Genomic DNA, 43,448 nt, shown 5'->3' on the forward strand with positions numbered 1-43,448 from the left:
CAACCCATCCTTCATTTCCTGAAGAAGGTGCAATTGAACATGATCCACAGATTTTGTGGGAAGCATTATTGAAAGTTGTTAATACTATTTTTAAATCTTCTGAGTATTCCCTTAAAGAAGTAGCTGCACTGGGAATTACTAATCAAAGGGGTTCTTTTTGTTTAGTTGAAAAAGAGACAGGGGAACCAATCACTAATTTTATCAGTTGGGCAGATGTAAGAGCGGCTGATATGGCTAAACGATGTGATACTCAATTTTCTTATCGACTTTTACGTGGATTTGCAGGACTTGCTGGACGAATCACAAGTTCTCCTATGCTTTTAACCACTAAAATGGTTCACATGAGTCCAGTTTTGGGTATTCCTCGTTTGAAATGGCTGTTCGAACAACCTGAAGTAAAATACCGAGATAGACAACATTCAGGTCATGAATTATATGAACGCTGTAAAAATAATGAAATTCATTTTTGTACACTGGATACATGGTTTATTTACAAATTAACCAATGGAAAGCACCACTATACAGATGTAACGAATGCCAGTGGCACATCTATGTACAATCCATTTGATTTGGAATGGAATAAAACTTATTTCAAGATTTTTGATATTCCACATCCCCCAGCAATGTTTCCAAAGGTGCTAGATACAGCAGATGATTTTGGTTCCACTGATCCTGAAGTTTTCTTTGGACACAGCATACCAATTGGGGCAAGTGTTGGTGATCAAATGGCAGCTCTTTTCGGTCATTGTTGTTTTCATCCTGGTGATACTAAAATTTCGCAGGGGTCAGGTGCTTTTGTTGATATGACTGTCGGACCTAAACCAAAACTCTCGAAACGCGGTTTGTTTCCCCTAATTGCTTGGAGAATCAATGGCCAAATTACTTATATGCTCGAAGGTCAAGTTACTACTGCAGGAACATTAATTGATTGGTTGGGAGAAGGAATTGGTGTTTCAGATACTGCTCAAATGTTGAATGAATTTGCCGCCCAAACACATGATACTGAAGGTGTAATTTTCATCCCCACGCCATCAGGTATCAGTTTTCCATATTTCAGTCCCAAATCCCGTGCAACTATTTTTGGATTATCTTTATCCACCCATCGACGACATGTATGCCGTGCAGTATTAGAAGGATTAGCACTAAGAGCTTATGATATTCTTGAAGGCATGCAGCATGATACGAAAATCCAATTGACTGAAATCAAGGTGGATGGAGGTGTTTCCAAATCTGATATTCAATTGCAGTGTTTAGCTGATTTTACTAATGTTAAAGTTATGAGATCTCCAGAAAGTGATATGACAGGAACTGGGGCGGCATATTTTGCAGGACTTGCTGTTGGATTTTGGAAAGATTTTAAAGAACTTCAAGGATTGCAACAAGAATATCAAGAATTTTCACCAAAAATGGAGCCACACATCCGTACTGAAAAAATAAAACGATGGAAAAAAGCAGTTAAAGCGGTATTATCTCTTGAAAAATAAGAATAAATATAAGTTATTTAAGTGATTATCTGTAGTAAAGTAATTATTTAACCTTCTATCAATATTTATTCATTTTTTATCCATTGTTCCAAAGTTTTACGTACTCGATTGTTTATTTCATCTAAAGGAAGTAATGCTATTTCTTTGAATGATAATTTATCTTGGATCTCCCATTCCTTTAAAATTTCGTGTCCAAGAAAATATCCTGTTTGTTTATATCCTTGCACTTCAAACCATGATCCGAAAAATTGTCTTATTTTTTCATCATTTCCTAAAGAAAGTAAATATTCTTTTGCCAACCAATTTCGATGTGAGTAACACCAGGAGATCCAATTTTCTTTTCCCTCTGCTTCATGAAAAGATTCAGAGTTCATTATTTTATGTTCAGCCCGCATAGCAAAACCTTCTTCATAGAGATTCCAAAATGCATCATCTCCTTGCACTTTATTAGGAAGATTTACTTGATCGCGCCACTCTTGATGAATTAAATGACCCAATTCATGTGCTATTAGTCCTGCTAAAGTTTCATTAGAATGCCAGCCACAGTCAATAATATTCTCCAATCCCATCAGAACTGCTCTTTTATTATTAAATTTAGTTGCCCATCCAGCACCACACCCAATTCCAACGTAAAGAACGAAATTTACATCAAAAGAAAACTGCATTGTTTGAACTGCTTTGATAAATATCCATGGAATTATGTTATTTAATTTTTCAAAAATTGGTCTCATTTTAGGAACTGCTTGTGGAAATTTTGGAAAAACTTGCGTTTCAGCTATTTTTTCCCAATCCCATCCATCCTCTTTATAGCATTCAATTTGCATGTGCCATAATTCAGGATTTTGATGTTCAAAGATTTCTGCAAAAGTCGATATTTGCTTTTGAATTGGCAAATCTTTATTTTTTTCCCAAAATTGTTCAAATATTTCAAAAGCTGAAATAATTCTATAATTTGCCATGAATAATATAATTCTTTAAGGGTTAAAAATATAATTTCTAAGCATTACTTCACAAATGATCGAATCTTCAATATACTACATGCTGCCAAACATCAATTCATAACCCACATTGGCAATACTAAGTGTTTTATTCAAAATTTTGGGTGAAGTGACCAATGGTTCGAGTTTTTCTTGAAATTTCTTTAAAATATCCGAAATATTTTCTGAACGCTCCAAATTTCGCATTAAAAAGAGATGTTCCATATTTTTCCCAGATGTTTGAGACCATTCTTCTAATGCATTTATTCCATATTCCCATAACAATGTTGGACTTACATGTGTTGTAATGCTGATTTTTTCAACCATTTGTTGGAATGTCACATTGTCAAACCGGCTGGATGTTGCGATAAATCGATTAAAGTTCACTTTAAAGCCTTCTGTATCTAAATTCCAATGAAAGATTTCCTAATTGATTGAGAACAACACACCTAAAAAAAAGTTTCTAATTCATATTTTTTTAAGCGATCTATATGGACAAAATTCTAAAAATCATACAATAATTGTAAAAATTGAAAAGATTAAGAGAATGAAGAAAAAAAGAAAAAAATCGCATCTTATTAATATATTTTAGCGTCTCAAATCAGTTCCACAGTATGGGCAAAAACTTGCATTTAAATCAGTTTTTTCACCACAAATTGGACAGTAGTGCATAAGGCTTTCTTCATTTGAAGTTGTGAAATTGGTGGTTTCATAGATTTTTTCAGTTGTTTGCGTGTTAACTGCTTGAACTGCAGTATACATTGGTTGTTGCATATAGACAATTGTACTTTGTAATTGTTTCTGATGATTGCGTTTGGTAAGGGTCACTAAATAAAGCACTGTAATTTCTATCGCTTTAATTTTTAGAACTGCAGGTGCTATTTGAGCGAACCATTGTCCATCGAATAATACTCTCATAATAATGGATACAATAATCAATGCTACCCAAATTTGAATTACTTCATTTATTTCTGTATGGTACTGATAATTCTTTCGAGCTGCTGCATTTTGCAAGTATTCAATAATGCATTTAACTAAATGGATGAATAGTATAATTTGAATTATAATACTAAACCACATATGAGTAAATAATGCGTTCATTACAATCGAAACGACTGTTATTGCAATTATTGCACCTACAACGGGTTCGTGAGGTGCTTCCATTTTATTATTTTCAATTGAGTGATGATGATGATGCATTTGAATTACCATAAATTTGTTTCTGTGTTACTAAAAGAAAATGCTGATTATGAATAATTGGAAGCCCAATTCTTATCACAGCTTGCGGAAAGAATTTTAAATACTCATCTACACATCTACCCAGTGAACTCATAGAAATGAATTATGCGATTATAAACGGAAAAATCATCTCTTGCGATGAAAATCATACAATATATGAAAAATCGACCATTTTGATTGAAGATGGGAAAATTTCTGCAATCTTAGGAGAAAATGAGTCGATTCCCGATGGTTTTAAAATAATTGATGCTACAGATCGATATATTGTTCCAGGATTTATTGATTCTCATACTCATCAAGGGGTTTATGATGGAAGTGTTGGAAAGATGGGTTATGATGTAAATGAAGCCACTAATCCTAGTACCCCAATGATGAGAGTAATTGATGCTATCAACATCGAAGATCCTGCCTTTCAGGAAGCAGTTCAAGGTGGTGTAACCACCATCAATACAGGACCTGGATCCGCTAATGTAATAGGCGGACAATTTGCAATATTGAAAACTTACGCATCAACTCATCTAGTGGATGATTATATTGTGCAAGCACCTTCAGCTTTAAAGGCTGCATTAGGTGAAAATCCCAAGCGTGTATATGGCACAGATAAAAAGCTTCCCAGCACCAGAATGGGGATTGCGGCAGTTTTTCGAAAAGCTTTTTTGGATGCACAAGAGTACGGAAGAAAGTGGGGTGAATATAATAAGAAAAAGAAACTTTTTACTGATTCACTTGAAGTTGAGAAAATTCCCCCTGAACCTGAACGGGATTTAGATAAAGAGATGCTTCTTAAAGTTCTTCGACGTGAAATTCCCATTCATATTCATTGTCATCAACACAATGATATCGTAACTGCAGTTCGCTTGGCAGAAGAATTTAATCTTAGGTTAATGATTGTTCACGCCACAGAAGGACACAAGATTGCTGAATTTTTGGCTCACAAGCAGATTCCAGTTGCTGTAGGCCCAAGTATTATTGGATATGAGAAAAGTGAACTGCGTGATATTTCATTTCGAACCCCTGGTCTATTGTATAAAGCAAAAGTGAAATTTGCTATTCAAAGTGATACTTTTCCCAGATTATTGTATTTCCAAGTGCTTCCATGCATGGCAGCAAAATATGGATTGCCAATTGAAGAAGCATTACGTGCTGTAACGATTAATGCTGCAAAAATTTTAGGAATCAGTGATCGAGTTGGATCTATTGAACCTGGGAAAGATGCTGATTTAGTAGTGTGGTCAGATCATCCTGTCCAGAATTTTTATGCACAAGTTGAACTTACCATGGTTAATGGTATTGTTGCTTATAAAAGCTGATTAGTAAGTTATTTGCTATTTCTATTATTTATTATTGAAAGAAAATTGCTAATTTGAGCTTTTTTTTTCTAGCTTTTTGAAAAATCAATAATTAGATTTTTAAAAGACAGATAAAAGAAAAGAGACGAAAAAAAGCGATAAATTTAATATACGATTTAGGATATTTTTTTTGAGTATTAATATTACATCATTCCTGGAGGCATACCACCCATACCGCCCATACCGCCCATGCCGCCTGGAGCTCCACCTCCACCACCAGCAGAGGCTTTGGCTTTTATCATATCATCAATCCGTAAAATCATCACAGAAAGTTCTGTGGCAGATTTAATAATTTGATCAATGTTGGCGACAGGTTCAATAACTCCGGCTTCCTTATTATTAACCACTTTATTTTGATAAATATCTAACCCCATAAACTCATTTCCAGGTTTGGAATGTGCAGTTCGAAGTTCGGCAATTATATTTATTGGATCTAAACCAGCATTTTCTGCCAAAGTAATTGGAATAATTTCCATAGATCGAGCAAATGTTTCAATAGCAATCTGTTCTTTACCAGATTGAGTTGCTGCAAATTGGACCAATCTCTGTGAAATTTCCATTTCTACAGCTCCACCACCACCAACAATTTCAGCACGATCATACGTACTTGCTACGACACAAAGTGCATCATGTAATGTTCTCTCTGCTTCTTCTAATGCGCTGTTGACTCCTGCTCGTAGTAATATTGAAATTGCTTTAGGATTTTCACATCCAGAAATGAAACATAAATCGTCCCCAGCAATTTTCTTAAATTCTACTTTTTTAGCTTTTCCCAAATCATTCGCTGTAATTGATTCGATATTTTCTATGATTTTACCGCCGACTGCTTTTTTCAATTTTTCTAAATCACTTTTTGTGACTGATTTTACTGCCACAATTCCATATTTGTTAAGGAAGTGAGAAGCAGTATCCTCGATACCTTTTTGATTAATAACAACAGTGGCACCTACTTCTTTCAATTTATCTGCGAAATGGCGTAAAATCTGTTCTTCTTGATCCAAGAATGATTGGATGTCATTTGGGTTTGAAATTCGGAGATCGCTGGAGAATTCTGTCTTCTTAATTTCAAAAGCTTGATTCACCAAAGCTATTTTAGCGTCATTGATTAATTTTGGCATCATTTGGTGAGTTGGTTCTTTTTCTAAAATAATTCCTTCAATAATTTCAGATTCTTGGATAGAACGTCCCTTTTTCTTAACAACGATGATATCTTTAACTCTTGCCATATTATTTCCGTTTTTATCATCTTTAATTTTATTAAAGGCTTCAACAGCTAAATCTGCAAAGAATTCTTTGTTACCGCTAATTCCTTTTGAATTCATTGTTGTAGTGGCTATTTTCTTTAAAATTTCTTTATCTTTTGCAGGATCAATTTTTTCAGCAATTTCCTTTAAGATTTCTCTTGCTTTTTTTCCTGCTAAGTTAAATCCACGTGCAACAATACTGGGGTGAATACCTTGCGACATTAGTTCATTTGCAACTGTCAATAAATGTCCTGCAATTATTACACTGGATGTTGTTCCATCTCCAACATTATCATCTTGTGTCTTTGAAATTGCCACTGCCATTTTTGCACCAGGATGTTCCACTTCTAAATTATCTAAAATGGTAGCACCGTCATTTGTAACAGTTATATCCCCTAAAGAATCTACAAGCATTTTATCCATTCCTCGAGGTCCTAGGGTGGTTTTAACTGCTTCTGCTACTGCTTGAATGGCGAGAATGTTCTTTTCTCGAGCATCTTGCCCACGGGTGCGTTCTGCACCTTCTTTAAGAATCAAAATTGGGACTCCACCTAATTGTGACATGATTTTTACCTCATCTGTTAAATTTGAGACTTAATGGTCTCTGTAATTTATGAATTTAAAATAGATGATCTGAGGAAGTCTAAGTCATCAAAAATTTTAAACTTTTTCTCTATGATTATCATTATCAACTTATTAAATCAGTATTTTTTTTGATTCTGGTGTGGTTAAATAATGAAAATGACGAAAGTTTCTTTTTCAGGAGTTAAATGTGCGAATTAGTTTTTATATAAGACTCAAATTTAATCATCCATTAGTAAAGAAATATAGGATATTAAAGAAATTAACATAACTAATATATTGAAAGCGGTATTAGAATCAAAAAGAGGAGTCATGTTATCATGAACACTATAGAGAACCTTGAATTTATTGCAGTAAATTTAGATAAAATTAAAATTTCCCCTGGAATCACTTTAGTGGCTGTATCTAAAAGGAAACCCATAGAATATATTAAAGCTGCTTATAAATGGGGTGTACGAGACTTTGGGGAAAATTATGTTCAAGATGCTATTCCAAAAATACTTTCATTAAAACACTTAAGGGAAATTCGATGGCATTTTATCGGTCACATTCAATCGAATAAAATAAAAGATATCGTTGCACATTTTGATGAAGTACAATCTGTAGATCGTATGAAAATTGTTTCAAAAATGCAAAATGCGTGTGTATCTTTTGACAAGAAGATATCTGTATTAATTCAAGTGAATATAGGAAAGGAGCCTCAAAAAAGTGGAATCTTTCCTGAAGAAGTATCAGATTTTCTTAAATATTGCGATGATTTTTCTAGAATTGAAGTTAAAGGTTTTATGTGTATTCCTCCTGCAGATATTGATCCTACCCCATATTTTCGACAAATGAGAGAAATTTTCGAAACTTATAAGGAACAATACAAATTGACTACCCTAAGTATGGGGATGAGTCATGATTATCAACAAGCAATCAAAAACGGAGCAACAATGGTAAGGATTGGAACTGCTATATTTGGTCCTCGTAACCAATAATCTAAAAAATCCGTTCTATCTATGGTTGATTATTAATGATTGATTTCTTTTCACATTTTTATTTTATTAATTACAAAGACAAAATGATTAAATGTATGAAATAAGATTGTTAAAGTGTAATTAAAGGTGAGAAAGGTAATGGAAGATCCAGAAAAAAAAGAACAACAGAAGAAGCTTTTAAAAGAAATTAAAGAAGGTTCACAATTACATAAAATTGATGAACAAGAGCTTCATTCTGTAGAACAAGCGCGCCAATCTAGAAAAAATGAAATTAAAAGACTCAAAGGGCTTTTTGATAATGCTCAATCAATAATTAAAGAACTTCAGCAATCATCAATCCAGCTATCTCCGATTCCTGAAACAGAAAAAGAAATTTATCAAGCTGCAAAGAAAAAAAGATTGAAATCTATTAAAAAATTGCGTGAAACAATAGAAATGTCAAAAGAATTAATTAAAGAAATACAAAATACCACATTTTTGAAAGTTATTGATGAAAAAGAGCGTGAAAAGTACGAACAAGAAAAAAATCGACGTTTAGGAATGATTCGGATTGCTAACAAGCATTTATTGAATTTTTCAAACGTTTTAAATGAGATTTCAGAAAATCCATTAAATGCTTTAACACCAATAAATCCTCAAGAGCAAGAAGCATATTTAAATGCCAAAAAGAAAAGAATTGAAGATCTTAAGGAAGCTGAAAAATATCTTCAAAATTTTGGTACAATTTTAAAAGAAATCGAATCTACTCCTCCAATACTAAAGAAAGTTGATGAAAGCGCAAAACAAGAATATGAAATTCATCGTCAACAACGTTTAGATGAAATTTCAAATTTGAAATCTAAGATAGAGATGGCTGATAAATTACTCGATGATATCGTTTCAACTCTTGGAGTTTCTCATGAGCAGCGAACCGAGATAAGAAATGAATTATTGGAAAAATTTGAGATTGCTTCTGCTTATTTCGATCGATTAGATCCAGAAAAAGTAAAAAAATTTCAAGAAATAACTGGATTAAAAGAAAAAATAGAAAAAATTCCCCAGTTATTTCAAGAAATTCAAGAGAAGCAACTAACTCCGCCAGATCCTGCTGAAAGAGAAGCATACGAAAAATATAAATCTGAGCGAATGCAAGCAATTCAGCGTTTAAAAGGGAATATTCTGGCTAAAATGGATTTAAGCGTAGAATTAATGAAGGAAATTGAATCAATGCCGAAATTGCAAAGTATATCAATAAAAGATATCCATGAACATGAATATAATAAATTAGGTCGCCAAGCCGAAATTGCTCATTTGACAAGTCACCTTAATGTTTTGGATGAATTGATGAAAAAAGTAAAAGATGGTGTTAAACTGGAACAAATTGATTCAGAAGAAATGAATCAACTTCAGCAAGAAAAAGAAAAACGAATAAAGGAGATTTCGCAATTAAAATATAAATTAGATGTGATAAGTGAATTAATGGAATCAATAAACCGCGGAATTTCACTCACAAAAATTGAAGCCGAAGAACTTGAAGAATATGAAATGCGAAAACAAGAAAGAATTGATGAAATTAAGTTGTTAAAAGAAAAATTGCGTAAATTAGAGATTCCTATGGATGATTAAAATTTTTTTCATCGCATTTTCTTGTTTTTTTACTTAGATTTTTATTTTTTGCAACTTTTTTATTAAGAAAATTATCTTTTCCGATCTTTTCATTCTATGTTGGAATAATATCTAAATAATTCTAATTGAATGGAAAATAATATTTCATGGAGCTAGATTAATGGAAATACAAGGATATATTTTTGATATTGATGGAACTCTTTTAGATTCTAATATTGCGCATTTAAATGCTTGGCGAAGAGCATTACGTGAATATGGGATATTTAAGAACGATGAAGAGATAATTTCTCAATTTGGTTTGAAAACTGCTCAGATTTGTCGCAATTTAGCAGGAAAAAATGTGGACCATTCAACTATACAACACATTACTGAAGCAAAAACAGAATTTTTATTATCTGAAATTGAAAAAATTGCAGCATTTAAAGGTGTAAACGAACTTTTAGAAGAAATTTCAAAAAAATACGGAAAAATCGTATTTGTAAGTAATAATTTTAATAGAGTTATCGCAAGAATGATAGAAGTGAATCATTGGAACGATTTATCAATTGGTTATATTGGTATTGATGAAATAAAGAAAGCTAAACCTGATCCGGAAATGATTAAGAAAGCACTTACTTTACTGAATCTATCTGCTCTACGTTGTGTGATGATTGGTGATTCACAATACGATATCATAGCGGGAAAAGCTGCAGGAACAAGAACTATTGCTGTATGTTCTTCTCATTCAGTTGAATATTTCTCAAAATTGAAGCCAGATTTAATAATTTCAGAGGTGACAGATTTAATGATGCAATTACCACTAAATTTCTTGTAATTATTAGAGATTTCTCCCTACTTCGAGTATCATTTCGACATTTTCAGGTATTTTTGGTGCACCTTCTTTTATTTCTATTTTATCCAATATCTTTCGTCCAAGGGTTAAAAAACCTTTATTTGAAAGGATATGTGAATTAGTTTTTTTATCTTCTTTATTTATACGAATTTCTCGTTTGATTATTTCTGATGTTGTGATATCGTAATAGTGGGCTTCTATCATGGCAAGATGAAATTCTTTCGCATCTTCGATGTTTTCATGAATTCCACAGAAAACACCTCCATTTTCAAGATAATTTGTAAATTCTACGAATAGATTTTCAAAATAACAATCATCAATGCAGATTACATCAAAAAATTGTTGAGATTTAATTTCATTTAATTGAGGTATTTCATCTGTTTGTTGAGACACAAAAATAAAAGTAAAATTTGAAAGATTTTGAAGAGTTTTTTCTAAAATTCTCTTTAATGGAGATTGAATTTGAGTAACAACTAAAATTTTCCGATTTTGCGTGAATTGTGCGTAAATAAAAAGATTTCCTAAATTTTCTGGTGAGTATAAGTCATTAAAACCTATATTTTGAAGTGATTCATCTAAAGAATAAAAAGCTCCATATGTAAGATATCCTGTATGGCCTACCATTCGTCCAATTGGTCTAGTGGCATTAGTTTTTACTTGATAAAAGCGTTTTAATAATTCATAAGTCCTATACCAGGAAAAATGCTCACTTGAAAGTGCATTAATATTTTTTTTTACTTGTTCTAATGTTGGACTGAATAAGCAGATTCTCCCCTTTGTGGGGTGGAGATATTTTTTTACCTTTGGAACTGCCAACCAGGGTGTAGCCAAATCAAGCATAATGAAATGTATATTTTGAAAGTTGTAATCATTTTCAAGAATATCTCCAAGATTTACTGTAGTTTGATGAGTCATTCCCATAAATGAAATATTCTTTTTTGCCTGATTAAGTGCATTTTCCCGAATATCAAAACTGTAAACATGCCCATTAGGTTGGCAAAAATGGGCAAGAATACTGGTGACTGTTCCACTTCCAGTCCCTGCCTCAAGAACATTTGACTTTGGACCCACTCCACCATAAATTAAGATAGAACCAATATCTTCTGGATAAATAATTTGACTTTGACGTTTCATATGAAAAATGAAATCACTTATTAGTGGACGTAAAACTGCAACTTTTCGATGAAAAGGTTTAAGTAAGAATGTTTGTCCTGGTAATTTTCCAATTATTTCTTTATATTCTAAAAATCCTTTATCACTATGAAATTGTTGTGAAGATTTCACAGTTCGAATCCATTTTCTTCGAGGATCAAGAATAATATAAACTCTTTCACCTTCTTCTATCGCTTGCATCAAAAAACTAAACAATAGAAAGGCAAAAAATTTTTCGATAATCACATGTAGGAATGGGGGATAACGTGGATTTAGTAAAGTTAATAATAGATCGAAACCTTTGGGAGATTGATCTCATCTCGAATTTTTTTACTTAAATTTATCAGATGAGAGTTAAATCTATGTATCACAATAAATATCGTCATACGATATATTTTGGGTGCCAAATAAATGTTTAATCAGAACGAACCGGAAGATGAAGTCCCTCAACCAGAAGAAGAGAAATCTCCTGAAATCGAGAATGGTGATTCAATGGACTCATCTGATGATGAAAAAGAAGCCGATATTGATCCTGAAAAGGATGAAGAATTACAAGAATCGTTGGATCGTGAAGCTGAAACCTTATTGAGTGAAGATGAAGAAGAAGTTGAAGATGAACCTTTAGATTTTGAAGGTACAGCTAACGAAGAATCGGAAATCTCTCCTGATGAGAAATCAGAACAATCTGAATCTGCTAAAAGTGTTGATGAAAAGGATAAAAAAGCTAAAAAACGTCGCCGAAAGCAGAAACAACCGAAAATAGATCTCAGCAAAAATCCAAAGTTAAAAAGAATTGCTCAAGAATCCGAAAGAATTGAAGATGTAAATGAATTAAAAGAATTGCGTGATATACATAATGATGGAACACGTGATTTAATAAATAAAATCAAAAAGATTCAGATTGAGATTTCCAATGTTCGAAATCAAGCATTAGATTATCGAAATAAACGGGATCAATTGAATAAAAAAGTTCAAGAGATTAAAGAACGAAAATCAAAAATGGTTGAACTATTAAATGATTCTCGAGCTACACTAAAAAAAGCTAAAAATGATGCAAAACAAAGCGAAGAAGGTAGAAATACAAAAAAAATAGGTACCCAAATAGGGAAAATTCGGAGAAAAATAGAATTTTTAGAAAAGAAAATCGAAACAGAAGATTTAGAACTAAGTGAAGAAAATAAAATTGTTGATGAAATCGATAAATTAGAACGAACTCTTCAAGATTTAACAAAGGAACATCGAAAACCCAAACCATTCAAAGAAGAGATCGATAATATCCGAAATTATCGGAAAGACTTATCAGAAATAAATGAAGAATTAAGAACTTCTGCTGAAGAATCACAAAATTATCACTTGTTATATTTAGATTGTAGTAAAGAAATTGATGAACTTCGTCGTGAAAAGCGCAATCTACAGCGTGAGTTAAATGAAAATCGATTCATAGCAGATATCTACCATCAACGATTAATTGAAGTTTCTCAACGAATCAATCGACGAAAACGAATTTCCCAAAAAGCTCAATATCAAAATAAAAAGAAAATGAAAAAAGAAATTCAGCGTTTAACCTTAGAAGATGCTAAAGACAAGCTTAAAAAAGGTGTTAAACTGAATATCTTTGAAGCTCGTGCCTTTTTGGAAGAAAAAGCTAATAAAGCTCAGAAATAAATTACAAATTTAATTATTTCTTGCTTATCCTTTTTTTTCTCATTATATTAGATTGCAAGAGAATTACAATTTTTCAAAATATAGAATTTTGGAATTCTTTTTTTAATTAAAATTATGAAGAAAATGGGTCAAAATTAGTAAAAAAATAAAAACGACTGACGAAAAGAAATTTTTGAGGAAATTCTATAGTTTTCGCATGGAAATCTTAGAAATAATTGGTTCAATGGATACACTTTTTAATTGATCTTCAAATTCATCTAATTTTTCCAAAAATATTTCTATTGCTTTTGTAAATATTTCTTTTAAGGGTAATGAACCTGTTCCCTCAACAGTGAAGACGAATTTATTAGGTTCAAATTCTATGGTTATTGCTCCTGGAGGTGCATGATTAGCAATTGAATCAGTAAAATCTGGACCTTTCCAATAATCTTTGATTAGAGTTAATTTTCCATCAACTTTTTCAAATAATTTAGTGTGATCTTTTAATAAGAAATCATCAATTTCTTCTTCACTACTAAATTTTGAATTATCAATTGTTACTTTGGGAAAATATTTATAGCCAATAGAACAAACTGGCTGAAATTTAGCGTGATCTTTACCACGTCCTAATTGGGCGTAAGCTTCAAAAACTAATGATGTTCGTTTTCCTAATTCTGCAATTAAATAATTTTCATTAACAGGATGAATTTTTGGATCTAAGGATTCTAAATCACGGGAATAGACGTGTTTTTGTTCATTTTCTGCGTGGACTTCACACATTAACTGAGCTTGGCATAATGTACAACCTTGACCTCCACATGAACATTCTTCGGGAAGATTATAATTCTTTAAATCCGTTGTTAAGGGAATTAAACCTAATCGATGAGCAATCATTTCATCATATAAGACTGTATCGTTTTCGACAAACAGAACTTCTGTGATTGCCATGGTTGGAACTTCGGTTAATATTATTCGTCGAAAAGCATTGGCTAATTCAACACCTACACCATCGAGTACAAATTTAACCATGTCCAAATTTTCATTTTGGATTCTTTCAAAAACTTCAATTTTCAAAATCAATCGACCCGTATTTTAAATTTTTTATGATATAATGTTGTTCTGGAAATAGATTAAAAAAAAGGTATTTTTATATAATTAGAGAATAATGCGTTTTTAACGATAACTCTTTTGGAATCGTTTTCGTGCTTTCCGTCCACCCCAATGCTTTCTTTCTACTTGTCTAGAATCACCAGAAAGCATGGATCGATCATATTCTTTGATAGCGCGAATGACAGATTTTTTCTTAAGAAATTGAGTTATTGCTCGGCTTAACGCAATTCGGGCTGCATCAATTTGACCTATAACTCCGCCACCTTCTACGACAATATCAATATTGATAGTTTTCAGTTTTTCATCATTTACAATAATTAATAATTCTTCAATTTTCATTCGTGCTAATTCTGGTTGTATTTTTTCAACAGGAATCTTATTTATTCGTATGATTCCAGTTCCAGGTCGAACAGTGGCTCGTGCAATTGCATTTTTTCTTTTTCCGCTAGTTTGAATTATTTTCATTTTTAATCACCTTAATATTTAAGCCGAAAGTTCATTTCCTCTTTTTCGGGTCCAGCCCATGTTATTGCATACATCTTCAATTGTGACATATTTATGGCTCAATCTTTCTTTAGATGCATTACGAACAATAATTGGTTCTGCATTTTCGTATTTAGATGCTTTTATGCTTGGAATTCCTGTTATATAAACATGAACACGCTTAAGTGCTTCTTTTCCTCGGTGATTTTTAGGTAGCATAAATCTAATTTTTTGTCGGAGAAATGTATCTGGTCTACTACTATGGAAAGGTCCTCTGCGGGGATTGCTTAGATTTCGAATATCTTTACGTAAATGGACATATTTCGCTAAAATTTGGTTACGGCGACCACTAATTACAGCATCTTTGGCATTAATAATAACAATATATTCTCCCAATAATGCAAGTTTAGCCACTTGTGAGCACATTCGACCCATTATCATATCTGCGGCATCCAATATTTTCCATTCGGGTTGTTGCATTTTGATCACCTAAATAATTATTCTTACTCCTTTTCCTGTTGGATTTTTTTCCAACAATTCTTCAATTGTTAATAATTCAGATTTTGAAGCCGCGACTTTAACACGAGCCGATTTTGAAATTGCTTTACAGGCAATTGTCAAGGATTTCTCTAAAGTTCCATTAGCAAGAATTTTTCCTGGAACAATAATAGTTTCTCCTTTTTGGGTTAATCGATTGATTTTCGCCAAATTAATTTCGACTCGGTTTTTCTGCGGGGCCATTAAACGTTTAGAAACATCGCGCCAGATAGGGCGTTTTGTTTTCCATAATTTTCGAGCCAATTTTCTGATATAGAAATTGCTCGGACCTGTTGGTGTAGTCATTTGAAAAACCTTAAAAATCAAATTGATTTTCAAATGAAACAATATTGCATATAATTTATTTTTTGTGCTTTAGAGTGGGGAATTCACTGAAAAATATTTTTAATTCCTTTATTTCTTTTTAAGACAACAATAACTGAAAAATTTATATGCGATTTCTCAGAAAGTTAATATAGCTAACGAAGAATTCGTAATTTTTTATTAGGTGATTAAAATGAGTGAAGAACCTGAGGAAAATCAAGAAGACTCTGAACCTTATGATGAGGAACTTGATGATAAAGATTTTGAAGATGTTGATGAAGTTGTCGATGAAATTCAAGAATTAGAAATTGGTTCTGATGAAGAAGAATCTCTTAATATGGATGATTATTCAATCGAAGATATAGATGGTGAAAAAGAAGCAATTCAAATGTCTCGCCAATGGTACAAACGGATTGAAATTGATACATGGTTAACAAAGATGCATATGGCTACAACTGGAATTCGTCAAAAAGATCAATATCGTGCGCAAAGTAGACAATTTACTAAAAATATGGAAGTAATCGGTGATATTTCATTTTATGCTTATTCTCCAGAAGATTTGGGGAAACCATATAAGGAAAGGAGAAAAGAACAAAAAGTAAAGGATTACAAAGAAGTAATCGGTTATAATACTTCTTTTTGGGAGCATTCTGATAAAGAATCTGTCATTTATCAAGAGGCTTTGAAGCACAGTCAAGATTATGAACCCGAAGAATATTCGAAATTGCTTAAACGTTTGGTAATTAAAACTTTTACTGAATTAAAACGTGATAAAAAGAAAGAGGGACATGCTGGACGTTGGCGTGGAACCTTAGAAGAAAGCCTTTTAATGAGTATGAATGGGTTATTTGGCGAAAACCGTGGAAAAGCACGTCCATTTTATTTTATTAATTTACCTGGATATGAATATCGTGTTGCATTAATGAAGACTCACTCGATAATTGGTGACAGATATATGTTCACAATTCCAAATCCAAAGACAGGGGAATTGATCACATTTAGAATTAAAGGTCGTCGCTTTACTCCAGGTAAAGATTTTCGAGTATATAACGCAGAGACTCGAGAAAAAGTAGCAGAAATCGATGATCGAATGCTGAATATAGGAGGAAAGACTACTATTCGATTTAGAGGTGAACGAGAATTTGAATCATTAAATCGCTCAGTTGTTTTTAGGCGAGTTTTGATTTTATTCGCCATATTGATTCGATATATGAAAGAAAATGATAAAAAATATAAAAAAATACATAAAGCTTTGCGGATGAAGAAAAAATACTTAAAAGCTGTTAGAAAAGCAAAGAAGAGTAATGATCCAGTAAAATTACAAAAAGTTACCATGAAATATGAGACTTTACAGCGAAAATGTAAAATGATAAAATCAATTGTAGTTACTAATTCAGAGATGACATTACATTATAATCCTCGCCGAATCAGAACGTAATTTATTTGAATAATGATTTTTTTTCATATATCCTTCTTTTTTTAATTTAATTTTGTAGCAACGCTGAATATACAAATTAAATGAATGAAAAAACAGAAGTAATTATAAATTCTTGTTAATTTTCTGTTGCAATTTTTAAAATCATTTCTGCAGCACGATCATTATATTCTTCCATGTTTGGAATATTTTCAGCACAAACAATATGAAATTCTTTTATCGAAATTTTTCGTTTCATAAAGAAATCAATTATCTCTTCTTTCATTTTCTCTATTGTTGATTCTCTTTCACCCTCTGGAACAAGATCGTATTTATTAAAGCAAACATATATTTGTCCAGGGAAAAACCGAACATCTCGGAAAAATTGAAATTGATCTTTTACAGGGCGATCACATGCAAACACAGCAATAATTTGTTTGGCAATTCGGGAAATTGTGATAACACCCATCCTTACTACTGCACGTCCTCGATCACCCCCTGGTGCAAACAATGTATGATTTTTATGAGTATCAACTTCTCTAAAGACTACTCGATTAGGGTGAATTGTTTTTGTTTCTTTAACACCTGTCTCAGGATCTAAAACTGCTTCTCCTGAAAAATCTGTTTTTACTACTACACACTCTTTTCCACCCTTAATATCGACAATTTTCTTTGTTTTTAAGTATTTCACAAATAAACGCAAGATTGTGGTTTTTCCGACTGAGACTGCTCCAAGTAAACCTATATTTGCCATATTTAGCCCTCTCCTTCATCTATTTCTTCAATTTCTAATAATTGATTTAAAAATGTTTCATAATCATCCACGAGGAATTGTTCCAATAATGAGTTATTATGGGCTTCAATAAGTGCCATCATTAAATCTTTCAATGTTGTGGAACTTTTGATAAATTTCACAAAATTTTCTTCTGTAGGATCCATGTTAAACTCTCGTGGAGGTTGATCGAATCCAAAATTATCTGTTTTTGGTAAAGCTGAAAAATAACCAAATGCACTATATCCACTGTATGAAAAATACACATAATAGCGCGATTTCATGTTTTTAACATAATTTGATAAAAATACTGTACTATATAATTCACCTAAAAATAATTCTTCATCTTGTTTTAATGTATAATATGGTGCAATTGGTGATTTTAAGCCTGGGGGAAACATTTCTGCTGGTGGTAATGAAACAAATGGTAATTTCTCTTCAATAATTGCCCATAAATCATCACGACCTTTCTCATTTAAGATTTCTTTAATTTCGTCATATGCAAAAGCAAAATCTGCTTGAAAACTAATTAATGAAGAAAGATATACTGATAAGCATGCAAATGTTGCATCCAATATTGGTCTTTTTTTTGAGCTTGAAGGTTTTATTGCACCTCGCCAAGAACGAATTGCAGAATATGCCCATCCTCTTGTGTCAAAGAAATTTCCGCTTAAAAAGATAAAATTGATCTCTTCTTCATTCAATCCCAGCAATTCTTTTGCTTTATTAACTAAAGCAGTCTCAATTGCATCACTATTAAAAGTGGAATGAATTTTAGGGTAAATGAGAATAGCTTTTTTCGTTTTTTTTGCCATCATCAATTCTACTCTTCTCTTTCTTATTATTATATGTTATGAATCATGCTTTAAGATTTTGCTTTTTAATTTAAGCGAAAAAAAAATCAAAAATTGGTACAGTAATGTGATTTAATATATAAAAATTAAGCATTTGTCAGTAAAAGATCTGCTAAGCTTTCATAAATGGAAGAAAAACTATCAAATTGATTCACATTTTGTAAAATAATTGATGAAATAAATAATTCATTATCGATTTCTATTTTAGTTATTTGAGATTGAAGGTTTGGCTCATTTTTTTTTAGAGGGACTAAAATCGGTTTCACAAATTTTGTAATATATAATTCTTGAGTAAAATTTATTTTCTTTGGATTAGGAAATCGAATTTTTACAATATCATTTGAAAATTTTAAATCAGCTAACAAAGATTTATCATAAGAAAAGATTTTTTTTGCTATTTCAGTAGTACTCGTTGTAGATAATTTTTTCTTTGCAGCAGCTTCTGCATCAATTAAATTTTCAGCCGTGATAAAACTCCCACTTGAAATTATTTGATTTATTTTCTCCACTTGGGAATTTATGTCATCGATTTCTTGTTTTATCTTTTCAAGATCCGCTGTTTTTGTTTGAATAAAGTGAATAAGATGTTCTTTAATCTCTAAAAGAATTTTAATTTCTGCTTCTTTCATGTATAACATTAATAAAATACAAGAAAATAAAAAATTAGGGGTATATAGAATTACTTATTTTGTAGCGTTTTTTTTTTATGATTTCAATTTTAGTTTTTTTGTCTTTGTAGCAGGTAATGCTGGATTTAGTTCTTCCAAAGCCTTAATTAATGCAGGAACTTCATCTTGAAATAGAGCTTCTTGAAATTGAAGGTACATTTCATAATCTGCTATAAATAAACCTTTTCGCTTTTTAGGTTTTCCTGTAGTTTTGTCCACAGGATTTATTTCTACCATTAATCTTGCATCTCGGGTTTTTGTTCCGGGAATTTTAACCACAAATACTCCGGGAATATCTGTTTCCATTTTCTCCCAATCTTGACCATTCTTTAAGAATTCTTGTAAATCTTCAATCACTTTAAATCACTTATAGTTATAATATTTAATTTTATTATAAATTGGTTATTTATATGTTTTGTGTTACACGTATATGTAACACAAAAAAAAACTTGTTCGTACTTTGGAAATAAATAGGAATTAAATAATAACATTTTTTAACTTAGCATATCGATTATTTTATAAATTCTTAAAGGATAAGGAAAATGAAAATGCTCACAGTTTTTGTTCCAGAAAAATATATTGAATCTTTAGACCTGCTAGTTGTGGAAGAATTTTTTCCAAATAGAAGTGAAGCTATTCGAACAGCAATTCGAGACTTAATTCGAAATGAATTAATTCTAAAAGAAGAATTACCAAGAAGAAAAGTAAAAGCAAAAAAAATTAATAATAATACATAAATTAATTCACTTTTCTTTAGTTATACTCCACCAACCTTACCTTTTATATGACGCGTTGCTCGTCGAATTTTCTTTCTTAATTCAATACGTGCTTCTCGCCGTAATTCTGGAGAAGAAATTGAAGAAATTCGTTCTAATGCTGTTTTTTCATTTTCGTATTTTCGTTTACTTAACTTTATCCGGAGTATTGTTTGATCACACAACCTTTTTAAGCTTGGTATAGATATTTCTTCAAAGATTTCTGCTGCTTTCTCTGCACTGAGAATTGCTTCATCAAAATTTTTCTCATTTAATCGTTCATGTGCTGAATTTAATAGTTCGAAACCGTCTTCTTTTGTTGGAAGTTGATTTCGATGATCTACTTTTGCCTTCAATGCATATATTTCAATATGTAATGCTGAAAGGTTTTCAAGTGAATTTGTCCAGTTTAATTTATTGAAGGTTTCTCTTATTCGTTCAAAACTGGATAAAGATTTCTTGATATCTTCTTTTTCTAAAAATAAATAACATTGAGTTATTTCTTCCATTGCTTCTTTCTCTAACTCAAAATTTGTGTTTTGTAGTAATTCTTTTATTTTAATCAAACAATTCGAAATACTTTCAAAAATTTGATATAATCTCTTTTTTGTCGTATTAGCTTCTAATGTCCATTTGTTTATTGTAAAATTATACATTGCATTATGGAGATAATAAAGACTTAAGTAAGGATGATGTTCTTCATATGATTTTTCTGCGAGATCTAAGTATTTGTAGGCTAAATCACCTCTTTGCCTCTCAATTCTTGCCAAGCGTCTTTCTTCCATTGAAATTTCTTCTAAATTCTCTAAAGATTCTCGTCTTTTCATCTCTTGAGATGCCATTTGCTTCTCAAAATTCTTACGTTGAAGTAATTCTTCTTCTTTTCTCTTCTGAATTTCTGCTAGTTTTAACAAATATTCTTCTTTTTTAGCTTCAGTTTCATTTATTAATTGAATTATCTGTTTCTTTTTTAATGGCCAATTTATTTCATCAAATAACACTAAGGCTTCTTTATATTTTGAAATTGCTGCATCATATTGATGCTGAAGTGAATAATTACTTCCCATTTCAAGCAAATCAAAAATCTGATTTTGAATTTGATCTTGTTTACTTTTTATCTCATTTTCTTCTAATTTTCGTTTCTGTTCTTCTAATAAAATTCGTTCTGATTCTTCTTTAGATCTTTTTATCAATTCTTGAATCTTTTGTATTTCTTTTTCACGTTCTTTTTCTGCTTGTTCCTTTAAGAGTATTTGTTCTTGATATGCTTGTAAATCCTGTTTAGTTTTCTCAATTGTTTCTATAGTGATTCGAATTCCAATCTCATATTTTATTTTCTTGTATAGATTCAATACTTGTTCATAGACTTTCAGGGCATCTTTATATTTTTTATTTTCAACAAAGCTACGAGCCTCATCCAACAAGTTAAGACATTGATTATGAATTTCTTCTATTTGTTTTACTTTTTGTTGTTCTTCTTTTTGTAAAATCTTTAGCTTCTGTTCTTTGTCTTCTTGATACTTTTGACTTTCTGCAATTAATTTTTGAATTTCTTCTAAATCTTTCTTTCGTTTTTCTTCTTCACGTCTCTTTCTTATCTTTTCTTGTTTTAGTTTTTCTTTTTGTTTGATTTTCCAAGAAATTCTGGCTTTTCTTTCTAAATCTTCATATTCTTTAATTGATTTTAGACGTTCTTCTTCTTGTCTTTGAAGTTCCTTTAGATAATTTATTTCTTCTTGCTTAAAAAAATCGATTTGTTTAGCAATTTTATCTGCTTCAAGTTTCCACCCGATTTCTTGGAATAATTTACTTGCTTCTAAATACATGATAATTGCTTTTTTGTATTTATGTTGTTGGGCAAATGCATTACCTTCAGAAATAATACTTAAAGCTCTTTCAGATATTTCTTTTTGTTTTTGCATTTCTTGAAATTCTAGGGCTTTTTCTCTTTCTTCTTTCTTCAATTTTTCTTTTAAAATTTCTTGAGATTGTGCAATCTGCTGTTTCAAAGCAAGTTCGTTTAATTTTTGAATTTCTTGCTGTTTTTTAATATGATCTCTATATTTTTTATCATATTCTACTTTTTCTTTATAAGAATTCACACCTTCATATAATTTGGAGCTTTCTTCTTTCCAACCAATTTGTTCAAGTGTTTTGGCAGATTCTAAATACACTTTAATTGCTTCTTCATAAGGAGGTGTAAATGGATATCGATTGGAATGAGATTCATATTCTCTGACTTTATTTTCTACTTTATCAATTGCTGAAAATATTTCTTCTGTTATTTTCGCTTTTTCTTTTTCTTTTTCTTCTTTTTTTTTTAATTGTTCTTGTATCCTTCTTTGATGATTCAATTGAATTTGTTTTGCAAGTTTGGCTCGTTCTTCGAGCATTTTTTGTTCTTCTTTGGTTTTTGCTACCCGTAATTTTTCTTCTTCACGATATATTTGATCTTTTCTTAATTTTTCTTGATATAGTCTCATACCCTCAAAAATTTTAATACTTTCATTTGTTTTGCCTATGTCTCTTAACCGATTTGCAGATTTTTGATAGACTTCGATTGCTTTTTCATATGGACAAATATAAGGAATTTTATCGGGAAAACTTTCATATTCTTTCACTTCATGCTCAATTTTTTCAATATCTGCAAAAATATTATTCATTACTGACTCTTTATATTCATTTTCTTCTTTCTCTTTTTGTATGCGCTCTTGATTTAGGCGTTGTTTCTCTTTTAATATCTGTTCTGCTAGTTTTGCTCTTTTTTCTAACATTTTTTGTTCTTCTTTGGTTTTAGCAACCCTGAGTTTCTCTTTTTCACGATATATTTGATCTTTTCTTAATTTTTCTTGATATACGCGAACACCTTCCAATAATCGAAGACTCTCCTTATTCCATTCAATATCTATTAGTTGTTGAGCACATTCTTTATAAACTTGAATACATTTTTCATATGGGGGATCAAATGGTATTCTATCAATATGGGATTCATATTCTTCTACTTCTTTTTCAACATCATCAATTTTAGTGAAAATTTGATCTGCAATTGCCATTTTATAATTTTTTTCTTGGAGTTCTTGTCTTTTTATTCTTTGAAGTTCTTGTTTTCTTTGCTTCTGCAATTTTTCTGATAATATCGCTCTTCTTTTTAGTAATTCTTGTTCTTCTTTTGATTTAGCTATTCGAAGTTTTTCTTCTTCTCGATATTTTTTGTCTTTTTCAAGTTTATCTCTATATATTTTTAGTCCTTCAAATAATCTAATACTTTCTTTGGTCCAACCAATTTCTTTCAAAGTTTCAACGCCTTTGAAATAAGTATTAATTGCCTTTTTGTAGGGACATTCATAAGGAATTTTATCAATTAAAGATTCATATTCTTTAATTTCTTCTTCAATTTTTTCTATTTGAGTAAAAATTTGATCTGCAATTGCTTGCTTATACTTCATTTCTTGTTGTTCTTTAAGCTTTTTCGCTTCTTGTTCTTGTTGTCTTTTTAATGCGATTTCTTTTACCTTTTTAGCCCTTTTTTCTAATAATTCCGCTTCTTCTTTATTTTTTGCAACCCTTAATTTTTCTTCTTCTCGATAGATTTGGTCCTTCCTTAATTTATCTTGGTACAGTTGCATTCCTTCAAATAACTTAATGCTTTCATAAGTTCTTCCTATTTCTCTTAATCTATTTGCAGATTTCTGATAGACTTCAATCGCTTTCTCATATGGACAAATATACGGTATTTTATCAGGAAGACTTTCATATTCTTTTATGTCATGTTCAATTTGATCAATTTCATTAAATATTTGATTTGTAATTGCTTGTTTATATGCATTTTCTTCTCGGATTCTTTGTTTTCTTTTTAATCTTTGCAGTTCTTTTTTAACTTGATATTCACGAGATTCTTTAGCTCTTTGTTTTAATTTACTTTTTTCTTCCAAATTTTTTGCAATTCTTTGTTTCTCTTGTTCCCTGTATTCTTGATCTTTCTTTAATTTATCATTATATAATTTTACACTTGAAAATACTTTCAAGCTTTCTTTATGCCAACCAATTTTAGCTAGATTTTTTGCAGCTTGATTATAAATTTTAATTGCTTCTTCATATGGGGGAGTAAAAGGTATTTTATTCGGGTTACTTTCATATTCCTTAACACTTAATTCAATCTTCTCAATTTGAGCAAAAATTTGGTCTGCAATCGCTTGTTTATAAGCTTGATCTTGAGCTTCTCTCCGCTTGATTTCTTCTTGTTCTTTTTGACGCTGTTCCTGCAATTTTTTTGTTAATTTTATTCTTCTTTTAAGCATTTCTTCTTCTTCTTTAGATTTAGCAATACGTTTCTTTTCATTTTCTCGATAATTTTTATCTTCTTCTAATTTCTCCTTATATCTCTGGATGGCTTCAATTATTCTGTTTCCTTGTTCAGTCCAGCCTATTGATTTTAATTCATCCGCAGTTTGTTTATAAATTTTGATTGCATCTTCATAGGGACAAAAATACGGTATTTTATCTTGTTTATTTTCATATTCTTTTATTTTATTTTCAATAATATCAATTTTTTTGAAAATTTCTTCTGCAATTTTTCTTTTATGTAATTGCTCTTGTAATTCTCTTTTTTTTTGTTCTTCTTGTTCTTTTTGGCGTTTTATAAGAATTTTTTGTGATAATTTAGCTTTTTTTTCTAGTTCTTCTTGCTCTTCCTTTAATTTTAATTTCTCTATTTGTTTTTTTCTTCGGTTATTTTCATCTTCTTTTAGTTTTTCTTGAATTGTTTGAATACTTTCAAAAATTCTTTGACTTTCTTCATTCCACCCAATTTTGCTAAGATTTTTTGCAGATTCTGTATAAACTAAGATTGCATTATTATAAGGACATTCTATTTGAAATCTGTTAGCTGTTGATTCATATTCTTTAATTTTTTGAGAAATTTTTTCAATTTCTGCAAGAATTTTTTCTGCTTGAGCCTTTGTTGATAATCTTTGTTGTTCTTGTTCTTTTTTTACTCTCTCAATTTCTTCTAATTGTCTTTTTTTTAATAATTGAGAGAATTTGGCCTTTTTCTCTAAATCTTCCTGTGCTTTTTCTATCTTTTTTTTCTCAATTTCCTTTTTCCTTCGATTAAATTCATCTTCTTTTAATTTTTGTTGAAGTGTCTGGATACTTTCAAAGATTCTTTGACTTTCTTCAATCCATCCTAATTTTTTAAGTTTTTCTGCATTTTCTGAAAAAAATTGAATTGCCTCGCTATATGGACATTCTTTTTGATACCTGTTAGCTATTGATTCATATTCTTTTATTTTTTGAGATACTTTTTCAATTTCTGCAAGAATTTTGTCCGCTTGTGTCTTATTTGATAATCTTTGTTTGTTTTGTTCTTCTTTAGCTTTTTCAATTTCTTGCATTTGTCGTTTTTGTAATATTTGGGATAGTTTTGCTTTTTTTTCTAATTTTTCTTGTTCTTTTCTTATCTGTTCTTCTTTCTGCTTTATTTTCTCACGATTATACATGTCTTTTTTTAATTTTTGTTGAAGTGTCTGGATACTTTCAAAGATTCTTTGACTTTCTTCAATCCATCCTAATTTTTTAAGTTCTTCAACTGAAATTTCATATATATTAATTGCTTCAATATATGGGCATTCTATTTGATACCTACTCGCTGTTGATTCATATTCTGTTATTTTCTGTGATATTTTCTCAATATTATTAAATATCTGTTCTGCTTGTGCATTTGCAGATAATTTTTCTTCTTCTATTTTCTTCTTGGCTTTTTGAATCTCTTCTAAATGTTTTTTTTCCATTTCCAGAGTTTTTTTTGCCTTTTGTTCAATTTCTTTTTTTTCTTCTATCTTATGTTCTTGCTTTAGTTTGAGTTTTTTGCGTATTATTATGTCTCTTTTTAATTTTTCTTGAAGTGTCTGGATACTTTCTAAAATTCTTTGACTTTCTTCATTCCAACCTAATTTCTTTAGTTTCTTTGCAAATTCTCTATAATCTTGGATTGCTTTTTCATATGGGCTTTCTTTTTGAAATTTCTTTATATTTAATTCATAATCTTTTATTTTTTTTGTAATATCTTCAAGTTCATTAAATATTTTTTCTATTTCTTGTTTATTTTTTATAGCATCTTTCTTTTTTTGTTGCAATATCGATTTATAATGCGAAATATTCTTGTTTTTATCTAAATTATTGAAGAACTCATCATTTTCATCAACTAAAGCAATATTATCCCTTTTTTCTCTTTCATTTTTCTTTCTTTTTTCAATGTTTCGTAATAGATGATCTTTTTGATTTTTCTCTTGATATTGCTTTGCTCCATTAAAAAGTATTTCTGCTTGATTTTTATTCCCAAGTCTTTCGAATTCTCGAGCTGTTTTCAAATATACTTGTTCTGCTTCTTTATAAGGGCACTCTAATTCTAAAATATTTTTTTTTTTTATCAATTTTTTATATTTTTTTACTTTTTGTTCAACAATATCTATTTGTTTCAATATTTCATCTTGATTTTGTTTCATATTTTTACTCAAATTCTCAGTTCTCCTGATAAATTTAATAAATTGAATTTTTATTTTTTTATTTTTATTATTATTCTTCAGAAAGTATTGCTAAGGTCTCGTCTGCAATCTGTTCACCTTTAGGATTTAATTTCCATCCTTTAGTCGCGTATTCGCAATATCCTTCTGATTGAGCACTTTTTAATATTTCTAAAACTTGTAAATCTTTCATTTTTTTCTTAAAATCAATTTGTAAGCAAAAGGCAATATCATCAGCTGGAACAGGTCTTAATGTTTCGTCTTCCATTACACCTAATGCAGCTAAAACCAAATTAATATTTTCTATTTTTTTAATTTTCTTTATACCCTTTTTCTTAAACATATCTATCCACTATTATTCAAGTATATTTTTGAAGCTTAAATTTTTTTATGCAAATTAGTTGATTTGATTTAAATAGAATACTTTTAAAATAATGGATAAGGTATTATTTAGGCGGAACTTTACAGATATATATAAAAAATAGGATGAAAAAAAATGGCTCCGAAAAAAAGTTGTGAACGACATTATCGCTATGTTGCGAGTTGTCCTGATTGTCGCGCTCTAAATGAAGGAAATAATAAAGATCAATCAAAAAGACTTTATGAAGATGCTAAATTAGGCGATACTGGCTCTTTGTATTCAAAAGAAGACAGAAATAAAAAGAAGATTGAGCCTGAAATACCTCATATCTCTGATGAAATCCCTACTCCTCCAAAATCAAATCGTTATAGATATCATCATCCTCCAAATCCTGATTTTAAACGTCGTGTTGCAATTATTGGCATAATTATTTTTATTGCTTTAATAATTGGGATTTTTTATGGATATCCATTATGGCATGCAAAAATATCGCTCCAAAATCAACTATATTCTTTGAAAAGTGATATAAATTATTGGCGAATTTATACTTTGGATTATTGGAGTACAAGATTTTTCTTCAATAAAATTGGATTAATTGGTGGAGTTTTAGGTGCATTGATTATGAGTATCCCTCCTGAAGATTCAATATTAAAGTTATTGAGTCTAAAATTTGGATGGGATAATTTGAAAAAGTGGAAGTCCTTGGTTTTATGGTGGACTATTGGCTTTGTATTTTTCTATATTATTGGGCAATCGATAGAAAAAGGATATTTTGCATTAACAATGGAGCTGACTCAACAGAATTATCTTAAACCTGGCTCAGGAGAATATTTTAATGCACTAAAAGCATTATCTGATCCTTCCAAAGTGTCTGAGATTGATATTTTTTATTATCAAGCAATTACGCATCCAATCGTAATGTATGTATTAGGTGTAATCATATTTAGACTTATACTACGGATTATTTACTATTTTGTAATGGATAGAAATGAAATAAAAATAACTACTTTATTTAGTTTTTTGATTTGTATCTTTTTTATTATTGCATTATTTAATCGACCTTTGAAAGCTCAAGATGGAATCAGCCTAATACGAGTTTGGGGAATATATCTTGGAATATTTGTGTTTTTTAGTATTGGGGTTGCTTTATTTATTTACGGAAAGAAAGCATATGGATATCATATAGATTTTAATGATCTGCGTTTTAAGCGCAAAATGGCAGTTATCTCTTTAAGTATTATGGTAATTTTGCTTATTCCGATCTTTGTTAGTATACCTACTACTATTAAATTGGGAAATCCAGAGGTATGGGATGAAATTGAATGGAATGTTCGGTATTCCCAACAAATTGAATGGACCCGAACAGCTGCAGGTATAAGTTATGGTAATAATGATTTCTTTCAAATAATGAATATTGATGATTATACTAGTAATGTTAACAGTTCTGATTCAGAAATACTTAATGTAATTAGACAATTTGATAAAGAATATTCAGGAAAAATTATGGCCAGAGATATTAAGAACAATTACGAGACTATGGCTGATAGTGATATTATTTATATTCCAGGTAATGGAGAATATTGGGTTGCTCCAAAAACTCTATTATTAGACAAATTACTTGAAGATGTAAAATATGAACATACAGAAATTTATGATCATGTTGAAGGATTTTTAGCTCTTGATACTTCAACTGGAAAAATGGTTACTAGTTCTGAATATTTAGATGATTTTGGTGTTATAAGTAATTACCCTATATTTTTTGGCGAACGAGAAGATACAAGTTATAGTTCTCAAAATCAAAACAATCTTATTGCTTTATCAGATTATTATGCTTATGATAACGATATTTTATTAAATACTGGTTGGTCTAGAACAACAAATTCAACTTCTGTATATGAAGGTTTACCAGATGGGGAATTACAGGGTCTAGAAGCATTTTGGTACATCATGAGTATGGGAACTGGTTTATCTACATTTGCATTAAATTCATCATTCAAAAAAGAATTCTTGATTAATAGGAATGTTATGAATCGTGTCGGGTCTGTTCTTATGCCTGGAATGATCCTAGATAACGATCCCTATTTAATATTTAATCGAGAAAATAATACTCTGTATTATGGAGTTTCTATATATACTGAAATTAAATTATCTTCTTATTTTTATTCTCCAATATATCGATTTTTAGGGACTGTTTTAGTGGATGTAAAAACAGGTGAACTTACATGGTACAAAAATCCTGCTGGGTTTGAAATGATAAATAATGATCCTCTTCAAAATATCTGGAAGATTTATTGGGATAATGATTTCTATCCTTGGAAAAATCCATCAGATGAAGAGTGGTTAATCTCCCAATTACGTTATCCAGAAACATTATGGGAAAAGCAATTAAACGTAGATTATTATTATCATGTTGAAGATCCACGAACATGGAATTCACAGAGTGATTTCTTTAAATTACCTGAAGGATCAGATGTATTTTACATCGAAACTGATTTAGGGGAAGGTTTAGAATTTGTCGGGGTTCAATTAGTTGAATATAATCGAGCAGATGCTCTGAAACTTACAGGATTATATGTAATTCGACATGGAAAGCATTTTGGTGAAACTTTTTTCTTCAGAGCTCAAGATTTGGATAATTTAATTGGTCCAAATACAGCAAAAGATGAATTGAAGACTCAAGCAACTCAAGAAATTTCTTTAATTGCCAATGAACGTTTTGGAAACATACTTTTATATCCTTTGGCTGGTTCTCTTTATTATTATATTCCAATTTATTCACAAACAGGAGATTATGAGTCTTTTGTTGGCACTGGATTGGTGAATGCATTTACTAAACAAACTTATTACGGAGATACATTAACAGATGCATATAATAAACTTGCACTTGATTTATTCCTAAATACAACAACACCAGAAGAAACGATCGAAGATCTACAATTGACTGTAAATGCTGATGATCAGATTGAATATTCGCCAGCAAATTGGGCTGAATTTGAAGTTTTGGTAAAATATTTTAACACAAACGATTCTTTACCCCAGAGAAATGTAACTCTAAATATGTCTCTTCGAGCTGATATACCTATGAATGTAAAATTATTTAATCAAAATTTAGTTGGAGTTGAATATAATTTTAGTTCAAATTTAATTGCTTATAACTACACAATCGCAACATGGGATGGGCTTAATGGATTATATCCTGGACAAGGTCACAGTATGGTGATAAAAATGAATCCAGTAAATGCAATTAGTAGTGGAATTATTATTTATTATAGTTTCGAGCTTTTTGATCTCGATACAGGAGAGAAAATCTCAACAGGATGGAAGACTTTTACATTTTTAAATTCAAATATTTAATCCTTTTTTTTTCTTAAGATTAATAATTTTATTTTAATTCGGGGAAAAATCCATGAAAGTTTCACGCTTTTCACGAGAAAAATATCAAATTGATGATTCATTATTTTCTGAGAAGGGAGATCTCTATTTTAAGGGTGACATTCATTTAGTCCGCTTATTTACTCAGAAAATTAATGAAAAACGCGACTTAATTAATTTTCCAGAAATGGCAGCTAAAACATCTGATATTTATAGTATTTCTTTATTAACTGAAATTAATGAATATATTTATCAACTATATTTAGATGAAATAAAATCTCCAAAAATCAATCAAGAGCTATACGATTTCTTAGAAGAGGAGATTGGTAAAGAAAAATTGATAAAAAGTACTAAATTACTTATTGAAGAATTTCCACCTCAAGCAATTTATCAGAACGAAATAACAACGGATGATTTTCTAGAAAAATTAGAATCTGAATCTGGAATAAAAAATCGGGTCAAGTATGTAAATGAATTTGTAAATCTTTGGTTAAGTAATATCAATCCTGCTTTTTCTTCCTATTTAGAATTTTTTGATGATGAAGATTTAGAAAAGCAAGCTAAATACTTGGAAATTGTCGAAAAAATTGAAAAATTCTATGATAAAAAACCAGTCTTTAAATTTACTGGCAAAAATATAATTGAAACTTTACGGGAACCAATTAATAAGAGCCCTAATTCTTTAAAAGATCAAATGAAATACATCCAAGAACATTGGTCCAGTTTCTTAGGTAAATGGGCTTATCTTGTATTAATTAGTTTGGATTTAATTCGTGAAGAAGAGAAAATCCGATTTTTAGGACCAGGTGATATTCAAATTCCTGATTTTTATGGATTAGATAAGGAAAACTATTCTAAAGATAGCGATTGGATGCCAAAAGTCATAATGATTGCAAAAAACTCATACGTTTGGCTGGACCAATTAAGCAAAAAATATAATCGTTCGATAAAACATTTAGATCAGATTCCTGATGAAGAATTAGATGAACTCGCTCGCTGGGGATTTACTGCATTATGGTTAATTGGAATATGGGAGAGAAGTTCCGCTTCAAAAATTATAAAACAGTGGTGTGGGAATAATGATGCTGTTGCTTCTGCTTATTCATTATATGATTATACAATAGCACAAGATCTTGGAGGGGTTGAAGCTTATAAGAATTTAAAAAATCGCGCAATAGCAAGAGGAATAAGAATTGCGAGCGATATGGTTCCAAATCATACTGGAATTGACTCAAAATGGATACGAGAACATCCTGATTGGTTCATTCAACTGGATTATCCTCCATTTCCTTCTTATCAATATTCTGGACATAGTTTATCGGGTGATCCAAATTTCGGAATCTATTTGGAGGATAAATATTTTACTCACCAAGACGCTGCAGTTACTTTCAAGCATATTGACTTTCGTTCTGGTAGAACCCGATACATTTATCATGGGAATGATGGAACAAGTATGCCATGGAATGATACTGCACAATTAAACTATTTACTTCCTGAAGTTCGGGAGGCAGTTATTCAAAATATTCTACATGTGGCGCGATTGTCTCCTATTATTAGATTTGATGCAGCAATGACATTAACTCGGTTACATTTTCAAAGATTGTGGTATCCAGAACCAGGTTCAGGGGGAGATATTCCTTCTCGTGCAGGATTAGGTATGACAAAAGAAGAATTCTTAAAATATATGCCAGAAGAATTCTGGAGAGAAGTTGTTGATAGAATAAAAAAAGAAGTCCCTAATACACTTTTATTAGCTGAAGCTTTTTGGTTATTAGAAGGATTTTTTGTTAGGACTCTTGGAATGCATCGTGTTTACAATAGTATATTTATGAATGCTTTGCGTGATGAAGATAATGCACTCTATCGTTCATCAATAAAGAAAACTTTAGAATTCGATAGAAGAATTTTAAAACGTTTTGTTAATTTCATGAACAATCCAGATGAAGAAACAGCCATAAAGCAGTTTGGAGATGGAGATAAATATTTTGGTATTTGCATGTTACTTGTAACAATGCCAGGTCTACCTATGTTTGGCCATGGACAGATTGAAGGATTTAGAGAAAAATATGGGATGGAGTTCCGAAGAGCATATTGGGATGAAAAAGTTAATGTTGGTTTATTGCAACATCACGAAAGAACTATCTTTCCAATTATGAAAAAGCGTTATCTTTTCGCAGATTCTCAAAATTTTTATCTCTATGATTTTTGGACAAGAGGAAATGTCAATGAAGATGTATTTGTATTCTCAAATATGGTCGGTAACGAACGTGGATTAGTTATTTTTAACAACCGTTATAACGAAACCCAAGGTTATATCAAAAAATCCGTTGGATATAATGAAAATGGTGCAATACACCAAAAAGATATTGTAGATGCATTAGATCTTCCTAGTGACAATTATTCTATTGTTAAAGATTATATGTCTGGTCTAGAATTTTTAATCTTAAATCAAGAATTGCATGAGAAAGGCTTTTATGTAGAATTACATGGATATCAGAGCATTTGTTTCATGGATTGGCGTTTTCAAACCGATAATGAATATTTTCATTATGCCCAATTATATAATTATTTAAATGGAAAAGGGGTTCCTTCTATTCAAGAATCTTTGAAAGAATTAATCTATAAACCAATTCTTCAACCTTATCGTGAAATATATAATAAATCTATTATAAATCGTCTATATTCTCAATATAATCTTGAAAATCCCACTTTTAATATTGTAGATGATCCTATTTCTCAACAAATCAATGTTTTTTCAAGCGAAATTGGAAAATTTCTTAGTTCTTCGTTAGATAATACTGAACTTTTACCGCAATTAGAGAAATTTTTACAATATTTGAAATCTGAATTGAATCTTTTTGTCCATTTTAAAGAAGAACTGAAAAGTATTTCATTTGAAGCAGATGATTGGCAGGTAATAGAATCTTTTCTACCTAAAAATATAGAAGAATGGGGTTTGTTTTACGCTTGGATTACTCTTCATCGATTAGGAGAAATTCGTTATAACACAGATTTTGAAAATTTAAGTCGAAGTTGGCTTGAGGAATGGCGATTAGGGAACGTTGTAGAATGGGTAATGGGAGAAATCTGTGAAAACGACTCTAATCTTTCTGAATTTCTTTATTTACTTAAACTACTTATTGTGCATCAAAATTGGTTTAATAAAGATGTTATGGAGGGAGTTTCAAAATCCTATTCTTTATTATCAAAAATCTTTAATGATCCTGAAATTCAGAATTATTTACAATTCAACCGATATCAAGAAATCCTATGGCTTAATGCAGATCGTTTTAATACATTATGTCAATGGTTATTTTTGATTTCTTTAATTCATGCCATCCATAATAGAAATGCAGAAATTATCCTTCAAAACCTAAGTCTCATTCAAACTTGGAGTGACATGGCACAAAAAGTAAAATACCAAGTAGGACTCTTATTGGAATCACTTAAATAGAGTTCAAAATCAAAGTCAATTATCAAAATCAATTATCAAAATTATTTAATGGGCTTAATATTCATTAATAAGTATAAAGGGTGTTACATAAAATATAATCTATCTAGTGCTGAGTGATATTACAATGAGCGAAATTACAAATTTGAAAGATATTATTAATCGAGGACGAATTCAAGCAATTGGTAATGAAATTTTAACTCCCGAACTTGTAGCTAAAATCGGTGCTGCTTTCGGGACATATTTAGGGTCAAAAGGAATTGCGGTAATTGCTCGTGAATATTCAAATAATAATCGGATGCTTAAACGTGCATTTATTGGTGGCTTAATGAGTTCTGGGGTCGATATTTTGAATCTTCATTCAGCACCTGTCTCCGTTCTTCAATTTTCTATCCGAAGATTTGGTGCCTCAGCTGGTGCTTATTTTTCTTCTGTCTCAATAGGAAAAATGCAAAACCAAATTCGTTTTTATGATTCTTCTGGAATAGAATTTGATATTAAAAAACTAGACAGTGTTAATGAATATTTAAGACAAAATAAAATTAATAGAGCAAAACCGCTTGATGTCGGTGCTATTACTGATATACCTCATACTCAAGATATCTATCGAAAAGCCATTCCACAACTCGTAGATCAAAAATTATTCAAAAACAAAAAACAAATGCATGTTGTTTGTGACTGTTCTTATGGTCCTGGTTCAATTGTTCTTCCTGGAATTTTAACTAGTCTTAAAGTAGATGTCATAGCAATAAATGCCTATGAAAATGATCAGAAATCAGCAGAAATGTATCCTAATCTTAGATCAATTAAAAGTGCAGTAAATATTGTTAAAGCCTCTCAAGCTGATTTAGGAGTAATTTTAGATACTGATGGATCTCGTGCACTTTATATAGATGAAACTGGAAAAATACTTACTTTTGAAGAATTGATGATGTTTTTTATGAAATATGACCCCATTATTTCATCAACTAAAGAACAACCAATAATTACAACAAAAACTGCATCAAAAATTATTGGAGAATTTGCTCAAGAATTAGGTGGCTTTAAATTACTTAAAACTCGAAATTTTCCTGGTGAAATCTCACGTGAATTAAGAGAACAACGTGGAATCTTTGGAGGTGCTGATACTATGAAATTCTATTTTCCAAATTATGGACCATTCAGCGATGGTGTTTATACTACTCTAAAGATCTTGGAAATTTTAGCACGTGAAAAGATCCCTCTTTCTGCTTTAATTCGCTCCTTTCCTCGTACAATTCATTCTTATAAATCAATAAGCACAACTTATGAAAAAATGTTTACTTGCAAGGAATCTTTACGTGAATTAATCCAAACTCAAGGAAATGCAAATATTGATTACCAAGATATTATTGTGGGTATGAAATTAATTTTTAAAGATTTAGGATGGGTTTCTATTTGTCCTTCTATGCATGCTAATGCTGTAGAACTTGAAGCCGAAGGATTAAATGCAGAAAAATCTGAAATACTTATAGCAAAAGCGGAAGAATTTATAAAATCAATTATTTGATTTAATTTGATTTAATTTAATTGAACTTAATACAACATAATTTGAATAATCAAAATTTAAAGAAACTTGATTATTTTTCATTATCATGGAGAATTTAATATTATGACTAAATCTTGGAGTGCCGTTATTTTAGCTGGTGGGTTGGGTTCACGTTTAAATCCATTAACTGCGAAAATATGTAAACCAATGGTTCCAGTTGGAAATAAACCAATGGTAGATTATGCCATTGATCATTTACGATATGCAGGTATAAAGAAAATTATCATTGTTGTTAAGCATTTAGGAAATAAGTTGCGTAAACTAATTCAAACAACGTGGAATTCAAAAAGACTTGCTGAAATTGGTATTGAAGTACTTGTTCCTCATGTGGATTCTAAAGGAACTGCTGATGCAGTTCGTAAAGTCTCTTATCTTATCGACACGGATAATTTCGTTGTTAGCATGGCAGATATCGTTACAAACCTACCTATGCGCGAATTCATGGAATTTCATGAAAGCAAGAATGCTCAAGCCACAGTAAGCATGAAAAGGATCGAAGAAATGGCGACAAAATATGGTAATACTCTTCTCGATTCTGAATCACGCATCATTCGCTTTTTAGAAAAGCCCAGTAGTGAAGAAATATATTTATCTGCACTCACCGGTGGAGCATCAGAACCATTACCAATAATCAATACAGGAATTTACTGCTTTAAACATGAGATTCTTGAATTAATCAATTCCTCTGATTTTATGGACTTTGGTAAAGAAGTTTTTCCATATTTGCTCGAACATCGTTATTCTCTTTATGGTTTCGTAAGAAACTATTATTGGCTTGATGTGGGCAATCCTACTACATATCTTTGGAGTAATTGGGATGTTTTAAGACTCTATGGGTATCCAATCACTCCTTATGGTACTAGACAAGGAAATGAGCATATTTGGTATCTAAATAATGAAAAACCCACAGTCTCTCATGATAAATTTGTGTGTTTCGGTTCTGATAATCATTTTGGTGAAAAATCTTATATTCATGAATTATCTGTTATCGGTTCCCATTGCCAAATAGGATCAAATACTCACATTTCAAGAAGTGTTATATGGGATAATTGTAAAATTGGAAATAATGTTCAAATCGAACAATCAGTTATTGCAGACGGTTGTACTATAGGTGATAACTGTATAATTCGCAGTAATTCGATTATTGGGCCAAATACAAAAATTTCATCCAGTATTACTCTTGATGCACAAACCATTAAGGAAGACTCGACAATTCATTAATTAAGCTTCTCATCGTATATCTAGTTATGAAGTAAAACTAATCTGACCAAAGAATTAATAATTTAACAAGAAATACTCTTAATATCAATAGTTAATCTGTGCAAAGGATCTGTATTACGATCATACATTTAGGAACAAAATCTTGTGAAAATGAAAAATGCGCGACGTCCGTGAATATATTTTTAAAGTAAGTGTACTTGGAAATGGTGGAGTTGGTAAAACCTCCATGGTTCTTCAATATACAGAGAATAAATTTAAAGCTAACTATTTAATGACTATAGGTAGCAATTTTGCCATCAAAATGTTAAGATATGATGAAAACACTGTATGCCGGTTGCAGATCTGGGATCTCGCAGGTCAAGCTAGTTTTGCTTTTGTCCGTCCTGGATTTTATCAAGGTAGTTTTGCTACAATATATGTGTTTGATATAACAGATCGGGAAAGTTTTGTAGATATTGAAAATTGGGTAAAAGAAGCCGATCAATATGTTCCTAACGTGCCACGTGTATTGGTGGGAAATAAACTCGATTTAACTGATGAACGAGTTGTGTCTAGATCAGAGGGATTAGCATTAGCTGAGCAGTTAAACGCTCGCTATTATGAGACATCGGCGAAAACTGGCGTAAATTTAGAGAAACTTTTTACTGATTTGAACAATAAATTAGTGGAATTACACGTTTTGAGCAAGAAATCTTCTTTAAGTATTTAAAGGCTGAAAAAGATTTTTTAACTTCGTTTGTTTATATACAGCAAATAATAAATAAAGTAATATATGTGCCAATTATTGGCATCTTAAACTTTTTCATTCTATTGTTCCTATAATTAATATAATTCTAACTAAATCACAATTATAATAACCAACATTGGAGATCCATCATGTCTGCACAAAAAACACCGAAATTTTGTTGGGGTTGTGGCAAACCTTTAAAACCTGGCCAGAAGTTTTGCACTTATTGTGGAAAACCAGTTAAATTCGAGAAAGGAACCCCAGTATCAAGATCTACAGTTAATCAAAAAATACCAGTTGCCCCAAAAACTGCTTCTTTTACTCCAACTTCAGCAGCTAACCTTTACGGAAGAGCACCAAGTGAAGATTTAAGTACAAAATATCACCAAATTATCCAAAACCCTCCAACTGTTCCTGTTGCTCCATCACAATCTGATCTAAAGGGACAAAAATTTACTGGATTATCTGAAAAGTATTCTGATCCATATTTACGCCAGAAGGTAGATAATATTGAAAATATACTATCGGGTGTAGATATTAAGAAAAATTTTGAAAATCTAGATTACAAATTAAATTCAATGAATGTGGAAAATAAACTTATCGATATAGAGCGAAGTATTAGCAATTTGTCCGAAAAATCAAAATCTAATGAAAATATTCTTCAACTTCAAGAAAAATTAAATAATGTTGCAGTAAAAGATGATTTACAGGGGATTTATGATAGAATTGATACTCTTGACATTTCTACTTTAAGCACCATTGATGGTAGATTAGATCAGATTGAGCAAAAATTACAATCTTTACCTACAACATTTGATTCTGAGCAAACAGTGAATTTGGCAAAAAACACAATAACTCGATTGAATTCAATTGAAGAAAAATTAAATACAAATAATATGGAAACTCGTACACGATTACATCGATTGGATGAGAAAATAACCGAATTTGATCGACGAATTGAACGATTTACGAATAACCTTGAGTTATTAGTGCCTTCATTAGTTAAATTGACAGAGAAGATTAATCAATTACAAGAAAAAGTTACTATTTTATCAAAAAGAACTGCTTCCATTGAATTTCGACAAAAAAAATTGGATTTACCTCCATTTCCTCAAAAAGTTAGTGAGAAAAGTGCTTCAAAGGGAGAAATACAACCAAAAATTGTTGAATATCAAGAGAAATCTGTAGATGCCTCATCTTCACCCGTTGAATCTTTAGAAACTTCTTCAAAAACATCTTCTGAACCAGAGATAAATGAAAAATCATCGAATTCTGAAGAGAATGCAAATGATAAAGAGAATGAGGAAGCGACAAATTTCCACCAAGCAATGACTGAGTGATAATCATTGCACATTTATTTTTCCTTTTATGTAAAGCATTTTTTTTAGATTTGAATACAATTCTTTAATGTATTCTTGCTGTACTAATAATAACGTAAAATTTTGCAAATTTATTTCAAAAGAAGACTAATTATTTTTTTTTCAAATGATAAAAAGCTTTAACAGATTTCTTACTTCTCTTTTAAAAGATGTTTACACACTTTGAATTTGTCTCATTTTAATCTCTATAAAAACTTTCCATCCAAGCTTGCTGAGTAGATGCTCGTTTTCATTTAAAGATCGAATATTATATGTAGTATTTTATATCTATAAAAGGGACAATGTCTCGAGAAACAATCTTGAAACCTCTTTTTCAAGATAATATTTCAATTTCATGAGGGAAACTTATTCGCACTCCTCATTTAGGTAATAATGACTCGAAGAAAAATTGTTCATCCTTTTTAGATAAAAATTTGAATATTCAGAAAAAAATTGTCTTTATCTCAAAAGATATATATATATAATGTTAATTAATCTGATTTGATAATCTTTTGATTATCTAAAAAGAGGAAGTTCAAAAATATCAATTTTAGGAAAAATACATATAGTAATGGGCTTGATATACAATTGAATTACAATTATCTATGGAATGTATGTATCATTCCAGCGGATTTAATTGTTGCTTTAGCAAATCCTGCTTTAGTATCTGCAACAATGTTAGCTTCGTACTTTAACAGTACTGCATCTGATTCGGGATATATTGAAATTGGTATCCCCAACTTTTATGATGGTAATGGTGTAAGTGGAGACAGTAAAATTTGGAGACAGACAGTGCAGGAAACACAAATTGATCTAAGATAAAGAAGATCATTTTAATGATAATAGTTAATTTCAATCTGTTAAAAATCGAAAATATATTAATAATCTAAGCACAATTTCATCTTTCAGGATAGTTATCCTTTTTTTTATGTTTATCAAAATGGGAGAATAATAAATGATAAAAAGTAAAAAAATTATACTTATTATTTCAATATTATTTGTGATAATTAGTATTTTCCCTAATTCTGGAAAATCTACAGATAATACCCTTGTTTGGGACGATAGTTTTATTGAAAAAGGAAATTACAATATCTCATTTCAAGTAAATATTGAAGTAATTACACCTTCTGAAGTCCTCATGTATGAAGCTAATCAGTTTCAAGTGAATATCAAAATAACTCCAAATGAGAAGGTAACATGGATTGAAACTTATGAAATTACTCTTTATTTTGCTCCAGAATCAAGTAATTTAGTCGCAACAATTAATTCAATTAAAAATCCAAACGAACAAGTTAATTTCTCTGAAAATACTACAAGTGCTGATTTTTCATATACATTAATCACTAATAATACTCTTGATTTCACAAGAGGAACGAAATACTATTTCTCCTGTGAATTAGATTTTGGTTATTCTCGAATAATAAATGGGAGTGAAAATGATGGAACAAATATGATTCATTCGACAAAATGGTTAGGGCCTTTATCAGTTAATATGAATGAATCGAATAATCCATTCAATGCTAATTTTAATGATCCTATTCTCATCGATTGGCCTAGATTTTTAATCTTTTTGGCAATTGTAACTTTTTGTGGAACTGCCTTTATTTTAATTTATAAGCAAAATAAAAAAAATATAAATAGGAAGGGATTCCATAGACTTAAGAGAAAAAAGAATATAAAAAAGTAATTCTGGGAAAAGAGAGGAAATATTTTGGCGTTATCACTTATTAAGCTTTATTGGAAAAACTCAAAAAAAAAAAGTTTGTTCTTTTTTTTTTTTTTCTTATGCCTTATTTCAATAAATTCAATCTTTGTCGTTAATGAGTATTGTAGGGTTGATTTATATAGAGACGCATATTCAGAATTAAATAAAACAAATTCTGATTTTGTTATTAAATTTACTGAGAATCAAGTAATGAATGATTCAATATTTAGTTCTATTAAGCAAAAAACTCAAGAAATCGCAAAAGATAATGGATTTACCAATTTAAGTTGCAGGAAAGAAATTAAATTTGTAATTCAATCTTTTTTTAGCAATTATCAAAGCAGTAATGAAAGTTATTACAATATATCATCTGAATTTGAATCCATGACCATGCATGTAATCGCAATTGAAGATTCTCTTTTTCAAAAACTAAAAAGGAATTGTTCTTCAAATGATATTATTTATATTGATAACCCATTAATTGATAATTTGAAACTAAAAAACTTAACTCAAGTCACCAATATCCTTTTTGAAAACTCATTTAATTTATCTTCTGCTTTCGAAATTTCAAAGGATAATCTTTTTCTTTCTCAAATTGTCAGTTTAAAATTTACTAAATTTCCCATTTCTGAAGCAGCGAATCCTGTAATTATAATTTCACTTAATAATTCTCAAAAAAATTTCCATGAAAATGTTAATATTGGTAATAATATCGAAGAATTTATTATCATTAATTTTCAAAAAGAATTAATCTTTAAAATGAAAAATGAGCAATTATTGAAGAAACTTCAGTATTTCAATTTTGACATATATAAGAATCTCAAATATGATATCGATTGCTTGAATAGTTTCGAAGAAACGAATGAACTTGTCAATAATATTTTAGAATTCCAGCAACATCTATCAAATTTTGGCTTGATCATTATCTTGATGATTATATTTTTCTTTGGAATACCAATATTTAAAGAATATTTACGTTCTCAACAAGACCTCATTCAAAAATTCCTAAATTATAATTTTTCACCTAAAAAATTATTAAATTTTAATTTGATAGAATCAATTTTTTTACTTATAATTGGAGTATTAATGATAATATTTACTGAAATCTTTATTGGAAGATTCTTTTTTAAATTACAATATTCTGTTTCGACAATATTAAATTCAAACACCTTTATATTAAGTTTTTTTTCCATTATCTTATTTGTAATTATTAAAATGTTATTTATTGGAATTATCATTTTAAAATCTTCTAAAATTCGTGAATATTCGCTTAAGGAAGCTACTTTTAATAAGATAAAAATCAAAACATATGATATCCTTACATTAATATCAAGTGGGGCTATAATTTCATTAATAATTATTAAATCAATAAATATTGTAAAATTAATTAACCAATTTGCTTTAGAATGTTTAATTTACAGTATAATTTTCTTATTTATATATGAAAGTGGAAAAATTATATTCTATTTGCTTAAAAGACTGCAGGAACAATTATATTTAAAAAAACTAAGAAAGAAATCAATTTTTTTCCTAATTCATACTTTAAATGAAGTTTCACCTGTAAAATCAAAAATGAATCTTTTAATCATAATTACTTTTATTATTTCACAAATTTTGTTTCAATCAACATATCAAATTCAAGATTATACCATTGACGAAATTTCGTTTAATCTTGGTAGTGAAATTGTATCAGAAAGTCTAAATATGAAAGAGTTCAATCAAATGAAAAATAATATTTCAGAATTAGAAGACAATTTTAACATTATGGTAAGAATTAATTTTTCTTTTTCCTCTGATTTTTTAGGACTTCATGAAAATTTCCACTTTTTTGGATTTAATATAAATAATTCTGATCTAAATGAAATAATGTTCTTTGATTTTTCAAATTTGAAAAATTCCAATTTTACTTCTCTTTTGGCAGAAAATAAGTCGATTATTTTACAAAAAAATGCTAATTTTTTTAATATTTATGAAAATGAACAAGTTCAAATTAAAATTCCTTCTGAAATAAAAAATCAAAGTGATTACTATAATACTACAATATCTGCAATATTTAATTACTTTCCTTCGATCTCACACCTAGATTATCCAACAGGTGATTTTGTGCTAATTACCAGTATAAAAAATATGTTTAATTTATTTTCTTCAAAATTTATACAAGATTATGCTCAAATTAAATTATTCATTAAAATTCGGGATTCTATTAGAAATCAATCTTTAGAAGATATTCAAGAATTATTAAATCTTAAATTGGAGCCAATCTCCTTCAGATTTTTGAGTTCAGAACTGCAATCACCTAAAATTAAGTTGAAATCAGATTTTGAACAATTTTCTCAAAATTTAATTCAATTTTTGTTAGGTATACTCTTTCTATTTTACTTAATCTTTTATTCTAAAGAAATTTACGCTCAACAAAAAAACACAAAAAATCTTTTTACAATATTTGGAGGAAATAGACAGAAATTGATAACTTCAAATATTCTATCTATGTTCTCTTCCTATATAATTAATATTTGTGTCTTTTTCTTTATATTCTTTGGAATCGAATTTTATATTTTACAAATTCTTTTTCCCAATGAAAAATATCCTTTGATAATTAGTTATAATAAAATCTTTTTCATTGTTGAATCCATAATATTCTTCTTAATAGATTTATTCCAAATTTTTTATTTTATAAACCAAACAAGGGAAAATAATGATTGAATTTAACGAAATTATCAAAATTTATGAAACTAATATGGATGTTGTACCTGTATTAAAGGGAATTTCAGGGAAAATAAAAAAAGGTGATTGTATTGCAATTATGGGGGCATCTGGTTCAGGAAAATCTACTTTCCTTTCAATATTATTAGGAAAAACCTTTGTATCTGCTGGAGAAATTATGATAACTTTTTCAAATAGAGAAAAAAAAACCAAAATTGTTCTAACTGATGAATTAAATTCTAATGAGTGTAAAATAATAAGAGAGAAAATAGCATTTGTTCCCCAAAAAATCGAAACGGTTCTTTTTGAAGAATCTAAAGTTATTGAAGTAATGAGAATTTTTAATTTCCCTTGTTCGACAAAAATAATTTATTTTTTAATCTTTTTAAATCTCACTATGCACATATTTCACTCGTTAATAATGCTGACATTGCCATATTAACCATTTTCGAAGAGA

At 30.0% G+C, this 43,448-nt stretch carries 32 protein-coding genes and 1 pseudogene (1 of these 33 only partly in view); 18 read left to right on the forward strand and 15 right to left on the reverse strand.

Annotated features, from left to right (window positions below; translation table 11 throughout):
- Positions 1-1,484: the 3' portion of a glycerol kinase 5 gene (locus ACXLDF_RS02175; protein WP_457556852.1), read on the forward strand. The gene continues 121 nt to the left of window position 1, outside the view; the window shows 1,484 of its 1,605 coding nt (coding positions 122-1,605); its start codon lies beyond the left edge, outside the window; its stop codon occupies positions 1,482-1,484.
- 65 nt (positions 1,485-1,549) lie between these two features.
- On the opposite strand, the gene ACXLDF_RS02180 is transcribed toward ACXLDF_RS02175, so the two are convergent.
- From ACXLDF_RS02180 to ACXLDF_RS02190, 3 genes are all read right to left on the reverse strand, one after another.
- The gene (locus ACXLDF_RS02180; protein WP_457556853.1) at positions 1,550-2,443 is read right to left on the reverse strand and encodes a hypothetical protein; all 894 of its coding nucleotides are present in this window, start codon (positions 2,441-2,443) and stop codon (positions 1,550-1,552) included.
- Positions 2,444-2,518: 75 nt separating this feature from the next.
- The gene (locus ACXLDF_RS02185; protein WP_457556854.1) at positions 2,519-2,848 is read right to left on the reverse strand and encodes an MPN domain-containing protein; all 330 of its coding nucleotides are present in this window, start codon (positions 2,846-2,848) and stop codon (positions 2,519-2,521) included.
- 201 nt (positions 2,849-3,049) lie between these two features.
- A complete protein-coding gene (locus ACXLDF_RS02190; RefSeq protein ID WP_457556855.1) occupies positions 3,050-3,673 on the reverse strand; it encodes a zinc ribbon domain-containing protein in 624 nt (207 codons plus the stop codon).
- A 125-nt stretch (positions 3,674-3,798) separates the two neighbouring features.
- Between ACXLDF_RS02190 and ACXLDF_RS02195 the strand changes: the two genes are divergently transcribed.
- Positions 3,799-5,010, forward strand: a complete 1,212-nt coding sequence (locus ACXLDF_RS02195; RefSeq protein WP_457556856.1) for an amidohydrolase — start codon at positions 3,799-3,801, stop codon at positions 5,008-5,010.
- A gap of 182 nt (positions 5,011-5,192) precedes the next feature.
- On the opposite strand, the gene thsB is transcribed toward ACXLDF_RS02195, so the two are convergent.
- On the reverse strand, positions 5,193-6,857 hold the full coding sequence (gene thsB, locus ACXLDF_RS02200; protein ID WP_457556857.1) for a thermosome subunit beta: 1,665 nt from the start codon (positions 6,855-6,857) through the stop codon (positions 5,193-5,195).
- Between the two features lie 338 nt (positions 6,858-7,195).
- Here thsB and ACXLDF_RS02205 point away from each other — a divergent pair, with 338 nt between their 5' ends.
- The 3 genes from ACXLDF_RS02205 to ACXLDF_RS02215 all read left to right on the forward strand — a co-directional run bounded on the left by ACXLDF_RS02205 (position 7,196) and on the right by ACXLDF_RS02215 (position 10,274).
- Complete coding sequence (locus ACXLDF_RS02205; RefSeq protein WP_457556858.1) at positions 7,196-7,855, forward strand: YggS family pyridoxal phosphate-dependent enzyme; 660 nt, start codon at positions 7,196-7,198, stop codon at positions 7,853-7,855.
- A 138-nt stretch (positions 7,856-7,993) separates the two neighbouring features.
- Positions 7,994-9,460, forward strand: coding sequence for a hypothetical protein (locus ACXLDF_RS02210; protein WP_457556859.1), 1,467 nt, complete (start codon positions 7,994-7,996; stop codon positions 9,458-9,460).
- Positions 9,461-9,620: 160 nt separating this feature from the next.
- Positions 9,621-10,274: an HAD family hydrolase gene (locus tag ACXLDF_RS02215; protein ID WP_457556860.1), complete on the forward strand. Its 654-nt coding sequence runs from the start codon at positions 9,621-9,623 to the stop codon at positions 10,272-10,274.
- A gap of 3 nt (positions 10,275-10,277) precedes the next feature.
- On the opposite strand, the gene ACXLDF_RS02220 is transcribed toward ACXLDF_RS02215, so the two are convergent.
- Positions 10,278-11,645: a tRNA (adenine-N1)-methyltransferase gene (locus ACXLDF_RS02220; RefSeq protein WP_457556861.1), complete on the reverse strand. Its 1,368-nt coding sequence runs from the start codon at positions 11,643-11,645 to the stop codon at positions 10,278-10,280.
- A gap of 210 nt (positions 11,646-11,855) precedes the next feature.
- Between ACXLDF_RS02220 and ACXLDF_RS02225 the strand changes: the two genes are divergently transcribed.
- On the forward strand, positions 11,856-13,109 hold the full coding sequence (locus tag ACXLDF_RS02225; RefSeq protein ID WP_457556862.1) for a DUF7121 family protein: 1,254 nt from the start codon (positions 11,856-11,858) through the stop codon (positions 13,107-13,109).
- Between the two features lie 291 nt (positions 13,110-13,400).
- On the opposite strand, the pseudogene ACXLDF_RS02230 reads toward ACXLDF_RS02225, so the two are convergent.
- The 4 genes and pseudogenes from ACXLDF_RS02230 to ACXLDF_RS02245 form a co-directional block, all read right to left on the reverse strand.
- Positions 13,401-14,117 (reverse strand): annotated as a pseudogene (locus tag ACXLDF_RS02230) (DNA-directed RNA polymerase subunit D); the annotation flags it as partial.
- A gap of 144 nt (positions 14,118-14,261) precedes the next feature.
- Entirely contained in the window at positions 14,262-14,663 is a 402-nt protein-coding gene (locus ACXLDF_RS02235) for a 30S ribosomal protein S9 (protein WP_457556863.1), read from the reverse strand.
- Between the two features lie 18 nt (positions 14,664-14,681).
- On the reverse strand, positions 14,682-15,161 hold the full coding sequence (gene rplM / locus ACXLDF_RS02240; protein WP_457556864.1) for a 50S ribosomal protein L13: 480 nt from the start codon (positions 15,159-15,161) through the stop codon (positions 14,682-14,684).
- 9 nt (positions 15,162-15,170) lie between these two features.
- Positions 15,171-15,524: a 50S ribosomal protein L18e gene (locus ACXLDF_RS02245; RefSeq protein WP_457556865.1), complete on the reverse strand. Its 354-nt coding sequence runs from the start codon at positions 15,522-15,524 to the stop codon at positions 15,171-15,173.
- Positions 15,525-15,735: 211 nt separating this feature from the next.
- On the opposite strand from ACXLDF_RS02245, the gene ACXLDF_RS02250 reads away from it, so the two are divergent.
- On the forward strand, positions 15,736-16,980 hold the full coding sequence (locus ACXLDF_RS02250; protein ID WP_457556866.1) for a hypothetical protein: 1,245 nt from the start codon (positions 15,736-15,738) through the stop codon (positions 16,978-16,980).
- Between the two features lie 115 nt (positions 16,981-17,095).
- Here ACXLDF_RS02250 and ACXLDF_RS02255 read toward each other — a convergent pair whose 3' ends face one another.
- The 4 genes from ACXLDF_RS02255 to ACXLDF_RS02270 all read right to left on the reverse strand — a co-directional run bounded on the left by ACXLDF_RS02255 (position 17,096) and on the right by ACXLDF_RS02270 (position 19,607).
- Complete coding sequence (locus tag ACXLDF_RS02255) at positions 17,096-17,710, reverse strand: P-loop NTPase family protein (protein ID WP_457556867.1); 615 nt, start codon at positions 17,708-17,710, stop codon at positions 17,096-17,098.
- A gap of 2 nt (positions 17,711-17,712) precedes the next feature.
- The gene (locus ACXLDF_RS02260) at positions 17,713-18,546 is read right to left on the reverse strand and encodes a hypothetical protein (RefSeq protein ID WP_457556868.1); all 834 of its coding nucleotides are present in this window, start codon (positions 18,544-18,546) and stop codon (positions 17,713-17,715) included.
- 122 nt (positions 18,547-18,668) lie between these two features.
- Positions 18,669-19,211 (reverse strand): hypothetical protein, encoded by a 543-nt coding sequence (locus ACXLDF_RS02265; RefSeq protein ID WP_457556869.1) that lies wholly within the window; start codon positions 19,209-19,211, stop codon positions 18,669-18,671.
- 75 nt (positions 19,212-19,286) lie between these two features.
- Complete coding sequence (locus ACXLDF_RS02270; RefSeq protein WP_457556870.1) at positions 19,287-19,607, reverse strand: hypothetical protein; 321 nt, start codon at positions 19,605-19,607, stop codon at positions 19,287-19,289.
- A 185-nt stretch (positions 19,608-19,792) separates the two neighbouring features.
- Between ACXLDF_RS02270 and ACXLDF_RS02275 the strand changes: the two genes are divergently transcribed.
- Positions 19,793-19,987, forward strand: a complete 195-nt coding sequence (locus tag ACXLDF_RS02275) for a ribbon-helix-helix domain-containing protein (RefSeq protein ID WP_457556871.1) — start codon at positions 19,793-19,795, stop codon at positions 19,985-19,987.
- Between the two features lie 20 nt (positions 19,988-20,007).
- Here the strand turns inward: ACXLDF_RS02275 and ACXLDF_RS02280 are convergent, their stop codons facing one another.
- Together ACXLDF_RS02280 and ACXLDF_RS02285 are read right to left on the reverse strand one after the other, a co-directional pair.
- Positions 20,008-26,520 carry a hypothetical protein gene (locus ACXLDF_RS02280; RefSeq protein ID WP_457556872.1) on the reverse strand — a complete coding sequence of 2,171 codons (6,513 nt, stop codon included), beginning with the start codon at positions 26,518-26,520 and terminating at the stop codon, positions 20,008-20,010.
- A 58-nt stretch (positions 26,521-26,578) separates the two neighbouring features.
- Complete coding sequence (locus ACXLDF_RS02285; RefSeq protein ID WP_457556873.1) at positions 26,579-26,869, reverse strand: hypothetical protein; 291 nt, start codon at positions 26,867-26,869, stop codon at positions 26,579-26,581.
- Positions 26,870-27,022: 153 nt separating this feature from the next.
- Here ACXLDF_RS02285 and ACXLDF_RS02290 point away from each other — a divergent pair, with 153 nt between their 5' ends.
- From ACXLDF_RS02290 to ACXLDF_RS02335, 10 genes are all read left to right on the forward strand, one after another.
- Positions 27,023-30,241, forward strand: coding sequence for a UPF0182 family protein (locus ACXLDF_RS02290; protein ID WP_457556874.1), 3,219 nt, complete (start codon positions 27,023-27,025; stop codon positions 30,239-30,241).
- A gap of 52 nt (positions 30,242-30,293) precedes the next feature.
- Positions 30,294-33,713 (forward strand): alpha-amylase family glycosyl hydrolase, encoded by a 3,420-nt coding sequence (locus ACXLDF_RS02295; protein WP_457556875.1) that lies wholly within the window; start codon positions 30,294-30,296, stop codon positions 33,711-33,713.
- 124 nt (positions 33,714-33,837) lie between these two features.
- Positions 33,838-35,238, forward strand: a complete 1,401-nt coding sequence (locus ACXLDF_RS02300) for a phosphohexomutase domain-containing protein (RefSeq protein ID WP_457556876.1) — start codon at positions 33,838-33,840, stop codon at positions 35,236-35,238.
- Between the two features lie 102 nt (positions 35,239-35,340).
- The gene (locus tag ACXLDF_RS02305; protein WP_457556877.1) at positions 35,341-36,498 is read left to right on the forward strand and encodes a sugar phosphate nucleotidyltransferase; all 1,158 of its coding nucleotides are present in this window, start codon (positions 35,341-35,343) and stop codon (positions 36,496-36,498) included.
- A gap of 157 nt (positions 36,499-36,655) precedes the next feature.
- Positions 36,656-37,207, forward strand: a complete 552-nt coding sequence (locus ACXLDF_RS02310) for a GTP-binding protein (protein ID WP_457556878.1) — start codon at positions 36,656-36,658, stop codon at positions 37,205-37,207.
- Between the two features lie 167 nt (positions 37,208-37,374).
- Positions 37,375-38,565, forward strand: coding sequence for a zinc ribbon domain-containing protein (locus tag ACXLDF_RS02315; RefSeq protein WP_457556879.1), 1,191 nt, complete (start codon positions 37,375-37,377; stop codon positions 38,563-38,565).
- Positions 38,566-39,171: 606 nt separating this feature from the next.
- The gene (locus ACXLDF_RS02320; protein ID WP_457556880.1) at positions 39,172-39,405 is read left to right on the forward strand and encodes a hypothetical protein; all 234 of its coding nucleotides are present in this window, start codon (positions 39,172-39,174) and stop codon (positions 39,403-39,405) included.
- Positions 39,406-39,538: 133 nt separating this feature from the next.
- Positions 39,539-40,270, forward strand: coding sequence for a hypothetical protein (locus tag ACXLDF_RS02325; RefSeq protein ID WP_457556881.1), 732 nt, complete (start codon positions 39,539-39,541; stop codon positions 40,268-40,270).
- A 228-nt stretch (positions 40,271-40,498) separates the two neighbouring features.
- Positions 40,499-42,991, forward strand: a complete 2,493-nt coding sequence (locus ACXLDF_RS02330) for a hypothetical protein (RefSeq protein ID WP_457556882.1) — start codon at positions 40,499-40,501, stop codon at positions 42,989-42,991.
- Positions 42,984-43,433, forward strand: a complete 450-nt coding sequence (locus ACXLDF_RS02335) for an ATP-binding cassette domain-containing protein (protein WP_457556883.1) — start codon at positions 42,984-42,986, stop codon at positions 43,431-43,433. The genes ACXLDF_RS02330 and ACXLDF_RS02335 overlap by 8 nt, the downstream gene beginning before the upstream one ends.
- Positions 43,434-43,448 lie beyond the last annotated feature (15 nt).

The organism is Candidatus Harpocratesius sp. (genome assembly GCF_054039255.1).

Coding starts and splice junctions, on each gene's coding strand:
- ACXLDF_RS02225 (WP_457556862.1), top strand. CDS start 11,856: ATGTTTAATCAGAACGAACCGGAAGATGAAGTCCCTCAACCAGAAGAA.
- ACXLDF_RS02335 (WP_457556883.1), top strand. CDS start 42,984: ATGATTGAATTTAACGAAATTATCAAAATTTATGAAACTAATATGGAT.
- ACXLDF_RS02255 (WP_457556867.1), bottom strand. CDS start 17,710: ATGGCAAATATAGGTTTACTTGGAGCAGTCTCAGTCGGAAAAACCACA.
- ACXLDF_RS02180 (WP_457556853.1), bottom strand. CDS start 2,443: ATGGCAAATTATAGAATTATTTCAGCTTTTGAAATATTTGAACAATTT.
- ACXLDF_RS02215 (WP_457556860.1), top strand. CDS start 9,621: ATGGAAATACAAGGATATATTTTTGATATTGATGGAACTCTTTTAGAT.
- ACXLDF_RS02315 (WP_457556879.1), top strand. CDS start 37,375: ATGTCTGCACAAAAAACACCGAAATTTTGTTGGGGTTGTGGCAAACCT.
- ACXLDF_RS02260 (WP_457556868.1), bottom strand. CDS start 18,546: ATGATGGCAAAAAAAACGAAAAAAGCTATTCTCATTTACCCTAAAATT.
- ACXLDF_RS02310 (WP_457556878.1), top strand. CDS start 36,656: ATGCGCGACGTCCGTGAATATATTTTTAAAGTAAGTGTACTTGGAAAT.
- ACXLDF_RS02265 (WP_457556869.1), bottom strand. CDS start 19,211: ATGAAAGAAGCAGAAATTAAAATTCTTTTAGAGATTAAAGAACATCTT.
- ACXLDF_RS02300 (WP_457556876.1), top strand. CDS start 33,838: ATGAGCGAAATTACAAATTTGAAAGATATTATTAATCGAGGACGAATT.
- ACXLDF_RS02330 (WP_457556882.1), top strand. CDS start 40,499: ATGAATGATTCAATATTTAGTTCTATTAAGCAAAAAACTCAAGAAATC.
- ACXLDF_RS02325 (WP_457556881.1), top strand. CDS start 39,539: ATGATAAAAAGTAAAAAAATTATACTTATTATTTCAATATTATTTGTG.
- ACXLDF_RS02220 (WP_457556861.1), bottom strand. CDS start 11,645: ATGCAAGCGATAGAAGAAGGTGAAAGAGTTTATATTATTCTTGATCCT.
- ACXLDF_RS02190 (WP_457556855.1), bottom strand. CDS start 3,673: ATGGTAATTCAAATGCATCATCATCATCACTCAATTGAAAATAATAAA.
- ACXLDF_RS02205 (WP_457556858.1), top strand. CDS start 7,196: ATGAACACTATAGAGAACCTTGAATTTATTGCAGTAAATTTAGATAAA.
- ACXLDF_RS02285 (WP_457556873.1), bottom strand. CDS start 26,869: ATGTTTAAGAAAAAGGGTATAAAGAAAATTAAAAAAATAGAAAATATT.
- ACXLDF_RS02235 (WP_457556863.1), bottom strand. CDS start 14,663: ATGAAAATAATTCAAACTAGCGGAAAAAGAAAAAATGCAATTGCACGA.
- ACXLDF_RS02245 (WP_457556865.1), bottom strand. CDS start 15,524: ATGACTACACCAACAGGTCCGAGCAATTTCTATATCAGAAAATTGGCT.
- ACXLDF_RS02290 (WP_457556874.1), top strand. CDS start 27,023: ATGGCTCCGAAAAAAAGTTGTGAACGACATTATCGCTATGTTGCGAGT.
- ACXLDF_RS02275 (WP_457556871.1), top strand. CDS start 19,793: ATGAAAATGCTCACAGTTTTTGTTCCAGAAAAATATATTGAATCTTTA.
- rplM (WP_457556864.1), bottom strand. CDS start 15,161: ATGCAACAACCCGAATGGAAAATATTGGATGCCGCAGATATGATAATG.
- ACXLDF_RS02210 (WP_457556859.1), top strand. CDS start 7,994: ATGGAAGATCCAGAAAAAAAAGAACAACAGAAGAAGCTTTTAAAAGAA.
- ACXLDF_RS02295 (WP_457556875.1), top strand. CDS start 30,294: ATGAAAGTTTCACGCTTTTCACGAGAAAAATATCAAATTGATGATTCA.
- ACXLDF_RS02250 (WP_457556866.1), top strand. CDS start 15,736: ATGAGTGAAGAACCTGAGGAAAATCAAGAAGACTCTGAACCTTATGAT.
- ACXLDF_RS02195 (WP_457556856.1), top strand. CDS start 3,799: ATGAATTATGCGATTATAAACGGAAAAATCATCTCTTGCGATGAAAAT.
- thsB (WP_457556857.1), bottom strand. CDS start 6,857: ATGTCACAATTAGGTGGAGTCCCAATTTTGATTCTTAAAGAAGGTGCA.
- ACXLDF_RS02305 (WP_457556877.1), top strand. CDS start 35,341: ATGACTAAATCTTGGAGTGCCGTTATTTTAGCTGGTGGGTTGGGTTCA.